The organism is Novosphingobium sp. (genome assembly GCF_037133355.1).
Taxonomy (GTDB): Bacteria; Pseudomonadota; Alphaproteobacteria; order Sphingomonadales; family Sphingomonadaceae; genus Novosphingobium.
The window spans coordinates 1-56,843 of sequence record NZ_JBAXOI010000012.1; the positions used below are offsets into that span (position 1 = coordinate 1).

Sequence of the window (56,843 nt, forward strand, 5' to 3'; positions counted from 1 at the left end):
GCGACGATCTTGCCGGGCACGCGAAAAGCAAGCGTGCTCTCAATGCGGGCGTGGATGGTGCCGGTATAGGCTTCGCCGGAACGCCCGTCATCAGGCGCAGCCAGCACGGTTGCCACGAGCGGCTCGACGGCTTGGTTTGGTGCGGACCCCGAGCAGGCGGCGAGCAGTGCGGCGCCAGTGAGCGCCGTGGCGGTGAGTGGGAAACGTAAAGTCGCGCGGCGTTGCATGAGAGCCTCCGAGCCCGATCGGGCACTTTCGACTCACCTATAATCGCGCCCCGCATTTAGGGAAAGATGAAAAATAGCATCTATTTTCATTTTTTATCTTTGAGGGCCTCAAGCACAAGGCGCGTGACCCCTGCCGTTTCGCTTTCAAGGTCAGCGACGCCGAACGTATCGAGCATCACCGGGTGCCAGACCTTTGCCATGGCAGTGAATGCCGCCGCCGTGGTTTCCTCAAGCGGGAGATCGGCGCGCATCACCCCCTGGCGCTGGCCTTCGGCGATGACATGGCGGATGAGGCCGTGGAGCGTGTCCATGAACTGCTGGACCGGGGGCCAGTTGCCGCGCGTGGCGGCGAGGCAAAGATCGCTGGAACGTCCGCTTTTGAAGAGAAGATCGCGCATTCTCAGCGAAATATCCATGCACAGCAGTTCAAAGGTGTGGATCGGGTCAACCGATGCGCCGCGCGCGACGCGCCATGCGGCATCTTCCACGCCGGTCAGCGCGCGGCTGGTCACGGCCTCGTCGATCGCCTGGCGGTTGGCGAAGCTGCGATAGAGGTTGGCGGGCGACATGCCGAGCGCGCGGGCGACGTCGGTCAACGTCACTTTTTCGAACCCCATCGCCTCGTAAAGTCGCTCGGCCGCGTCGAGAATCTCGTCACGCCGGTCGACGCACGGCCTGCCGGCTTTTCGCTTTTCTGAAAGAGCCAGGTTGATTTTCATGAAGAAGTGTATATTCTTTCATCATTCACAGGTCAAGGACTCTTCCGATGCGCCCGTTCCCTGCCGGTATCGCGGCCCTTTTGCTAAGTGCCGTCGTTGCACCACTGCCGGTTCAGGCCGCGCCGCGCAGCCTGCCTGCGCCCCCCGCGTTGGCGGGGTCTTTCCGCAATGCGCCGACAGGACCGGTGGCGATGGCAGCGCCCGTGCCGCTGGAGGAAGGTTGGTGGCGCGGCTTCGGCGATCCGGTGCTGAACCGGATGGTCGAGACTGCGCTTGCGGGCAATCTCGATATCGCCATGGCGGCGGCGCGGCTTGAGGCTGCGGCGGCAGGGCTCAAGGCGGCGAAGGGCGCCATGCTGCCCGGCGCTTCGCTCGATGCATCGGCAGCGGTGAAGCGCCAGTCGATCGAGGATGTTCAGGGGCGGGCGTTCTCGCGCTTTCCCGGCTTTCAGCGGACGGTGGAGCAGTATGGGTTGAATGGTGCGGCTTCGTGGGAGCTGGACCTGTTCGGCCGCTTGTCTGCCGGAGCGCGTGCAGCGCGGGCCGAGGCCGGGGCGGCGTCGGCGGGCCTTGCCGGCGCGCGGCTTACGGTCGCGGCCGAAGTGGTCGGTGCCTACATCGATGCGCGCGCTTTCGAGGCGCGGCTGGCGTTGGCGAAGGCGCGGGTGGAGACGCTTGCCGAGACCGACCGACTGTTGCGCCTGCGCACGGAGCGCGGCGTGGCGGCGCTTACGGTGACGGACCAGAGCGGTGCGGAACTGTCCGGTGCAGGTTCGGCAATTCCGGCGCTGGAGGCAGCGCTGGAAGCGCAGCGCAACCGGCTCGACGTACTGATGGGCCGCGTTCCGGGCCAGGCGGCCGCGGAAATGGGCCAAGGCACCGTTCCCGGTGTGCGGGCGCCAGTGGTGCCTGATGGCCCGGCGACGCTGCTCGCGCGGCGGCCCGATGTCGTGGCGGCGCAGCGACTGGTGGCGGCAAACGACGCCCGCGTCGCCGAAGCGATTGCCGCGCGCTATCCGCGCCTTACGATTTCGGGCTTTGCCGGGTTTCTTGCGAATGGCGCGAGCAATCTCCTGACCGGCGGTGCGCTGCAAACGGGAGCGAGCGCTGGGATCAGCGCGCCGCTGTTCAGCGGCGGGCGCCTGCGCGCGCAGCAGGCTGCGGCCGAAGCGCGGCTGAACGAGGCAGTGGCCGCCTGGCGCCAGACCGCGCTGCAGGCGGCAGGCGAAAGCGAGAGTGCGCTGCTCGCGCTGACCAAGCGCAGTGCCGAGGCCGAGGCATTGGGCGCGGTTGCGGCGCGGATCGGCGATGCGCGCCGTCGGACTGAAAGCGCCTTTGCTGCAGGCGCTGTGAGCCGGGTCGAAGTGCTGGGGATCGAGCGGCAGCGGCTCGATGCCGAGGACGAGGCGATCCGCGCCCGGGCCGAGGCGGCGCGCGCCGGTGTGGCGGCGTTCCGCGCGCTGGGCGGCGGGTGGCAGGCGGAGGGACCGCAGCTTGCGGCGCGTGGCGGCGCTGGCTGACCGTCCCGCTGAGGAACTCAACCGCAGCATATGAAAAATCTGTGTCGCGTGGTGTAACGATCCATTAACCATACGCGCATGAGCAGGGCATTTGGACGAGTCTCGGGTGTGGCCGCGCTGCTGCTGGCTCTGGTGGGATGCGCCATGGTGGCCCATGCCTCCTTTGCGCAGCGGCAGGCTGCGCCGCAGCTCGCCTACGCTCCCGCGCAGTGCGGGCCTGATCCTGTGTTTGACACGCCGCCTGCCGCCCCTCCGCCGCCCAGCCCTGTTGCGGCGCTCAGGCGAGGCGTGCTGATTGTGGTGAGCATCCCCTCGCAGCGCCTGTTTGTGTTCAAGGACGGGGCGGAGTGGGGCTCCACGACGGTTTCGACCGGGCGGCGCGGACATGGCACGCCTGCAGGGACCTTCACGATCCTGCAGAAGCACGTGCACCACCGCTCCCGCACTTATGGCAACGCACCGATGCCTTACATGCAGCGTCTGACCTGGGGCGGAGTGGCGCTTCATGCCGGGCGGGTAACTGGGGCGCCGGCCTCGCATGGCTGCATTCGCCTGCCGTGGCAGTTTGCCAAAGAGCTCTATGCGCTCACCAATCCGGCTTCGACTTCGGTGGTCATCGTGCGCCAGCCGCTGGTCTTTGCTGATGCGGCGAGAAGTGCGGCACTGGGACTGCCTGCGCCGCCCGCGCCGGTGCGGCAGGCATGGGCACCGCCCCAGCCCGCCTTTGCCCAACCCGCCCAGCCTCCGCGTGCCATGCCCCAGCCCGTAATCCCCAAGTTGGTCCCGCCGCCCCCGCAAGGCATGGTGCAAACGATCCAGCTGGCGGCGGCGACCAATATCGCCGGGGCGGACAACCTCTGGCAGGAACTGGCAGCGACCCAGCCCGAGCTGCAATCGCTTGAGCCGGTGATCGTGCCGGCAGTGGTGCATTCGGTGCAAGTCTACCGGCTGCGCGCTTCGGGCCGCGATGCCCATGCGATCTGTTCGCGCCTCGCCGCACGGGGGATCGCCTGCATGAAGGTTACTGCCTAGCCCAATGCGCCGCCGGTGCCGAGGTGGGCGCCAAGGTGGGCGATAAAGGCTTCGATTCGCGCGGGCAGCGCCGGGGTGGGCGCGTGGACGGCGTAGATGCCGACATCCTGCGAGCCCTGATACTGCGCAAGCACGCGGTGCAGCGCGCCCGAGGCGAGGGCTTCGTGCACATCCCACAAGGAGCGCAGCGCGATCCCGCAGCCGCCGAGTGCGAGTTCGCGCACGACTTCGCTCGAATTGGTGCGCACGTGGCTCTGGCCCTGGTGCGTGACAGTGCCTTCGGGGCCATCAAGCTGCCAGGGGAGCTGGCTGGTGGTGGCAAGGAGGCGGTGATGTTTGAGGTCTGCCAGCGTCCCCGGCGTGCCGAACGTTTCGAGATAGGCGGGCGCGGCGCAGAGCACGCGGTGGCTGGTGCCGAGGCGGTGACCGACGAGGCCGGCGCCGATCCTTGCGCCGATGCGGATGGCGATGTCACAGCTGCCGTCAAGCAGGTCGGCGAACTCGTCGGAGAGGTCGATCGAGAGGTGCACCGCAGGATGTGCGGCGAGGAAGGCAGGCAGGTACGGCACGACGTGCATGCGCCCGAACGAGGTGGGCGCGGTGATGCGCAGGGGGCCGCGCACATGGGCATGGCGACCGCTGACACGCTCTTCCGCCGCTTTTAGCGAGGAGCGCAAGGGGAGCAGCGCGTCGTACAGGTCCTGCCCCGCCGGGGTGAGCGCGAGACGGCGCGTGGTTCGGTGGACAAGGCGGGCGGAGAGGCGCTCCTCGAGGCGGGCGAGGCGCTTGGATAGCGCGGCGGTTGACAGGCCGCGTGCGCGCCCGGCGGCGGAGATCGACCCGGCTTCGATGATGGCAAGGAAGAGGTCGTAATCGGGATCGAACATTGTTTCCCTGAAGGAGAAGCTGCGTTGAATTATTTCCTTCTACCGGAAGGCGGGGTGAAGCGATAGGGAGGAGCGATCGGCCTGCCATTCATCGTCACCCCGGGCTTGACCCGGGGTCCCGCTTTTCCCGCTGGCGCTGCGATTGCGGCCAGCGGGACCCCCGGATCAAGTCCGGGGTGACGGGATGGTTTGGGGCGGCTTCGGGTTCTAAGGAGTGTGTGCGATGAGCGGATATGTCGAGCGTTCGGGGCTGCAAGTGGCGGAGGTCCTCGCGGACTTCATCGAGACGCGCGCATTGCCGGGAACGGGGCTGACGGCAGACGCGTTTTGGGCCAGCGCGGCGGACATTTTCGCCCGGTTTGCGCCGCGCAATGCCGCGCTGCTGGCGAAGCGCGAGGACCTGCAGGCGAAGATCGATGCGTGGCACAAGGCGCGCGCGGGCCAGCCGCAGGACCTCGGCGCCTACAAGGCGTTCCTCACCGAGATCGGCTATCTGGTGCCGGAGCCCGCGCCGTTTACTGTCGCCCCGCAGAATGTCGACCGGGAACTGTCCGTGACGGCGGGGCCGCAGCTGGTCGTGCCGATCCTCAATGCGCGGTTTCTGCTCAATGCCGCCAATGCGCGGTGGGGGAGCCTGTACGATGCGCTTTATGGCACGGATGCCATTCCGGGCGCGGCGCAGGGCAAGGGCTATGACCCGGTGCGCGGGGCCGAGGTGATTGCCTGGGCGAAGGCGTTTCTCGATGAGGCGGTGCCGCTGGCTGAGGGTTCGTGGGCGGACTGGACCGGCGGCGAGCCGGCGCTGAAGGACGCAGGCCAGCTGGTCGGCCGGGCGGGCGAGAACCTGCTGTTCCTCCACAACGGCCTCCACATCGAAGTGGTGATCGACCGCGCCCATCCCATCGGCAAGGACGATGCGGCGGGGATTGCCGACGTCGTGCTCGAAGCAGCAATTTCGACGATCTGCGACTGTGAGGATTCGGTCGCGGCGGTGGATGCCGAGGACAAGGTTGCGGCTTATGCCAACTGGCTCGGGCTGATGCAGGGGAACCTCGAGGATACCTTCGAGAAGGGCGGCGCGATGATGACACGGCGGCTCAATCCGGACCGCGTCTATACCGCGCCGGATGGCTCCACACTGACGCTGCACGGCCGCTCGCTGCTGCTGGTGCGCAACGTCGGGCACCTGATGACCAACCCGGCGGTGCTGCTGCCGGGCGGGGGCGAGGCGCCGGAGGGTATTCTCGACGGGATCATGACCAGCCTGATCGCGATGCACGATATCAATGGCGCGCGGCGCAACAGCCGGACAGGTTCGGTCTATATCGTGAAGCCCAAGATGCACGGGCCCGAAGAAGCCGCGTTCGCCAACGATCTGTTCGACGCGGTGGAGGATGTGCTGGGCCTTGCGCGCCACACACTCAAGATCGGGGTGATGGACGAGGAGCGCCGCACCAGCGCGAACCTCGCTGCCTGCATCCATGCGGTGAAGGACCGCATCATGTTCATCAACACCGGCTTCCTCGACCGTACCGGCGACGAGATGCACACCTCGATGCAGGCGGGCGCGATGCTGCGCAAGGGCGACATGAAGACGAGCCCCTGGATCACCTCCTACGAGGATCGCAACGTGCAGATCGGCCTTGCCTCGGGGCTTTCCGGCAAGGCGCAGATCGGCAAGGGCATGTGGGCGATGCCCGACCGCATGGCCGACATGCTGGTGCAGAAGATCGGTCACCCGAAGACCGGCGCGAACACCGCATGGGTGCCCTCGCCGACGGCTGCGGTGCTCCACGCGACGCATTACCACAAGGTGGATGTGTTCGCCCGGCAGGTGGAGCGGCGCGCGGAAGGGATCGCCAGCCTCGATGCCTTGCTGACCATTCCGGTGGCGGCGGGTCAGAACTGGTCGGCCGAGGACATTCAGGCCGAGATCGACAACAATGCGCAGGGCATTCTGGGCTATGTCGTGCGCTGGGTCGATCAGGGGATCGGCTGCTCCAAGGTGCCGGACATCAACGACGTCGGCCTGATGGAGGACCGCGCCACGCTGCGGATTTCGAGCCAGCATATCGCCAATTGGCTGCTGCATGGGGTGGTGACGCCCGAGCAGGTGGACGCGGCGCTGCTGCGCATGGCGGCCAAGGTCGATGTGCAGAACGCGGGCGATCCGCTCTACAAGCCAATGGCGAGCGATCCGGCGGGCAGCCTCGCGTTCCAGGCGGCGCGGGCGTTGGTGTTCGATGGCGTATCGCAGCCGAGCGGCTATACGGAGCCTCTGCTGCACGCGTTCCGCCAGAAGGTGAAGGCGGGCGCCTGAGCCGGAGAAGCCGCTGATGACGATTGCCATGCCGGTGCCTGATGCCGAAACGCTCGCCAAGCGCGAGCGGATCGCGCAGGCGCTGCGGTCAATCGTGCCGGGTGAGGGCGTAATCGATGCGCCAGAGGCGCTGCGACCTTGGGAATCGGATGGTCTTACCGCCTATCGCCAGCCGCCGCTTTTGGTCGTGCTGCCCGAGACGACGGCGCAGGTTTCCGCTGTACTGGCCTGGTGCCATGCCGAGAGCGTGAAAGTCGTGCCGCGCGGGGCGGGTACTTCGCTTTCGGGCGGGGCGCTGCCGCTGGCTGATGCGGTGCTCTTGGGGCTGGGCAAGTTCAAGCGCGTGCTGGAGATCGACTACGAGGACCGCGTGGCGGTGGTGCAGCCGGGCGTCACCAATCTGGCGATCACGCAGGCGGTGGAAGGACGCGGATTCTACTATGCGCCCGATCCTTCGAGCCAGATTGCCTGCACCATCGGCGGCAATGTCGCGGAGAATTCGGGCGGGGTGCATTGCCTGAAATATGGGCTGACGACGAACAACGTGCTGGGCGCAGAGATCGTGCTGATGGACGGAGAGATCGTGCGGCTGGGCGGACGGCATCTCGATCCCGGCGGGCTCGATCTCCTGGGCGTGGTGGTCGGCTCGGAAGGGCTGCTCGGCGTAGTTACCGAAGTGACGGTGCGCATCTTGCCCAAGCCCGAGACGGCGCGCGCGGTGCTGGTGGGGTTCCCCGATGCCGAACAAGCGGGGGCCTGCGTCGCGCAAGTGATCGCCGAGGGGATCATCCCGGCGGGCATGGAAATGATGGACCGGCCCGCAATCCATGCAGCGGAGGCCTTCGTGCAAGTGGGCTATCCGCTTGATGTGGGGGCGCTGCTGATCGTCGAGGTCGATGGGCCGGCGGCGGAGTGCGATTTCCTGATCGGCGAGATTGCGCGGATTGCGGGTGCCAATGGCGCGGTGACCTCGCGGGTTTCGGACAATGAGGCCGAGCGCATGGCTTTCTGGGCGGGGCGCAAGGCGGCCTTTCCGGCGGTGGGGCGGATTTCGCCGGATTACCTCTGCATGGACGGGACCATTCCGCGCCGCCGTTTGCCCGACGTGCTGCGGCGGATGGAGGAACTGTCCGCAGAGTATGGTTTGCGGGTGGCCAACGTGTTCCACGCGGGCGATGGCAACCTGCATCCCTTGATTCTCTATGATGCCAATGTGCCGGGCGAACTCGACAAGGCGGAGGCGTTTGGCGCGGATATCCTGCGGCTATGCGTGGCGGTCGGCGGAGTACTGACGGGCGAGCATGGCGTGGGGATCGAGAAGCGCGATCTGATGCCCGAGATGTTCAGCGAGGCCGATCTCAAACAGCAGCAGCGGGTGAAGTGTGCGTTCGATCCGGAACTGCTGCTCAATCCGGGCAAGGTCTTTCCGGTGCTGCACCGCTGCGCCGAGCTGGGGCGGATGCACGTGCACCATGGCGCGCTGCCGCATCCCGAGTTGCCGAGGTTCTGATGCTGGAACCAAGGGATGCGGCCGATCTCGCGCAGATCGTGGCCGATGCTGCGGCGCAGGGGCGCAGGCTGGAGCTTCGCGGCGGCGGGACGAAGGCAGGTTTTGGCGCACCACGTGCGGTGGACGTGGTTTCGCTGCGGGGCCTTCACGGGGTGGTGGACTACGATCCGGCGGAACTGGTGTTGACGGTGCGTGCAGGAACGCCGCTGGCCGAAGTGGAAGCGCTGGTCGCTGGCGAGGGGCAGATGCTGGCCTTCGAGCCCTGGGGCGATACGGGGGCCACGATTGGCGGGACGGTTGCGGCGGGTGTCGCGGGTTCGCGCCGGGTGACGGCAGGAAGCGCGCGCGATCATCTGCTGGGGCTGACCGCCATTTCGGGGCGGGGCGAGGTGTTTGTCGCAGGCGCCAAGGTCGTCAAGAACGTGACCGGCTATGACCTCCCCAAGCTGATGGCGGGATCGTGGGGGCGGCTGGGGGCGATGGCCGAGCTGACCCTGAAGGTGCTGCCCGACCCGCGCGAGGTGGTGACGATGGCGCTGCGGGTGGACTCGCCCGCCGCTGCCCACGCGGCGATGGCGGCGGCGCTGGGAAGCACGGCGGACGTTTCCGCCGCCGCCGCACTGCCCGATGGCACGGTTCTGCTGCGCGTGGCGGGCTTTGCGCCTTCGGTTGCGGCGCGCTGCGCGGCGCTTCCGGGGTTGCTGGCGGGGCATGGCGCGCTTTCGGTCATGGCTCCGGTAGAGGCAGCGCCCTTGTGGCGCCGGGCCATGACCGGTGCGGACCTCACGGGCTCGGTGCGCTGGGATGTCCACCTGCCGCCGCGCGCGGCGCCCGGCCTGATCGCGGCGCTGCCGGAGGGCGCTGAGTGGTCGATGGACTGGGGCGGCGGGCGCTTGTGGGTCGGGATCGATCAGGAAGACGAGGCCGTGCGAGCCGCAGCAGCCGCGCTTGGTGGTGAGGCGCGGCTGGTCCTCGCGCCAGAAGCGATGCGCGCACGCGTCCCCGCGTTTCAGCCCCGCGCGCGCGGTGTGATGGCGCTCGAGGCGCGGGTGCGGCGGGCGTTTGATCCCCAGGATGTCTTTGCCACCGGGCGCTTTGCGGAGGATGCGGATGCAGACTCGCTTTCCGCCTGATGCGCTCGCCGATCCGGCGATGGCCAGCTCCGAAGGGGTGATCCGCAAGTGCGTGCACTGCGGGTTTTGCACGGCGACCTGCCCGACATATGTTCTGCTGGGCGACGAGAACGATTCCCCGCGCGGGCGGATCTACCTGATCAAGGACATGCTGGAAAACCGGCGCGTGCCGGGGCCGGAGACGGTCAAGCATGTCGACCGCTGTCTTTCTTGCCTTGCCTGCATGACGACGTGTCCTTCGGGGGTGAACTACATGCACCTCGTCGATCACGCGCGGGCCTATATCCAAGAGCATTACAAGCGGCCCTGGTACGAACGGGCCATGCGGCGGCTGCTGGCCTTTGTGCTGCCCTATCCGGGACGGATGCGGCTGGCGCTGGAGCTGGCTCCGCTGGGCAGGCCGTTTGTGTCGCTGATGAAGCGGATCAAGGCGCTGCGTCCGCTGGCGGCGATGGTGGCACTGGCCCCTGCGCGGGTGCCTGCGCCCGTGCTCGTTCAGCCGGAGCGAGTTTCTCAACCCAAGGGCCGGGTCGCGCTGCTGCAGGGCTGCGCCGAACCTGTGCTGAGCCCCCAGGTACGCACGGCGACAGTGCGGCTGCTGGAGCGGGCAGGGCATGAGGTGGTGTTTGCGTCTGGGGAGGGCTGCTGCGGGGCACTGGTGCACCATCTGGGGCGCGAGGGCGATGCGCTGGATGCGGCGCGGCGCAATGTCGATGCGTGGATGCGCGAGATCGAGGGGAAGGGCCTCGATGCGGTGATCGTCACGACCTCGGGCTGCGGCACCACGATCAAGGACTATGGCCACATGCTGCGCTCCGATCCAGCTTATGCGGGCAAGGCAGCGCGGGTGAGCGCTCTGGCGATGGACGTGAGCGAGTATCTGGCCAAGGCTGGCCTGCCGCCAGCCACGCCGCGCGGATTGACCGTCGCCTATCATCCGCCCTGCTCGCTGCAGCATGGGCAGAAAGTGACCGAGGCGCCCAAGCGGTTGCTGGCAGAGGCCGGGTATAGCGTGCGCCTGCCCGCCGAGGCGCATTTGTGCTGCGGTTCGGCGGGGACGTACAACATCCTCCAGAGCGAGATTGCCGACCAGCTCGGCGCCCGCAAGGCTGAACGGCTTGCGGCGTTGGAAGCCGATGTGATCGCCACCGGCAATGTCGGCTGCGCAGTGCAGATCGCGCGCCATGCCGGCGTGCCCGTTGTCCACACCATCGAACTGCTCGACTGGGCGACCGGTGGGCCCAGACCAGACACGCTCAAGCACCTTCCCCAGGAGTAACAACCAGATGACCCGCATTGCGCTCGACTCCGCCCAGACCATCGTCGCCGGCGCACTCAAGGAGGCCCGCACGCTTGGCCTCAAGCCGATCAGCGTTGCCGTGCTCGATGCCGGCGGCCACCTGATCGCCTTCGCGCGCGAAGATGGCTCTTCCAATCTGCGCCCGCAGATCGCGACGGCCAAGGCTTCGGGCGCGTTGGCGCTGGGGGTATCCTCGCGCACGATTGGCGAGATGGCCATCGAGCGGCCGACGTTCATCAATGCCGCCGCCGGGCTCAATCCGGCGGGGATCGTGCCCGCAGCGGGCGGCGTGCTGGTGCGCGGCGCCGATGGCGCGGTGATCGGCGCGGTGGGCGTGACGGGCGATACCAGCGACAACGACGAACTCGCCGCGCTGGCGGGGATCGCTGCGGCCGGACTCGCCGCCTGAGCGCCGCGTCAGCAGCTGCTCACTGCGCGGTGAAGCCGTTGTCGATCACCAGTTCCGATCCGTTCATGTAGCTGGCCTCGTCCGAGAGCAGGAAGAGAATGCCGCTGGCGATCTCGTCCGGTTCGGCGAGGCGGCCCGAGGGCATCAGACTGCTGAGCGCCGCGCGGATCTCATCCGAACCGCCGAGCTGGTCGACAATCGCATCGGCCATGGGCGTGTTGGTCAGTGCGGGGTGGACCGAATTGACCCGGATGCGGCTGGGCATGGCAATGGCCTCAAGGGCGGTGGTCTTGGTCAGCAGCCGTACTGCGCCCTTGCTCGCGGTATATGCCGCCGCGCCGGGCGAGCCGCAGATCCCGGCCGTGGACGATATGTTGACGATCGCGCCGGTGCCCTGGTGCTGCATCACGCGCATGGCGTGTTTGTTGCCGAGAAACGTGCCTTCCACATTCACCGCCATGACGAGGCGGAAATCCGCAAGCGAGGTTTCCATGGTCGTGCCCATGCGGATCACCCCGGCGGCGTTGACGAGGCCGTCGAGGCGGCCGTGTTCGGCGGCGATGTGGTCGGCCAGCGCCTGCCATTCGGCTTCGCTGGTTACGTCGAGGCGGTGGGCGGTTACGCCCTCGATGACGACCGGCGAGAGATCGGCGCCGTGGACATGCGCGCCTTCGGCCACCAGCCGCTCGGCGGTGCGGCGGCCGATGCCCGAGGCCGCGCCCGTTATCAGGATCACCTTGCCTGCAAATCTGCCGTCCATGTCGCTCTCCCGTTTCTGGTCTGTTGCGGATGGACGGCGTGACGGCGAAGTCAGCCGCCGTCCTGCTGTTTCTGGATCGCCGCGCGCAGGATCGACTTGGTGTGATCGAGCATGTCGGCAATGACTTCGGGCGAAAGCTGCCCGGCGAGCTGGCCATAGGCCATGCCTTCAAGCAGGTAGTGCGCGATGTTGCCCGCCTTCATCACCTCGCGGTCGCGGTAGCTCCAGCCGAAGGCCCGGCGCGCGGTCTCGTACCATTCGGCGAGAAAATCCTGATAGAGCGGGGCAAAGGCCTCGGTCATTTCGGGATCGCTGCGCGCGAGCAGCACGAGTTCCTGATAGGCAAGGAAGTCACGCTCACCGAGGTGCTTCCAGTGGGTATCGACGATCCGTTCGGCAAGGTCGTCCTCGGGCCTGATCGCCGAGAGATCGGCACGGAACTGCTGCAGGCGGCGGGCGTTGATATGGGCGATCACCGCGCAGAGCAGATCGCGCCGCGTGGCGAAATGATACTGCACCGCGCCGCGCGAAATCCGCGCACTCTTGGCGATCACCGCGATGGATACCTCGTGCGATTTGCCTTCCTGCAGGCAATCGATGGTGGCCTCCAGCACGCGCAGGCGCATTGCCTCGCTCTTGGCGATCTGGAGCGGCGAGGCACCCGCGGCACGTGATGTCCGCCGCGCCGACTGGGGCAGTGCGGCATCTTCGCGGCCTGGCTCCGGATTTTCCCAATCATCCGATGTCGTGTGGGACGAACGCAATGTCATGGAGCCTTCGTCCGGGAATTTGGGGGTGCAAGTCAAGCCTGCACCAAAAGCCTATCATTAAAACCAGCCACTCAGCATGTTTATTGACAGGTTGCGGGGCGGGTGTAGTTTTCAAAACAAGCTGATCGGCATGTTTTAATGCGGCGGCGCGTTTGGGAGAGCGCATGGTGGCGGGATGACGGGGCATGGCCCCGGCTCCGCGACATGCAGGCATGATCGGGCCACCTCCTCAGCACGCCGGATACCGCACACACCTTGGGCAAGGACGGCGCTGCAAATGGCGAAGATCGAGGATCGACTGATCGGGGCTCTCGGGGCTGGCCCCAAGGATACCCAGGCGCCGGCCTTCGTCCCCCGCAAACCCATTCCCGTGATAGGCTACCAGCGCATCGACGGCGAGCGCTTCCACTCCCGCGAATTCATGCAGCGCGAATGGGACCATATCTGGACCAAGACCTGGAACGTCGGCTGCCATGTGTCCGAACTCGCCGAGCCGGGCGACTTTCGCCTGCACACGCTCGGCAAGGAATCGCTGCTGTTCGTGCGGTCGGACGATGGCGCGATCCGGGGCTTTTTCAATATCTGCCAGCACCGCGGAAATCTGCTGTGCCAGACCTCGGCGGGCTCGGTCGAGCGGTTTACCTGCCCCTATCACGGGTGGAAGTGGAACAATGACGGCTCGCTCCACGCAATCGCGCGGCCGGAACTGTTTGCACAGTACCGCGAAGGTGTGCCCAAGGGCGAGCTCGATCTGGCGCCCATCCGCACCGATATCTGGGGCGGCTGGGTGTGGTTCAATCTCGATCCGCACGCGATCAGCCTGCGCGAATATCTCGGCGAAGCGGGCTGGCATCTCGAGACCTATGAGCTTGAGAACTACACACTGATCGACAGCACCACCTTCGAGTGGAACGGCAACTGGAAGCACGCGCACGACGCTTTCAACGAAAGCTATCACTTCGAGTCGCTGCATTCGGACTTCATGAACATCACCGAAGGCTACGACGTGCCGATCGAGCTGCTCGGCGTGCATAGCCGGATGATCAACTTCAACCTTACGGTCAGCGAGCTCCTGGGCAATGCGGAGGAAATGACCCCGCTGCGCGAGAAGTTCCTCGGCATCGGCACGCTGGTCCCCGCCGACTACAAGGGCAGCCTGCGGGACATCCATCTCGAGGTGATCAAGGCCAAGCGGGCGATCGAGAACGAGACCTATTTCCCCTATCGCCGGATGAACGACGAGCAGCTCGTCCACCAGTATCACTACACGTTCTTCCCCGGCACCACGCTGACCCAGACGCCGGAAAGCTCGATCATGTTCCGCTACCGGCCGCACCCCAGTGATCCCGGCATCTGCTACTACGACTTCCTGATCACCGAGCGCCGCGCCCCCGGGGCAGAGCAGCCGGTCGTCAACCACCGGACCTACCGCCACGGCGAACTCGACGACTATGGCGAAGCGTTTGACGGCACCTTCGATCCGTTCCTCGCCAATGTGCTCAAGCAGGACGGCTCCAACATGCCGACCATGCAGCAGGGCACCGGCTCGCTGGGCTTTCGCGGCATGATCCTGGGCGATCAGGAAGTCCGCATCCGCCATTTCCACCAGCAGATCGATCGCTGCCTGATGGGGGACTACCCGTGGATCCGCCCGGGCTGACCCGACCTTGCCTGACGCCTGACGCCTTGCGGCCCGGACGCCGCAGACCTTGAAAACAACAGAGGGGGAGAGAACAATGACGAAGAGCCAAGTCGGCGCCCGCGCCTTGCGCCTTGCCGTATCCTCGGCCGCGATGGCCGTTCTGCTGGCATCGCCTGCCGCCCATGCCCAGCAGGCTCAGGCCAGCGCGGACGAGGCGAAAAACGACAGCGAAATCATCGTGACGGCCCAGCGCCGCGAGCAGACGCTGGCCTCGGTCCCGCAGGCCGTTCAGGGCCTGAGCGGCGAGACGCTGATGCGCTCCGGCGTCACCGATATCGGGCAGGCGATCTCGCTCGTGCCCAGCGCCACCACCGGCGCCACCATCGGCGCGGGCAGCACGACCTACCAGATCCGCGCGATTGCCGCGTCCGAGACCGACGGCGATCCCGCTGTCGGCTACTACCTCGACAACTTCGCCTTCACGATGCCGGGGCGCCCCTATGCGCCGGTCGCGACGTTCTACGACCTCAAGCGCGTTGAAGTGCTGCGCGGTCCTTCGGGCACGCTCTATGGTCTCGGTTCGATCGGCGGCACGATCAAGGTGCTGACCAACGATCCCGAACTTGACCGCACCGGCGGCTCGATCCGTGCGAGCGGCAATATCGTGACAGGAGGCAAGCCGGGCTATTCGGGCGATGTCATGCTCAACCTGCCGGTGGTGGGCGACAAGCTCGGTCTGCGCGGGGTGCTCAGCTACAAGCGGGTCGGCGGTTATGCAGACATCATCCCCACGGGCGTGAAGAACGACAACTACGCCACCAGCTTCACCGGCCGCGTCAAGCTGCTCGCCAAGCCGACCGACAACCTCACCATCCGTCTTTCGGCCTGGCGCAACGACACCAAGCAGAACTGGTCCGACCGCATCACTTTCCCCGATCCCGCCAGCATCGACCAGCGCTTCGGCGAGGCGCTCTCGGACTATTGGCTGTTCAGCGGTGACATCGAGTACGACCTCGGCTTCGCCACGCTGCAAAGCTCGACCGGGCATATCAAGAACACCGTCATCTCGAACAACGGCGGCTTTATTCCCGGCATCGGCAACTTCACCTCGCTCTGGCCCCTGATCACGCACAACTTCAACGAGGACGTGCGCCTGACCTCGTCGGGCAAGGGCCCGCTGCAGTACATCGTCGGCTTCTTCTACCAGAAGGGTGATACCTTCGGCGGCCAGACGGTGCAGCTGCCCGACTTCCTCGTGGCGCCGGGCGTGCTTGGCTTCAACACGGTCAACGACAAGAACCAGCTCTTCAGCCAGGGCTGGGCGGTCTATGGCGAAGCGACCTATTCGGCCTTCGACCGCAAGCTCGATCTCACTGTTGGCGGCCGCTACTACAAGGAAAAGCGCCGCTTTGAAGAGAACAGCCAGCTCGAGATTGCGGGCGGCGTGATCCCCAACCGCAGCACCACACGGTCGAGCAACAGCACCTTCAACCCGCGCTTCAACATCGCCTACCACGCGCCGGGCGGCGGACTCATTTATGCCGAGGCGGCCAAGGGCTTCCGCAGCGGCGCGATTTCCTCGGCCTCCATCGTCGGCGCCTCGAATGCGGTGCTGGGCGTCAATCTCTCGAACATCTCCCCGCCTGATACCCTCTGGAACTACGAGGCGGGCCTGAAGTGGGGCCTGTTCGACAACACCGTGCAGATCGAGCTGGCCGGATATTACGTCGACTGGCCGCGCGCGCAAATCGAGCTTTCGCCTGCGCTCCAGACCATCGTTGCCCAGGTCGGCGATGTTCGCGGCCATGGCTTCGAGCCCTCGATCACATGGCGCACGCCGGTGAAGGGCCTGACGCTCACGGCCAACGGCAACTTCAACTCGACCACGATCCACAACGTGCCAGCGCCGATCGTTGCCAAGATTCCGCAGCTGCGCGAGGGCAACCAGCTGCCAGGTACCGCCAAGACCACCTTCAATCTCGGTGGTACCTACAGCCGCGAGATCGGGCCGGGCGGTCTCGAGCTCAGGATCAACGCGCGCTACAGCTACCGTTCGCGCCAGCAGAGCATCTTCAACGGGGTCTACGCGCCGTTCAACGGGATCGGCTACGTTCGCGCCAGCATCGGCACGGACAAGTGGGAAGCGGGCATCTTCAGCGACAACGTGGGCAACACGGTCGGCCCGCTGAACAAGCCCGGCGGTCAGAACCAGATCGTCTACCCGCGCACCATCGGCATCTCGATCGAGGGCAAGTTCTAGGGGCCCCGGCGCGGACAACCATCCGGGCGATACCACGAAAGAGGCGGACATGATCTTCTACGATTTCGACTTGTTTGCACCCAATCCGTGGATCGCCTGGATCTTCGCGCAGGAGAAAGGCATCGCGCTCGAGCGGCGCTATGTCGATCTGTTCACGCGCGAGAACCGGCGCGAACCTTTCATCAGCCGGATCAACCCGATGGGCGAACTGCCGGCGCTCGAGCTTGATGATGGCACCGCGATCAGCGAAGTGACGGCGATCTGCGAGTATTTCGAGGATATCCAGCCCGATCCGCCGCTGATTGGTTCCACCCCGGAAGAGCGCGCCGAGACGCGGATGTGGGTGCGCCGGATCGACCAGAACATTGCCTGGCCGATGGGCGAGGGCTTTTCCACCGAGGAAGGCCGCGCGTTTTTCGAAGGCGACAAGGACATCGAGGGCGCAGTGACCAAGAGCCTGTTGCCGCTCGAGGCGGCGGCGGTGCTCAAGGCCAAGTCGCGCTACCGCATGGTCTGGCTCGACGGCGTTATGCAGGGCCGCGAGTTCGTCTGCGGTGATCGTTACACGCTGGCCGATATCTACCTCTACTGCTTCCTCCAGTTCGGCGAGAACCACGGTCAGCCGATCCCCGAAGAAGCGCCCTGGCTGCAGGATTTCTTCGTGCGCATGAAAGCGCGGCCCCATGCCTGGCACGGCGTACCTTCCTCGCTCGACTAGAAAGGTCACTTCATCATGCACGGCCCGATCATGCAGCTCGGCTATGTCGTCGGAGACCTTGCCACGAGCGTTGACATCTGGGCGCGGCGCACGGGCGCAGGGCCGTTCATCCATATGCCGGGCATGACCTTCGGCGGCTGGACCTATCGCGGTGCGCCGCAGGCGGTCACGCTCGACATCGCTTTTGCGCAGCTTGGCGACAAGATGATCGAGCTGATCGAGCCTTCCGGCACATGGCCCAACGTCTACGGCGAGGCACCGTTGCAGCCGGGCGAATGCCGCCCGCATCATCACGCGTTCCTCGTTGCCGATCTCGACCGGGCGGCGGCGCTCCTTGATGCCGGGCCGCCGGTTACGACCGGACGGCTGAACGAGGAAGTGGAGCTGCGCTACTACGATTGCCGGAGCACGCTCGGCCTGTTCGTCGAACTCATCACCGATACCGCCTCGACCCGCGATTTCTTCGTCCTGTCGGAGCGTGCCGCCGCGCAGTGGGACGGCGCGGCCCCTTACCTCATCTCTGCGGAGAGCGTAGCATGAGCGAACCTGTCCGCATCCACCTTGTGACCGGCGGCAAGTACCACGATTTCGATCTGGCGCGCCTCGTGCTGCTCAATCTGATGGCCGAGGACGACCGCATCCGCGTGCGCTGTGCCGATGATTTCAGCGGTGTCGGCGATCTCGCCGGATTTGCCGCCGTGGTGCTCTATACCTGCGATCTCATGCCATTGGACGAAGAGGCGCAGGCACTGGTGGATTTCGTCGCGGCGGGCGGACGGCTGCTGGCGCTGCACGGCGCCAATGCCGGGCTCGAGTTTACCGACGGCCCGGAAATCGTCGCCAGCGGTGTGCGGATTCCCGGGCTCGTCAAACCGACAGCAGAGACGGTGGCACCGGCCTTCATGGATCTGCTCGGCAGCCGCTTTGTCGCGCATCTCTCCGCGCAGACCATGCACATCCATGTCGAGGATGCCGATCATCCGATCACACGCGGGCTCGAAGATTTCACGGTGACCGACGAGCCCTATATTGCCCAGCCGCTGTGCGACTATCGCACGCTGCTCACCGCGCGCTACAAGGGCGAGGCACCGGGTTACCTGCTGGGCCAGTGGGACGATGATCCCCCCCGGCCGCAGCTCTACGTGCGCAGCTTCGGCGCGGGCGAGGTCGCCTACAGCCCGCTCGGCCACGCCTGCGGTCGCTTCGATGCAAGGCCGCTGATGGACGAGGCGCCGGTTGTGCGCGGCCCCTGGGACGGGGCGGCATTCAAGGATCTCTTGCGCCGCTGCATCTGCTGGCTCGCCGAAGCGCGCTGACAACTCACCAAGGAACCTGCGTCATGACCACTTTGACCGCCGAGGCCGACAGCGCCCGCACCCTGACGCAGCGCTACCGCGAGGACGGCGTGGTGTTTCTGCCCAAGGTGTTCGATGCCGAAATGCTCGAACTCGCGCGCGAAGGGTTCGAGTGGAGCCTTGCCAACCCCAGCACGGCCGCGCAGCAGCTGTTTCCTCAGGACGGGACGGTGTTCTACCAGGACCTGTTCAACACCCTGAGCTGGCCGCATTATGATCCCCTGCTGCGCAAGGCGGAACTCGGCGCGCAGATGGCAGGGCTTTGGGGCTGCGAGAACGTCTGGTTCTTCTTCGAGCAGATATTCCACAAGAAAGGCGCCAGCCGCCGCACGCCGTGGCATCAGGACACGTCGTACTTCCCGGTAGACGGGGCCGACATGTCCGTCATGTGGGTCAGCCTCGATCCCGTGCCCTTGTCGCAAGCTCTCGAATTCGTGCGCGGATCGCACCGGGGCACGCTGTTCGACGGATCGGCCTTTACCGGCGAGGATGATACGGCCCCGCTCTACAATGTCGCCGAGATGCCGCGCCTGCCTGATGTCGAGGCCAATCGCGACCAGTTCGATATTCTGGCCTGGGAGGTCGAGCCGGGCGATGTGCTCGTCTTCCATCCGAGCACGCTGCATGGCGGCGGGCACACCGACGCGGGCGGCGAGCGGCGCACGATCTCGCTGCGGTTCTTCGGCGACGACTGCAACTTCGTGCAGCGGCCCGGCGTGAGCAAGGATTCCGCTGTCGGCTTCAACCGGCAGGAAACGGGCTCGCGCGATGTGAGCGAGTTCTACGAAGGGCTGGTTCCCGGCGACAGATTTCGCCATCCTGATTTCCCCAAGCTCTACCCGCACGCCTGAGCCACACCGGGAACAGCGGCGGCAGACATGTGCATGAAGGGAACGGGTTGATGGGCGAAGCACCGCTGTTCGAGGATATCCGCTACGACCGGCCTGCCGAGCGCGTCGCGCGCATCACGCTGGCGCGGCCGGAAAAGCACAATGGCCAGTCGACGCGCATGCTCTACGAGATCAACGACGCGCTCAATCTGGCGATGGATGACGACGGGGTGCACGCGGTGATCGTGGCTGCGGACGGCAAGAACTTCTCTTCTGGCCACGACCTGACCGACACCGCGAAGATCGGCGATCTGAGGCCCCCGGTCATGGGCTTTGGCGGATACCGTCAGCCCGGCCCCGAGGGGTACATGGCGCGCGAGCAGGAAATCTACCTCGGCTTCTGCTGGCGCTGGCGCAACCTGCCCAAGCCGATCATCGTGGCCGTGCAGGGCAAGGCGATTGCCGGCGGGCTAATGCTGATCTGGCCGTTCGATCTGATCATCGCCAGCGAGGATGCCGAGTTTTCCGATCCGGTGGTGGCCTTTGGCATGAACGGCCACGAATTCTTCGTCCATGCCTATGAAGTGGGCCACCGCAAGGCCAAGCAGATGCTGTTTACCGGCGAACCGATCGGTGCGGCGGAGGCCAAGCAGCTTGGCATGGTCAACGAGGTGGTCCCGCGCGAGGAGCTCGAAAGCTTCACGCTTGCCATGGCCGAGAAAATCGCCTCGCGCCCCATGATCGGCCTGAAGATGGCCAAGATGAGCGTGAACCAGTCGATGGACGCGCAAGGCTTGTGGAATGCGATCCAGTCCGCGTTCAATCTCCACCACTTCGGCCACGCCAACAATCTTGTGATGCACGGCCAGCTGGTCGATCCGGCGGGGCTGGAGACGATCAAGCGCGAGGCCCGGGCAAGCCGGGAGCGCGCGGCGAAGGAGTGAGCGGGGATCGCCACTGCGCCTGCGGCGCCCAGAGGCGTCAGATATCGACGCGCAGTTCGGCGAGGAAGCGCCGCCCAACCGTGTACTGGAACGCCCCATTGGTGGCGACCTGCCAGCCATAGTTATCCAGCACATTGGCAACCTGAACGCGCAACAGCGCGCGCGCCGAGGCGACGTTGAAGCGGTAGCGCGCGCCGAGATCGATGGACTCGCGCGGCGGCGCCAGCAGGCGGTTGCTGGCATTGCCGATCCGTGAGGACAGCGATTCCGCTGCGATATCAAGCGACAGCGGACTCTTGCCGCCGCCAAGCCGCCAGTCGATGTTGACGATGCTGCGCCGCCGGATGCTGCCGATCGGGCGCGGCCCGATGCGGCCGCTGTCGACCAGTTCGCCGCTGATGCGCTGATCCAGCAGCACATTCCCTAGTACCACGCTGAGCCCCGGCCGGAGCGTGCCCGCCAGCGACATCTCGAGGCCCCGGTTGGAGGAAATGCCGAGCTCGCGGTAGTTCGCGTCATCGTCCAGATTGTAGTACGGCTTCTTGATCTCGAACACGCCCGCGACGAGGCTCAGCCCGGGGCTTACCGCATAGCGCAGGCCGATGTCGGTCTGCTGTGTGCGGATCGCCGGTGGCACCGCGCCCCGGTTCGCCGCATTGACAGGTGCCACCGCCACTTCCTCGAAGCCCCGCACGTGCCCGCCATAGACCGAGAGCGAACGCGTGAGGTTCAGCGATCCGGTCACGCTGCCGGTCACCGGCCGGTCGCGCACGGAAGTGACAAGGCCGGCCGAAGTGAAATTGATGGTCTTGCGGTAGCGTGAGCCGGAAAGGCCCACATCCAGCAGAAACCGCCCAGGCGCGGTGATCGTATAGCCCAGGCCCAGTGTGGCTTGCCCCGAACTGTCGGTATCATCCGGGCCAAAGGCAAAGTTGGGCTTGGGCCGCTCGTCCGCGAAGTTCAGGCTGCTCGGGCCAAGTGCGATCGACTGCACGCCGCCGAAGCGCCGTTTGCCGCTGCGCCCGCGAAAACTGAGGATCACCCGATGCGCCAGCGCGCGGGTGCCGAAGGTGCGTGTCAGCCGCGCCTCGCCTGAAAGCGTGCGATCGAGATTGTTTGCGTCGGCGACCATCACCCGGTTTGGCGTCGTACCGTCGGGCCGCATGCGGCCAAACAGATCGGTGAAATTGGCATCGAAGCGGCGCTCGGCGTGAAACAGGCCCGCCTCGAGCTGCCATTTACCGAAGGGCAGGTGCATCATGGCGCCGGCCAGTTCCTGCGTGCTGTCGCGCTTGCTCCAGCTTTGGCCGATCATCGCGCGGCGCCTGATCCGGGGCGGCAGATAGTCGCCGCCAGGGAAAATCGAGGGCGCCGCTTCGTCGTCAAAAGTGCGGGTCCGGGCGTAGAATGCGGTAACGCTGGCTCCGGCCCACGGTCGCCACGCGAGGCCGCCGGTGCCGATGTACGACTTGAAGTTGCCGCCTTCATGCCGGTTCTGCCGCCGAACCGTGCCGCCCAGATAGACCTTCAGGTCCCCGGCCAGCGGCTGCAGCACATCGACGCTGAGCACGCGCGAACCGAACTGCCCGCGCTCGAAGCCGACTGTCAGCTGATCGACCTGCGCGCTTGCCGAAAGGTCATAGTCGACGATCCCGGTGGGCGCGGGGAAGGGGTAGCCCTGCGCCGAAATGCCGACCTTCACCTTGCTGCCGCGGATCAGCCGGTTCGGCATGCGATCGACCGGCGCGAAGTAGAGCCCGTCGATCCGCGTATTGCCGGCATCGACCGGGTTGAACCCGCGCACATCGTCCACGGTATAGAGCCCGACCCGCTCGTTGCCGATCGCCTGGCCAAAGGCATCGTTTGCACTGGCGATCGCGTTGTCGTCGACCCGCTGCGCGAGGGCGGACCCGGGGCCGGCCAAGCCGACCGCAGCAATGGCCAGCAGGGCGCCGGGCAGGGACCTGCGCGCAAGCTTGGATCGAGACTGGTGTATGGAGGTAAGGCCGAGAGCCACGGGCACGCTATTCCCTCCGAGTGCACCTTGCCCGAACCGCCTGTGCATCGTGAACCCCTTCAACCTCTATGAAGCTGGCCGGCGTCCACAAAGCAAGCGCTGGTCAAAAACTTGTGATCGGAGGTAAAACGCGCGGTTCAAGCCTTCGCCGGCATCGCCCGAAGGTGACCCGGATGATAGGTCTGGTCCGCTCCCCCCCATTTTGCGGTGCTTTACCAGCCGCGGGTACAAGCTTGGCAAACGCGGGCCCCACCGCGCAAGGAGAATGTTGCGGCAGCCGGCATTGCTATCCGCGGACCGCGCCTCGAGCGGCGAGGCAGGCAAAGGCACCGGGCGCGGCGCTTGCGAAGCATGCAGCGGGATCAGCGGGGGTGGCAGGCGGTGAAGGGAACCGCGAAATGGCCTGAAAAGCACGCTAATCTAACACTTTCCTATGCTAAATTTTGCAAGATACCCCCAATCATACCCCCAGAAGTGTTTGCTGGGTGTAGTGGAAGGCGGCTTGATCGCAGCCGGGCGAGCGGATCCGATGGTAACGAAGCCCATGCCACAAGTCGATTTCGGGCACCGCGACCGGCCACAGATTATGAGAAAAGACCCCACACCGTACCCGACTTGTCGCCTGCGCGAAGTGCTTGAATTGATTGCCTGAACTGGTGATTTTGCACCCTTCGTCGCTTTCCCGTCACTTTGACTTCCGGTCGAAAACGCCAATCTTGACGACCGCATGCGCTGCCGAAATCACGGAAATCTGCAATTCTCACAAGCCTTGGGGCTCGATTCACTGTGACTTGGAGCGACGTTGCCCGCTCAACCCCGACCCATTGGCCGATCCGGCAAACAATCGCGGGTCCTACCCACGCTATTCCGGAGACCCAAGCGCTAGGACACCCCGAAGAATCCGCCACACACTTGGTTCCGCCTTTGGTAGAGTCCGAAGTTGCAGTCCGTTCAATTTTCACAAACCAAGGAACCACTTGCTGCGGCATCATTGTCCCGCTTCTCGCGGCGATATCGGTGTGAGGGTGTGCCGCGCGCATGCCCATTTAAGTCGCTGTCGTTTCGGCTGTCGCGGCCTCCTACAATCGAGCAGCTCCCGACCAGACCCGGTCGTTCAGCGTAGCCACCGTGGTCGTCCGCTTCAGACATTTACTGCCGAAGGCACGTCCCGAAAAAATTCGTCAGCAAAAGCGACGCAATTGCAGTCGTTCAATAAATAAGATACAAAACCCAAAAGGTATAGTTCTGTTCACCGCTGGCCATGAGATTAGCAGCCGCCCAACAATGGCAGTTGCCCCTTGCCCGGGCGCTCAGAAGTTCCGGGTGAATTGAGGCTAAATTTAGGGGCCTAAAGCATAATATTGCCAGCAGGCTTACAGGCGCAGCACGAGAGAACACATGATGGATAGAGCGGATAGTCACCTGCGAAAAGCGCCGGTGGGCCGCAAAGGCAAGGACACAGTTGATCGGATCATCGACGCCACTGCGGACGTGCTTGAAGCGAGGGGATACGAGGCCCTCACCACAAATCACATCGCCGAAGCGGCTGGCGTCAACATCGCAACGCTCTACAAGTACTTCGCAAACAAGCAGGCGATCCTAGTTGCGCTCAACGAGCGGATGTCTCGGCGCTGGACGGAAGCATTGACGCACCTCGTCGATGAAAACCGCGAAGGCATGCCGTGGCGCGAAACCGTCTGCAAGACCATTGATGTCGCTGCGGAGCGACGCAAGACTGCTGCTGGCGCAGCCGCCATGCGGATCGCCATGAAAGTTTGTCCGGAGCTTCAACTTTTAGACCGCGCCGAATCCATCGAGTCGGGCACGCTCGTGGCGGATATGCTGATCGCCCGGGCAAGCGTCGACGCCGTGACCGCGGCGCGGGTTGGGCGCGTGGCGATCGAGGTAGGAATGGCTGCTCTGGACCTTCTGCTTCACGAGGAAGCGGCGGACGACGCAGCGTGGGTGGATGAAGCCAAAGCCGTGGTCTGCAACTACCTCGCGCCGTACTTCGAGGATCGCACCCGCCTCTGATCGTGCGGAGTTCACAAAATAAGCAATTGCTTTCTTTTCGAGCATATCCCAATCGAGTCTCCGAGATGATTCGGGCGAAGGGGATTGGCCATGCCACTTTATCGGTTTGCGGCACTGGTATCGGTGGCACTGCTGACGGCTTGTGCGGCAAACAATGAGCCGGCCAAACTTGCAGTGCCAGTTGCTGCGGCCCAATCCGCCGACACACTTTATGTAAATGGCGATATTCTGACGATGGCAGGCAATGAGCCTGCCTATGTGGAAGCTCTTGCCGTAGACCATGGTCGCATCAGTTATGCCGGTCCGCGCGCGTCAGCACCTTCGGCGCAGCACACTGTGGATCTTGGCGGCAAGACCCTCCTGCCGGGCTTCATTGACAGCCATGGCCATATGGTCGCGTTCGGCAAAAACCTGATCGACGCAGATCTGGTCGGAACTCCCGATATTCCCGACCTTATTGCGCGCATGAAAGCCCAAGCGACTCAGGTGCCAGCGGGCGCCTGGATCGTTGGCTTTGGCTATTCGGCCAAGAAGATGAAGGAAAATCGCACGCCAACGGTTGAAGAGCTCGATACGATCTCGGCAAAAATACCGGTGATGATCGTTGACGGTTCAGGCCATCTTGGTGCCGGAAACTCCGCGCTGTTCGCTATTGCGGGCGTTGGTGCCTCAACTGCCGACCCGGTGGGCGGAACGTTTGCGCGCAAGGCCGATGGCAAAGCGCTGGCAGGCCCGATGGAAGAAACCGCGCTGAACATGGTGCGTGAGAAGCGTCCCCCCTTCGAAGGAAAATTGGCCGACGATGTCATCACAGGCGGCGCACGGGCTTGGGCCAGCATGGGCCAGACGTCGGCGCAAGATTGCGGCATTGGCATTGGCAATGACGACATGGCCATCCTGCGCAATGCAATCGCCAAGAAGCTCCTGCCGATTGACCTTTACGTCTGCGCCAAGAACACCATTCTTGATTCGATGCTGGCGCAGGCCAACGAAGTGCGCGCCGACGCGGCCGCTGGACGCTTGGCTCTGGATACCCGCGTCGACGGCGATACCCGCTATATCAATCGCGTCCGCATGGGCGGGGTCAAATTCTGGCTGGACGGGAGTGTCGACACGGCCTGGTTTACGGAGCCTTTCACCAACAACCCGCCCGGCAAGACCGGGGTCTATCGTGGCTATGAACAGATTCCCGATGCCGTGCTGAATGCAGCGTTTGACCGCTTGTGGACCTCGGACGTCCAGATCAACATGCACATGAACGGTGACGCGGCAGCCGATCAGGCGCTCCGTGCCATCGAACTGGCCGTCAAGAAATACGGCATGCGCGACCACCGTCCAGTGTTCATCCATGCATCGTATCTACGGCCGGACCAGATCGCAAAAATGCGCGCTTATGGCGCTATTCCGACGTTCCTGGCGGCATCGATCCCTACGGCGGGCGACTTTGTGGTCCATTTCTGGGGCGCTGACCGCGCGGCGAAGGCTGCAGGTGGCGGTACGTTCGTAAAGGAAGGCCTGCCGTTCACGCTTAGCCACGATGCCCCGGTTTCGCCATCGCCCTCCATTCTCGGCATCGTGGATGCTGCTGTGAACCGGATCGCCGCCGGCAGCGGAGCCGTCATTGGTCCTGACGAACGTTTGACCCCCTATCAAGGCTTGCGGGCTGTAACGGCTTACAGCGCCTATCAGGTCCATGAAGAGAAGACCAAGGGCACGCTCGAAGTCGGCAAGCTTGCCGACTTGGTCATTCTTGATGCCAATCCGCTCAAGGTTGCGCCAACCTCGATCAAGTCGATCAAGGTCCTTGAAACGATCAAGGAAGGTGTGCCGATCTTTCACCTTGACGCGGCAAGGCAGTGACACGCCGTTTGATCATGGCAGCGGCGCTGGCGGCCTTGCCGACTGCTGCTGCGGCGGCGACAACGGATCAGGAAGCGTTGGTTGCAGACCTGCAACGGCAGATCGCAGCCCAGCAGGCGCAGATCGATGCGCAAGCCAAGGCAATCGCTGAATTGCGAGGGCTTATCGTCGGCCAGACAAGACCCGCACCTGTCACCTCGGAGGTCTCTCCCTCGGTCATGGTCGCGGCCGAAACAGCACCTGAGGTGGCCAGTTCGGCACCAATCAAAGCACCCGAGCATGTCGTGCATATCGGCAATGCCGATGTGATGCTTGGCGGTGCCTTCACGCTGAATACGCTGGCGTCTTCGCGTCGGACTGTCGGGCCGGCGGGTTCAGTGTTTTTTCTCGCGCCGCCGGACGTAACAGGTCGTGACAACGTTCTCGACATCACCGCCCAGTACAGTCGCATTTCACTCGGCATCGATATTCCAGCTGGTGACGATTGGACAGTATCAGCTCGAACGATGTTTACCTTCTATAATGGCAGCCTGCTCAACGCGAGTTACGGCTTCCAGCCGCTGTTTGGTTATGGTTCGGCAAGCAACGGCCGCTGGACGTTATCCGCAGGTCTTATGTTTGAATTGTTCAGTCCGCGCCAGCCTGATGTCGTAGATAGCGTTTCGGCGCTGTATTTTTCCGGAAACCCCGCCAATTCACCGCGCGCCCAACTGCGAACAGAATGGCGTGCGCCCCTTGGCGGCGGCACAAACTTCGAGGCAGCAGTGGCACTGTCCGATCCTATTTCGACTTTTGTTTCGAAGGATCTGACCGACCGGACGGAAGACAATGGCATCCCCAATGTAGAAACACGATTGGTGGTGACGCACGCGCCTGCTGGCTGGTCGAGCCTATTGGATCGATCAAAGTGGGAATTTGGTATCTCGGCCGTCTATGGCGAGTTCCGCAAATTCTATGGCCTTTCCGCTCCCTTTGATGTGCGAACCAATCACGTTCGGGGCATCTCTATCGATGGAGGGGTCAGCCTTTCCTCGCGTCTTGCGCTGCAGGGAGAGGTATGGACCGGACAGGCGTTGGGCAATTATGGCGCCGCCATTGGCGCGAGCGTGAATCCGCTTACTCGGCGCGAAGTCCATGCCAGCGGCGGCTGGGGCGAAGTGGCGCTTGCCTGGTCGGGCAAGGCATATTCCACCTTCGGCTATGGCCTCGACAGCCCTAACCGGGAGCAATTGGTTCCCGGTGACAAGACCCGCAACGAAACCGTGTGGGGCAACATATTCTGGCGGGCGGCTCCATGGCTGCGCCTAGGGCTTGAAGGCACCTGGCGGCGTACGCAATATCTGCTGCCGACCGGCGGTTCACTTTCCAACGACGGCTTTGGCATGCTGATGACCACGGCGTTCCGCTACTGATGTCGCGGTTCGCAAGATCTGGCCGAGCCTTAATGCTGCTCGATCAGTTTAGATTGGACAAGAGGGGGCACGTAATGACAAAGAAGCTAACCGCCGAGTTTTTCGGCACATTTTGGCTTGTGTTTGGCGGATGCGGCTCGGCCATTCTGGCGGCGGCGTTTCCGTCACTCGGCATCGGGTTCGCGGGGGTCTCGCTGGCCTTTGGGTTGACCGTGTTGACGATGGCCTATGCGGTTGGCGGGATATCGGGCGGTCACTTCAATCCGGCGGTGTCCCTTGGGCTTGCGGTGGCCAACCGTTTCGAGTGGCGCAATCTGCTGCCCTACTGGATAGCACAAGTCGCAGGTGCGGTCGTTGCCGGCGGGCTTCTGTTCGTGATCGCCACCGGCAAACCCGAATTTGCCCCGGGCGGCTTCGCCTCGAACGGGTACGGCGCGCTCTCGCCGGGCGGCTATTCGCTCACAGCTGCGCTGCTGATCGAAGTGGTGCTGACGGCGGGTTTCCTTATCGTGATCCTGGGATCAACCTCGAAGGCGGTTCCAGCCGGGTTTGCGCCGATCGCGATTGGCCTCGCGCTCACACTGATCCACCTTATCTCGATCCCTGTGACCAACACCTCGGTCAACCCCGCGCGCTCGACCGGTGTGGCATTGTTCGCAACTACGGACGCGCTCGGCCAGCTTTGGCTGTTCTGGTTGGCTCCTATGCTGGGTGCGGCCGTGGGCGGATTAGGCTGGCGGTACCTCCTTGGGGACCAGGAAACCGAGTGAATCTGCAATCAAAGGGGGGCTCCTGTCGAACAACGACACGCCTGATGTTGCCCCCCGATACCACGCAGACCATTTATACAATCCGGACAAACGAAGCGAAATATCGACAAAATTGTAATTTCGGCATGAGGCAAAATCTGCCTTAAAAATTTCCTGTAGAAGAATTATTTTTGAATATTATCAGAAAAATTTGGGTTATCTTTGAGGAGATTTTCATGAAGGCTAAGGGTCACTCTGCTCGCCATTTACTAAAACTGACGCTTGGTATTGCTTCATGCTATGTAGGACTTGCAGTTTGTTCGACGGGCTATGCGCAAGCGTTGAGTAACAAGCCCGTTTTCTATCCAAGCAAGGGCCAAACGGCGGCTGTTCAAGAAAAGGACACGGCTGCGTGCAACGCCTGGGCGCAAAATCAAACTGGTTTCGATGCAACCGCAGCGTTGAGGGCACAGCAGGACAACGCCGCGGACGCGCAAACTCGTGCGCAGGGTTTGCAGGACACGCGGGCCACGGTAGGGGGCGAGGCCATTGGCGGTGCGGCGAGAGGGGCCATCACGGGAGTCGCCATCGGCGCTATTGCTGGCAATGCTGGCAGAGGGGCAGCCATCGGCGCCACCGTCGGCGCATTCAATGGCCGTGCCCGCAATCGCGCCAAACATCGCCAACTCCTTGCAGCCGAAGCGCATGCTCGCAGGATGCAAGCGCAACAGCAAGCAGTGGACAATCAGAAGTTTGCCGATTTCCAAAAGGCGGTAGCCGCATGCATGGAAGGCCGTGGCTACGCTGTAAAGTAATGCGGACGCAGCGCGCTGGTGCGTTCGTACACGCGTGCGTTTAGGCAAGCAAAGCCAATATTAGCGAACTTTGGTGATCGTCGGTTGCAGAGGTACTCCGACTTAGGCGGAAACCTCAGAGGTCAACTCCGCACTCCGCACGGTTGAGCTTCGAGTTATGCCGAATTTTATACCGACAGATATGTCGCATATTATCGAGTAAAATTTATATAAATGAAAAAGTCTTGATTCCGGGAAAAATATTATGTCGTACTCACGGTTTATCGGCCTATTTTCTGTGTGTATTATGTCAGCATGCGCTTCGAATCCCGCATCTTTGAACAACACATCGACCGCGACTGATGTGCAATCGGCTGGCACGCTTCAAGCTGCGGCTGAAACACCAAATTCAACCGAAGTTTCCATCCATGGTGCCGGAAATTCTATGCGCGGTCCGGCGCCGCGGCGTGGCCTTCTAGGCCAATGGCTCATAGAAGATGTCGATCGGCGCGGTGTCATGGACAATGTCCAACTGACTTTGACCTTTGATGACAAGGGGCGTGTCTCAGGCCAGCTGGGTTGCAATGCGGTAACGGGTCGCTTTACTGTCGATAAGGCTAAGCTTAGCTTTGGCCCCTTGGTGTCGACCCGCAAAATGTGCGTGTCACCCGCCGTGATGAACCAGGAAGACCTCGTTTTGCGCAGCCTGCAGATGCTCAACACCGTGAGTTGGTCAGACAACGGGGCCGCGATCCTTGGCGGACCGGAAGGGCACAGCATTGTGATGCGAAAAATTGCACCACTCTCGGCATCCGGGATGGCACACGGTGATATCAGCCCTACACCAGGCATGTTTCGCTGTGCAAATGAGGCCGTTGGCATAGCGTTTGAGGCCGGAGCGGCCTATCTGACGGAAGCCGATGGAGTCCTGATCGTGCTCAAGAAGATCGATGGGGCCGGTGACAACGCTCCAGAGACTTTCACCAATGGGCGGGTGACCGTGTTTCGGAAAGCCGGGTCGGGCGTGCATGTCAGTTTTGCAAGGGGGCGGATGGCGCCTGTGGAATGCAAAAGCACTACCGGCTGAGGTGGTGCTGGTCGCGGTGCGGCATGCGCTTGCTATGACTTCATGAAAGTCTCTTGACGCTTGGCCGAGCCCAGCCTCCAACTTGTGTGATCACATGGATCTAATCGCATAGTAATTCGTAAAATCAACTTTGACTGTGCGGTCAATCTACTAGTGCCCAATTGCTAGCGTTGATCTGGCGAGTTGCTTCATAACACCAAATTCGCCGCCGGAAGGGGCTTAAGATCGTGATCGGGTCAGTTCAGTCGCCGCATTGCCAAACGCTTTCCCCTCCATCTACTGTCGTCCATTTTCAGGCGGACGGCGATGTCGCTGGTTCATGGGTAATCCGTGATGTTTGAACTTGCGCCGATATGGGTGGAGGCGCTGGCGCTGTTTGCAGCTATGACGTTAGGCAGCATACTGGGAAACCAGCTCAACCGGTACTTGCGTCGTCGCACGCCCGAAGCGGTAGATAGAGACGAAAGCTATATCCTGTCGGGGATGTTCGGACTGCTGGCGCTGCTTCTGGCATTTGCTTTCAGCTTGGCCGTTGGCCGCTATGAGGAGCGGCGCGAATTGGTGGTGGCAGAAGCAAACGCGCTGGGGACACTGGCGAGCCGGCTCTCTCTGCTCACATCGGCGCAGCAACAGGCTCTGCGGCCCGAATTGGCGGCCTATGCCGCAGCACGGGCAGAAGCTGGGCTGATCGCAGACGATGCCGCCTGGGAGCGAACCAGCATGGCCGCCGCCGCTCGGCTCGATGAATTTTCCGCTCACCTCTATGCAGCCCTCCAGGCCGCGCCGCCCGACACCCGCGGTCCTCTTCTAGTGCAGGCCTTGAACACCACGGGTGATCTTGCGACCGCGCGGCACGCAGCACGCAAGGCGCGGCTACCGCGCGAGGTCATCCAGTTGCTCGCGCTGTTCTGCGTGGCCGGAGCCACGGTGCTGGGATATGCGCTGGAAGCGACCGGATCGCGCCATGCGATCGTTTCGCTGACTTTCTTCGCACTGCTGTCGTTGGCATTCGCGACAATTCTAGACCTCGACCGGCCGCGCGGCGGCACGATCCTGGTCCCACAGGAAGAACTTATCAGAACCGCAGCAGCATTGGCGGTTTGAGTTTAGATGCTTGTTGACGGTGCGTCGGTTTCCCGAGCGGAAGGCAGCTAACCTCATATCGCCGCCCGAACCCCGCCGGTCGGCAACCGGCCCAGTTGCTGTTGCTGTGCGTGACCGGTCAGTTGGGCAGTGAATGTCGCTAAATCCAAAACACCTGCCATTTGATAGGCCGCCGGGGAATGACCGCAAAGTCCCAATCTCGGTCGTTCCGCGTACAACCGAATCTTCACATGCGGCCTAGCGCGGCATACTCTGCAATGCGGCCAGCACCTGCACCACAAGCTCCGGGTCAACGGACCCTGCAAGCTGGCCCACTGCGCCTTTCGCCGCGCCCATGCCCCGGATCAGTTCCGCCTGCCGGTGCGGGGCGACATTGCCGTAGCTGGTCAGCGTGGTCATCACCCGATCATGCCCAAGGTTTTGCGACCATGCCTTGAATTGCTCCACCGTCTGGCAGGTCTGTTCGCCCAGTTGCACCAGCGTATCGCGGAACGAATGCGGGTTGAAATAGGGCAAGCCAGCCGCCGCGAAGGCATTCTGGAATATCTTGCGCACCGGCCCGGCATTGCTCCAGCCATCGCGGCGCAGCCCCACCGGGGTGAACGCGCCGTTTGCATCAAGGCCCAGCTGCGTTGCCGGGAACAGCGGATCATCATCGCCCCATAGCAGCCCAGTGCGCAGGTGCTGGCACCAGTGTTCGACAATCGCGAAGGCATCGCCGCCCACCGGGAAGAACCACGTCGAAAAGGTCTTGCTGGCCTTCGTCCGCACGTCCCGCGCATCTTGATCGACGCGGCGCTGCGCCAGATCGACGTGTTTCAGCCTGAAGGACGAAAGCGCCCCGTCCCGCGCGCCTGTCAGCAGCGCAAAGGCGACAAGCGCCCGATTGCGCAGTTCGATATCGGTGCCGGCTGGCATGGCGGACAGCACGTGATGGACCTGCTCCAGCGTGGGGAACGGCTTGATCCTTACCGCCTTGGCAATCCGCACGTCGGTTTCAGCCAGATTGAAATAGTCGGCATCCGCATAAGTGAGGCGGGATTTGTAACCGGGCTGGCCAGTGAGCCAGACAAAGAACGCACGCAAGGCGGACTGGGTGGAATTGACGGTTGCCCGGCTCAGGGGCTTGCCGGTGCGGATGGCCGGTTGCTTGTCCAGCTTATGCTTGAATGCCACCGCCTGCGCCCGGTGGAAGGTCTTGAAGTCCTCGTGCCCGTTCGCCTCTTCAAAGCGCGCCAGTGCCTTGGCAACGGCATCGATCGATCCTTCGTCGCGGCGCTGCGCTTCCTTCAGATAGGTGAAGTATTCGCGCTTGATCCGGGCGTTCGCAGCATTGTGCTTTGCCATGGTCTGTCAGTCCTCTTGCTTGTCACAATTCAGGGAGGGAGAAGGCCGCTCTAATAGGCGTGGGCCTGCCTCCCTGATTTGGACGTCCAGATTGGGCATGATCACCGCAATCGCAGCCAAGCGGGTGCGCCGGTGCATCATGGTAACGCACACCTCGCAAATTGCGCTCAGGTTGCCCGTGGTGGCATTCTGGCGGGTGGCTTCAACCATGCCCATGGCTGGTGGACGCGGCTGGCGGCACTTGAAGCAATAGAGCGTGCCGGGCGGGCAAGGGCGCTTCGCGCTTCGGGGATCGATGCAAGGTAAGGTTCCATGTGATGTTTCCAGCCGCTGAAAGCACTGCGCTATCGGCGGGCGGCAAGACATATGAACGCACGCCAGCGGACTGGCAAAAACATCTGACAATATTCAAAAGCGTCAGCCATCGCGGGATTTTCTGAACAATGCCCACCATGAAGCCACTGCCCTTGGCGTGATTTGAATGCCGTACTGCCACTCGATTTTGCGCACATGCCAATCGATTATGGATTCACGGGATCGATAGGGTCGGGGGGAACCATCATAGTATTGGTTCAGCCAATCACGCTCGCAGGCTGCGCCAATTTGCAGGCGCTGCTTCATGGGAAACGCCGGGGGACGACCGGCCCCGCGTCGAGACCCACTGCGCGGCACTACGCGCCCTGATTGGCGGACGCCGGGTGTTCAAGCCCTGTTATCGTCGAACAGTTCACACCGCCTCGCGTCCGGGGAAAGCGACAATATCCGCCCCCTTGCGCAACTGGTCCAGATAGTTTGACCACCACTGCGCCATTTCCACCCGCTCATTCCAGTGGGCACCCCGGTGATATGCCGCGCGCACTTTGTCGGTATCGCCATGGGCTAGCGCGCGCTCGATTGCGTCCGGGTTCCACTTGCCGCTTTCGTTCAAAAGCATGGAAGCCATCGCACGGAAGCCGTGCGCGGTCATTTCATCGGTGGAATAGCCCAGCCGTCGCAGTCCGGCATTGACGGTATTTTCGCTCATGGGGCGGGCACGGGTGCGGATCGAAGGAAATACAAATCCGGCGGGTCCCGTGATGGCATTCACTTCGCGGAACAAATCCACAGCTTGCCGGGACAGCGGAATATGGTGCGCCTTGCGCATTTTCATCTTGCCCGCCGGGATGATCCACAGCCCGCCGTCCAGATCGACTTCGCTCCATTCGGCATGGCGAAGCTCGCCGGGGCGGACGAACACATGCGGCGCAATCTGCAAGGCCAGCTTGGTTATGCCGCTGCCTTCATAGTCATCGATGGCGCGAAGCAACTGGCCCACTTTCTTTGCTTCGGTGATCGCGCCGTAGTGGGTAACGGTTGGCGCTGTCAGCGCGCCGCGCAGATCGCGGGTCGGGTCCGATGAAAGCCGCGCCGTTGCAACGGCATAGCGGAACACCGCGCCAGCCAGTTGTAGGCTTCGACGCGCGCTTTCCAGCTTCCCCTTGCTTTCGATCCGGCGAATCGCTGTCAGCACGTCCGCTGGTTCGATCTCGCCAATGGGCAACTTGCCGATTGATCCGCAAACCAGCGAAAGCAGATACTCGCTACGGATGGCGGTGGCAGCTGCCCAGCCCTTTGCACCGTCACGCCGTCGCTTCTCGCAATACTCGTCGCAGATCGCTTTGAACGTGTCCGCCGCCAGAACGCGCGCGCGCACCTTCTCGCGCTGCTTTTCGCGCGAAGGGTCTTTGCCAAGCGCGATCAGTTCCCGCGCTTCCTCTCGACGCCTACGGGCCTCTCCCAAACCAATTTCCGGATAGGCCCCGATGGCCAGCAGCTTCTCGCGCCCATCGATCCGAAACTTGAGCCTCCAGAGTTTGCCGCCAGCCGGGGTGACAAGCAGGAACATGCCGTTCCCGTCCGCCAGCTTGATCGCTTTCGCGCCGGGCTTGGCATTGCGGATGGCTACATCGGTCAAAGCCATGGATTTCCTAGCCTCTCCGGGGTCTGTACCCCCAATATACCCCCAAGCGTGGGGGTGTCGAGTTGGCCGTTTTGCATATACCCCCCAATCATACCCCCAGAGACTGGCGGCTGGACGCGGACGCGGAGGGATGCCTGCGGCCTGATAGCCGCTAAATACCTTGGATTTTGGGGGTTTGTCTAGACGCTGGCGGATGCTGGCGGACAGGAAAATGGAGCGGGTGAAGGGAATCGAACCCTCGTATTCAGCTTGGGAAGCTGCTGCTCTACCATTGAGCTACACCCGCGCAGGGCTGGCCCCAGAGACTGAAAGGGGCCCAAACCAGCGGCAAAAGCCGAACCCGTCCTATGACGGCATCGCAGCCGGGCATCAAGTCCCTTTTAGGAGGACCGCGGCGGCGTCTGCCCGCCCGATAAGGCCCGCCAGCTATCCGTCTAGCGAAACCCCATTGCCTAGCGCGCGCCCTATGGCTAAAGCGCGCCCCTGCCAACACGGCACGCCGCTTTAGCTCAGTCGGTAGAGCACATCATTCGTAATGATGGGGTCAGGTGTTCGAATCACCTAAGCGGCACCATTTCCACCTCCGCCAGTGTCCGCGTCAGGTTGAAAAAACCCCGGAAATCTGCCATAAAATCGACTGGCTCAGCCAGAAGCTTCCGCATCAATCCGTCTGTTTCCAGACGCATTTGGGGGCCTTTTGCGGGGGCCTTTTGAGAAGCCGATTTCCGGAGGCCCCCAAATGCCCCTTTCCGAAACATCGATCCGAAAACTGAAGCCTCGCGCCAAGCCTTACAAAGTCGCGGATGAGAAGGGGCTCTTCCTTACCGTAACCCCGTCGGGTGGACGGCTTTGGAACATGAAATTTCGCACACTGCTTGGGACAGAGAAGAAGTTATCATTCGGCAGCTACCCGGAGCTGTCCCTGCGGGAAGCGCGGGACCGGCGCGACGAGGCGCGCAAGCAACTCTTGAACGGAGTTGATCCTGCGGAGCAGAAGCGGCGCGATAAGATCGCCGCCAAGGTCAGTGCGGCAAACACCTTCACTGCGGTGGCCGAGGCGTACATCGCCAAGAACGAACGCGATGGTCTGGCGGCCAATACAATCACGAAGCGCCGGTGGTTCATCCGCATTCTGCAAAGGGCTATCGGCAACCGCCCGATCGCGGACCTCACGCCGTTCGATGTGTTGTCTGCGGTGCGTCCGTTTGAAGCTGCGCGGAATGATGAGAAGGCGCACCGGGCACTGCAGTTTATCGGCAGCGTGTGTCGGTTTGCCGTGGCCAACCAACTGGCCACTGTGGACCCGACACGCGATCTGCGCGGAGCCTTGGCGAAGCGCAAACCCAAACACCACGCAGCAATCATCGATCCCAAACGGGTGGGCGAGCTCCTCCGCGCGATCGACGACTACGAGGGGCAGGGTCTGCCAACGACGCGTATGGCCTTGCAGATCCTACCTTACGTGTTCGTGCGCCCTGGCGAGCTGCAGCGCGCCGAATGGGCAGAAATTGATCTGGAAGCGGCCGTTTGGCGAATTCCAGCCAAGCGCATGAAGGCGAGGCAGGAGCATGTTGTTCCGCTGTCGCGGCAAGTGGTAGCCCTGTTTGAACAGTTGCACCCTCTGACAGGTCACAGCCGCTATGTGTTTCCATCAATCCGGACCCCGCTGAAGCCGATATCGGAAAACACGCTCAACGCGGGGCTGCGTCGGTTGGGCTACACGAAAGAGGAAATGACCGCCCACGGTTTCCGGTCCGTGGCGAGCACCCTGCTGAATGAATCCGGCGAGTGGTCATCAGACGCCATTGAGCGCGCGCTGGCACACATGGACAAGAATGCCGTCCGCAGCGCCTATCACCGCGGACCGCACTGGAAGGAGCGCGTCGAGATGGCGCAATGGTGGGCGGACTATCTCGACACGCTGCGGACGGGCGCCGAGGACGTGAAGTTGTCGTCTCGTCGCGCTTCTGTAGGTACAAGGCCCGGACACCGTAGATAAGCAATCCGCGTCTTCCCGGACTGCAGCGCCGTCATTGCTCTCAGGTGGAGCGATATTTATTGTTGCCCGGCGCCAAGGTGAGAAACATATTTGTTTCCATTCATCACTACAAAAGATACAAATATATTTCTTTTGTAGATTGAAATCATCACATATATGTGATATTTTTGGACATCAAGGATGATGCCCATGAGCCCCGACCAGACAAAACTAGCTCGCAAGAATCTCGACCGCCGCCTCAGCGGAGTGGCGAGCGATGCCATGGCGATGCCCCCACACGGTTGGGTAAAAGCCATCCGCGAAGCACTCGGTATGTCAGCACAAAAACTAGCTGACCGCATGGGCGTATCCCGCCCGCGCGTCGCCATGATCGAAAAAGCCGAAAGGACCGGCGCGACGAGCCTCAAGACCTTGCGCGAAACTGCAGAGGCCATGGATTGCGTCCTGGTCTATGCCATCGTGCCCCGCACTTCGCTCGACCAGATCATCCGCGATCAGGCCGCCAAGAAAGCCGACTCCGAACTGGAGCGGCTTCATCACACCATGCGTCTGGAAAATCAGGCGATGACCACAAGAGACCTCAGCGATGAGCGGGAACGCCTGATCCAAGAGATCCTGGCCGGTTCGCCGCGCCGGCTTTGGAATGAAGCATGAGCGATCCGCTGTTCGGCGCCGATGACGAGGCCAACACTCCGCTCGAAGCCGAAGAGCGCCATGCCCTGATTCCCACCTACATCGCCCTACGCCGCGAGCTGAACGAGGCCGAGCAGGTCAACATCGCCGGTGCCTTGCGCTGGCTATCGTCGCGCCGACGTGAGGTGCTCGACGAGCGCTTCCTGCGCACCTTGCACAAGCAGATGTTCGGTCAGGTCTGGCACTGGGCGGGCACCTACCGTCAGACAGCGCGGAATATCGGCGTCGATGCCTGGCGCATTCCGATGGATGTTGCCGGAGCCATCGACGATGCCCGCTACTGGGTCGAGCATCAGACTTACCCGCCGGACGAGATCGCCCTACGCTTCTCGCACAAGCTGGTCGCCATTCACCCGTTCCCAAACGGCAATGGACGCTTCTCGCGCCTGGTTGGTGATTTGCTCGCAGAGCAACTCGGCCAGACCCGGTTTACCTGGGGCAGCGTCAACCTTGTTGATCCCAACGAAACCCGCCGATCCTATGTGCAAGCGCTCCGCGCAGCAGATAGCCATGACTTTGCCGAGCTGATTGCCTTCGCGCGGTCGTGAGGGATGGCGATCCCTAGCGGATGGCGTGAATACATCTTTCAGTCTGCGCTTCACTTGCAATGCAAACCCGCTCGCGGCCTCGATCTGGTTCGCATTCAGCGCATTCCCTCGGCAGTCCATCCTATGCCATCATGTCTACACAGAATTCGCGGTGGTGAGCCTTGCGATCCATCTCACTGGCAAGTCGAAGGAAACTTCGGCAAGATGAACCCCATCGACCGGGCCTATGCAGGCAATTTGACTTTGGGGGATTTGTGGACGTCTTTGAACTCGACCGGGCACTGGTCGACAGATAGGAGAACAGCGCCTTGCGCATGTAGAACCGGCGGTAGTTGTTCATCACCCGGTCGAGCAGTTCGGCCCGGTCCATCGCCGCCGGCTTGATGATCGGCGTGACGAAATTGTACTTGTCGAAGTCGTGGATCTCGACCTTGTCGCCCAGTTCCTCGAACAGGTTGAGGAGCGCGCGGCGGCGCTTCGGGCGGCCGGGCTCGCCCACTATCTTGCACGCGATCCCGAGCGGATGACCGACGAGCGCGAGGCGGCGGCGCTGCATCTGGCCGTGCAGGCCCGCCAGCCCCGCGACTGGGACGAACTTTCGTGGGAAGCGGGGACGCGCACGGCCGAGTATCTGCTTGAGCACCGCATTCCGCAGGGCGCGCAGTGGTTGCTGCGCCGCCTGCCGTCCGCGTGGTCCGCCCGCCTGCTGCTGCGCGCGATCCGGGGGCATGCCTGGACATTTGCCGGTTCGGGTGCGTTCTCCGCGCGGATGGAGCGAGGGGCGGCCATAGTGTCGATTACAGATAATCCCATCGCCATGCCGGGTTGCCCTTGGCACCGGGGCGTGTTCACGCGGCTGTTCTCGGAGCTGGTCTCTCCGAACGTGCTGGTGCGGCACGAGGCGTGCTGTACGGGGGGCGGCAAGGCCTGCATCTTCGTGATCAGTTGGACCTGATCCCCCGTTGACCCGCATTCCATAAATGCTACTCTAGAGTATAAACATAGCAATAGTGGGAGAGCGGCGATGGTTACAGCCTCACAGGTCATGCTCACGGCAACCGAGCGCGTCACGCTGGGCGTGCCGACGGCCGAAGCGGTTTCGCAGGAAGCGGCGGCGCGCGGTGCGAAGCGGGTGTTCATTCTCGCCAGCAGCTTCCTCAACCGCCAGACCGACGAAATCCGCCGCATCGAGGCCGCGCTGGGCGACCGCCACGCCGCGACGCATGACGGCATCCAGCCCCACGCGCCGCGCAGCGACGTGCTCGCGGCGGCCAATGCCGCGCGGGCGGCGGGGGCCGATCTCGTCGTCACCGTCGGCGGCGGCTCCGTCACCGATGCGGGCAAGATCCTGCTGATCTGCCTCAAGCACAACATCACCACGATCGAGCAGTTCGACGACTACCGCGTGCGCGTCGATGAAGAGGGCAACATGGTGATCCCCGAGTTTGCCGGGCCCGACGTGCGCGCGATCTGCGTACCGACGACGCTTTCGGGTGGTGAGTTCAACCCGCTTTCGGGCGCGACCGACGAGGCGATCAAGCTCAAGCAGGCCTATACCCAGCGCGAGATGGTGCCGGTCTGCGTCGTGCTCGATCCCGCGATCACCGTGCACACGCCCGAATGGCTCTGGCTCTCGACCGGCGTGCGCGCGGTCGACCACGCGACCGAGACGCTCGCCTCGTTCCTCTCCAACGACTTCTGCGACGGCATTGCCGACAGCGCGCTGCGGCTGCTGGCGGCGGGGCTCCCGGCGGTGAAGGCGGACCCCACCGACCTCGACGCCCGCCTCAAGTGCCAGATCGGCGCTTGGCAATCGATGATCCCGATCATCGGCGGCGTGCCGATGGGTGCGAGCCATGCCATCGGCCATGTGCTGGGCGGCACCTGCGATGTGCCGCACGGCCACACCAGCTGCGTGATGTCGCCCTATGTCCAGGCCTTCAACGCGCTGGTCAACGGCGAGCGGCAGAAGCGCATCAGCGCCTGCCTCGGCGATCCCTCGCGTCCCGCCTCGGAACTGCTCGACCAGTTGATCCGCGGCCTTGGCATGCCGCGTAGCTTGCGGGAAGTCGGCGTCAGCGAGAACCAGTTGCAGCTAATCTCGGAATACACGCTCGAGGACATCTGGGGCCGCACCAATCCGCGCACGATCAAGACGGCGGCCGACGTGATGGAAATCTTGCGGACCGCGATGGGCTGATGCACAAGCTCGCCGACGTCACTGATATCGCGGATCTCATGGACAAACCGAGGAAGAAGCGCGCCGTCGCCCAGCTCAAGGATGAAATCACCGCCTACAAGCGGCGGCGCATTCTGGAGGAGGCGAGCCACTTCTTCTTCCTCAACGGCTACGAGGCGACGACGCTGGATTCGGTGGCCGAGCAGCTCAATGTGACGAAGCCCTTCATTTACTCGTACTACAAGAACAAGGGCGAACTGCTCTACGAGATCTGCCAGACGGGCATCCAGCTTTCGCTGTCTGCACTGGAAGAGGCGCTTGCCGTCGAGGGCACCGCGAGCGAGCAATTGAAGATCGTGGTCGAGCGCGTGGCGCGGATCATCATCGAAAACCAGCGCTACGTGACCGTCTATCTGCGCGAGGAGAAGTGCCTGCAGCCCGAGGACGCGCGGCGCATCCGCGATCTTCGCCATACGTTCGACACCAAGCTGGCCGCGCTGCTGGACAAGGGCAAGCGTACGGGCGAGTTCGAAGTGATGCACCCCTCGCGCACCGCGATCTGGGTCTCGGGTCTCTTGAGCTGGATCGCACTGTGGTACCACGAAGGCGGGCGCTGGTCGGCCACTGAAGTTGTAATGGACGCGATCACGATGGTGCAGAAGATGGTTCAGCCGGCAGGAGGCAAGCATGGCTGAGACCAAGGGCCACACCGATCCGCGCGTGCTCGACCGGCACCGCTGCGTGCTGCGCTATCTGCTTGATGATTTTGCGCTTTCGCAGCCGGATGCGGTCTATGCCGTGTTCGAGGATGGCGGGCAGTGGACCTATGCCGCGCTGCGCGACCTCGTGGTGCGCAAGGCGGCCGGGCTGCAGAAGCTTGGCGTAAAGCGCGGCGATCACGTGGCCGTGTGGTTGCCCAATGGGCGCGAGGCGCTGATCACGTTCTATGCGATCAATTACCTCGGCGGTGTGTTCGTGCCGTTCAACACCGCCTATCGCGGGGCGATCCTGGAGCATGTGCTGGCCAATTCGGATGCCAGTGTGCTCGTCGCCCATGGCGGCCTGCTCGACCGACTGGAGGGGATCGACACGGCGGCCGTCGCCACGATCGTGCGGCTGGGCGAGGGCGCCGCACCCGCGCGCTTTGCCGTCCATGCATTTGATGCGGTGACCGGCGAGGAAGCCGAGCTCGCTCCGCTGGAGCGACCGATCGAGCCGTGGGACACGCAATCGATCATCTACACCTCGGGCACCACCGGGCCGTCAAAGGGTGTGCTCTCCTCCTACCTCCACCTCTACACCAATGCAGGGCCGGAGAGCTGGCATTTCGTCACGGGCGAGGACCGCTTCCTCGTCAACATGCCGGTGTTCCACATCGGCGGGCTGGGCATTCCCTTTGTGATGCTGGCGCGCGGCGGCTCGATCGCGCTGATGGAGAACTTCTCCACCGACACGTTCTGGGATTTCGTCAAACGCACCGAATGCACCGTCGTGTTCCTGCTCGGCGTGATGGCGACGTTCCTGATCAAGCGCCCACCGGGGCCGGAGGACCGCGACCATGGTGTGACCAAGGCCTTCATGGTGCCGCTGACCGATGCGGCGGGCCCGTTCCGCGACCGCTTCGGGATCGACGTCTACACCATCTTCAACATGACCGAGATCTCCTCGCCCATTGTCTCGGAGCCCAATCCGGTGAAGCTTGGCACGTGCGGCAAGGTCCGCCCCGGGGTCGATGTGCGGTTGGTCGACGGCAACGATTGCGAAGTGCCGGTGGGCACCGTGGGCGAAATGATCGTGCGAACCGACCGGCCCTGGGCGATGAATAGCGGCTATCACAAGAACCCCGAAGCGACGGCCAAGGCGTGGCGCAACGGCTGGTTCCACACGGGCGACGCGTTCCGCTGCGATGCGGAGGGGTATTTCTACTTCGTCGACCGCGTGAAGGACGCGATCCGCCGGCGCGGGGAAAACATCTCCTCGTTCGAGGTCGAAAGCGAAGTCATGGCCCACCCGGCGGTGCGCGAGGCAGCCGCCATCGGCGTGCCGAGCGAGTATTCCGAAGACGAGGTAATGGCGGTGATCGCCCCGGTGCCGGGCGCCAACGTCGATATGCAGGAACTCTCGGAATTCCTCGCGGCGCGGATGCCCTACTTCATGGTGCCCCGCTATATCCGCGTGCTGCCCGAACTCCCCAAGACGCCGACGGCCAAAGTGATGAAAGCCGAGCTGCGCGCCGAGGGCATCACGCCCGATACCTGGGACCGCGAGAAGGCGGGGATGCGGCTGAAGAAGGAACGGCTCTGATTACCAGCTGACGTCGAGCTTCGTCAGCCCGCGGAACATGAAGCCTTCCTGCCGCCACTCGGCGCTCGCCGCATCGATCTGCAGCTGCGGGAAACGCGCGACCAGCGATTTGAGCGCGATCTCGCCTTCAAGCCGGGCCAGTTCCGCGCCGACGCAGAAATGTATGCCGCCGCCGAAGGAGAGATGCTTGGGCCCCTTGCGCGTGATGTCGAAGCGGTCGGGCTCGGCGAACACGGCGGGATCGCGGTTGCCCGCCGCAACGAGGGTCAGGACGCGTTCGCCCGCACGGATCAGCTTGCCGCCCACTTCGGTATCGGTGAAGGCGGTGCGGTTGGTGCCCACAAGCGAGCTTTCATAGCGCAGGATTTCCTCGGTCGCGGCTTCCGCGAGGTCCGGATCGGCGACTAGCTTTGCCCATTCGTCCGGAAACTTCGCCAGCGAGAGCAGGCCATTGCCGATCATGTGCGCAGTCGTCTCGAACCCGGCGCCAAACAGGCCGATGGCCACTGTCGCCATTTCGTGATCAGTGAGCGGTCCGTTCTCGTCGCGCGCATTGCACAAGGCCGTCGCCAGATCGTCGCGTGGGGCGCGGCGGCGCTCGGCAAAGACCGCACCGAAGAAGTCCATCAGGAAATCCATCTGCCGGTTGGCAAGGCCCAGTTCCGCGTCCGAGAAGGCGCGCATCTCGAATACAACAAACGAATCGGCAATCGCCTGGTTGAGCGCGGCAAGCACTTCGTCCGAAGCTTCTTCGGGCGAAAGCCCGAGCATGTCGCACATGACAAGCGTGGGGAAGCGGTAGGCAAACTGATGGATCACTTCCATCTGTCCGTTGTCAGCCACCGCATCGAGCAAGCGGCCGGCCACCGCCTGCACGCGCGGGCGCATTTCGATCACGCGCCGGGCGGTGAGCGCCTGGGTGACAAGGCCCCGCACGCGCGTGTGGCGCGGCGGGTCCTGATAGAGGAAGATTTCCGAAAGCCAGCGATAGGCCGAATGCGACAGGACGTCGAAGTCCGGCCCGTAGAACAGGCGGATGTTCGAGAGGAAATCGCCCTGCCCGAAGTTCGTGCGGTCCATCAGGATCGCACGGACGTCGTCGTAGCGGGTCGCGATCCAGAACCCGAGCGGCGAGAAATGCATCGGCTCGCCGTCGCGCAGGGCCTTGAAGATGGGATAGGGATCGCGCTTGAGCTGCGGATCGGTCAGGTCGAACCGCAGCGCCTCGCTCATCCCCCGTTCTCCCCTTGCCCGCCGGTCAGCGGAAGTTCAAACCGAAGGTCACGCCGTAGGTACGCGGCGGAGCGACCGAGCCGACGCGGACGCTGCTGAACAGCGGCGCGGTGATGATGTTGTTGGTGATGACGAGGGCATTGCCGAGGTTGCGGCCCCAGATATCGACGAAGTACTTGTCGTTCGCCGAGGTGAACTTGAGCCCGGCGTTGACGAGGGCGTAGGCGCCCTGCGTCGCATCAGCGTTGTTGAATTCTGTGAAGTAGACCCGGCCCTGCCAGTTCACTTCGGCGCGGGCATTGAGCTTGCCGGCGCTGCCGATGGGGATGTCGTAATCCGCGCCTGCGCGGAACGAGAATTCCGGCGCGTTCTGCAGGCGGTTGCCGGCAACGCTGATCTGCTTGAAGCCCTGGCGGTAATCGCCAGTGGTGAACTTGCGATACTTGGCGTTGAGGTAGGTGCCGAACAGTTCGAGGGTCAGGCCCGGGACCGGCTTGGCGCGCAGTTCGGCCTCGAGGCCGTAGTTGCGAGCGGAAGCCGCGTTGACCGTGGTGACGACGCTGGTCGCATCGACGAAGCCGACCTGCAGATCGGTGTAGTCCATGTAGAACGCGGCAAGATTGGCCTGCAGCTTGCGGTCGGCTGTGGCGGTCTTCAAGCCGATTTCATAGCTCCACACGTATTCCGGGTTGATCACGTCGTTGCGCGAGCCGACGTTGATCACACCCGATTTGAAGCCGCGCGTGACCGAGGCGTAGACCAGCGTGGCATCGTTCGCCTGATAGTTGAGCGTGACAGTGGGCGTGAAGGCGTTCCAGCTCTTGCCCTTGTCGGTGTTGACGCTGCCAAGGAAATCGAACGTGCCGATGCCTTCGCGCTTTTCATGGCTGAAGCGCCCGCCGGCGGTCACCTTGAACTTGTCGCTGAGCGCGTAGGTGCCCTGCGCATAGACGCCATAAGCGTTGATCTTGACCGTGCCGAACTGCAGGTAGTTGGCCTTGTCGAAGGTGTTGGCCGGCAGGCCGAACAGGATGCCGAGGTTGGTCAGCGGCACGCGCACGCTGCCGAACAGTTCCTCATGGAAGTAGTTTGCGCCCAGGAGCACATCGAACTTTTCGCTCTTGTAGCTGCCGACGAACTCCTGGCTGAAGGTCTTGCTGCGCTCGTCGTAGTTGTTCTGTCCGAACATGTTGGCGTCGGACGCATCGAGGTCGTCGCGGTTGAAGCGGGTGAACTTGTGGTACGAGGTGATCGACTTCACGTCCCAGTCGCCCGGCGTCCACGCGATCGTGCCGGTGAAGCTGTAGCCGTCGCGCTCGTTGAGCGGCTCCTGATCCGACCAGATATTGCGGATATTGGCCTTCCGGCCCGCCGCGGCCGCCACGGTGAACAGCGACTTGCCGCCGATGATCGAACCGAGGAAGTTCTCCGGCTTCACTGTCGGACCGAAATAGTGGAACGCGTAGTTGCTGTCGCTTTCCTTGAAATACTCGCCCGAAACCGTGATTTCGAGATCCTCGGCGGGCTTGGCGAGGATCGTGCCGCGCATCGCATAGGCATCGCGGTTGTCGATGTCGTTGCCGGTGAATTCGTTGATGCCATAACCGTCGCGGCGGTCGTACTTGCCGGCGAGGCGGATCATCACCTTGTCGCTGCCGATGGCGCCGCCGACGGCCATTTCGAGCGATGCTGCGTTGTAGTTGCCATAGCTCGCGCGGACAAAGCCATCGAGATCGGCGGTCGGCTTCTTGGTGATCAGGTTGATCGCGCCCGCAGTCGCGCCGCGTCCATAGAGTGTGCCCTGCGGGCCGCGCAGCACTTCGACGCGCTCCAGATCATAGAAGCCCGAAAGCTGGGCGGCGGGGCGGGCGATTTGCGCGCCGTCCTGCAGGAAGGCGACGCCGCCGTCCGCGCCGAGGTCGATCGAGGTGAGGCCGATGCCGCGGATGAAGATGCGGTTCACGCCGAACTGGTCGCCCACCGAAAGGTTGGGGATGGCGGTCGCGAGTGATTGGACGTCCTTGACCCCGCCGACGCCGAGATCTGCAGCCGAGATGGCGGAAACCGAGGCGGCGACCTTGGAGAGCGATTCCGAGCTGCGCGTGGCGGTCACCACGATATCGGCCAGGCCTTCGGTCGGCGGCGCAGCAGACTGGGCGGCTTCCTGCGCCAGCGCGGGCATCGCGATCAGCGCGGTGCCCGCCATGAACAAGCCAAGCACGGTGCGGCGCGGCGTGAAATTAGCAATTACGCAAGAACGGCTGCGAACCATGATTTTTCCCCTCTTCCCCCGCAGCATTGAAACTGCGCACGTTTTTTATCTACTGGTGCGTAGATACCTGTTCCGCTAGGTAGATGGCAAGTGATATTGAGGGAGAGTGGCTTGACCACGCTGAATCTGGAACCTGCCACAGGTTCCGAACCGGGCGACCTTTCCGCATTGGCCGCCGATCCGCAGGCGCTGCGGGCCGCGCTGGCCGAGGCTGACGCTGCCACCTTGATGCTCGTGCTGGTGCAGCTGACTGGCGATCACGGCCTGCTTGATCGCGCCCGCCCTTACATCACCGGGCCGATGAACTACCACGAGGCGATGCCTGAGGAATTGCGCGCCGAGATCCGCGCCCGGCTTGAAGCGACCCTGCTCGACTACGCGCGTAGCTGCCGCCCGCTGCCGCCGCTGCCGGAGGGCGATTTTCTGCAGGACATGCTCTCGACCGCAGTCGGCGAGCACGTCAGCGCCGACTATACCGCGATGATGCGTGAGGATCTCGAAGCTGCCGAGCCCGATCCGCGTGGGCTGATCTGGCGCAAGCGGCCCGAGCCTTCTTCGCTCGAAAGCTTCCCGGTGGTAATCATCGGCGCCGGCATGTCGGGCGTGTGCGCCGCGATCCGGCTGGGGCAGGCGGGTATTCCCTTTACGCTCATCGAGAAGAACCCGGCGGTCGGCGGCAGCTGGTACGAGAATTTCTATCCCGGCTGCGGGGTCGATACCCCCAACCACTTCTATTCCTACTCGTTCGAGCTGAACCACGAGTGGGCGCACTTCTTCGCCAAGCGCGATGAGCTGTGGGCCTATTTCGAGCGCGCGACCGACAAGTACGGCATTCGCGATCATATCCGCTTCGAGACCGAGGTGAGTGCCGCGACCTATGACGCGGCCACCGGCACATGGGATGTGGCCACGCGTGATGCATTGGGCGCGGTGACGCACCTCAAGGCGCGCGCGGTGATTTCGGCGGTCGGCGTGCTCAACCGGCCCAAGCTGCCCGAAATCGAGGGGCGCGAGACTTTCGCCGGCACCGCGCTCCACACCGCGCAGTGGCAGGAGGGTCTCGACCTTGCGGGCAAGCGCGTGGTGATGATCGGCACTGGTGCCTCGGGCCAGCAGGTCGGGCCGACGATCGCACCCGATGTTGCGGGGCTCACTATTCTCCAGCGTTCACCGCACTGGGTCGTGCCCAATCCCAACTACTTCGCCGAAGTGTCCGAAGGAATGAAGTGGGTCCTTGCCCACGTGCCGTTCTTCGCGCGGTGGTACCGCTTCCAGCTGTTCTGGGCCTTCGCCGATGGCCTCCACGCCTCGCTCCAGGTCGATCCGGCGTGGGATGATGGCGGCAAGTCGATCAACCAGGTCAACGCCCGCCACCGCCAGTTCATGGAGCGCTATCTCCGCTCGAAGCTGGCGGGCCGCGATGATCTGATCGCCAAGTGCACGCCGAGCTACCCGCCCTATGGCAAGCGCATTCTGGTCGACAACAACTGGTATGACATGCTGCGGCGTCCGAATGTCGATCTGGTGACGGGCGCACCCGCGAAGATCGTGCCCGAAGGCGTCGTGATGGCAGACGGCACACTGATCGAGGCCGATGTAATCATCTACGCAACCGGTTTCCAGGCCAGCAAGATGCTCGCTCCCATGACGATCACGGGCGAGGACGGGCGCGATCTCCACGAGTTCTGGGGGCCGGACGATGCCACCGCCTATATCGGCACAATGGTCCCGGGCTTCCCCAATTTCTTCATGCTGATGGGTCCCAATACGGGGCTGGCGCATGGCGGGAATGTCATCTTCATCACCGAATGCCAGATGCGCCTGATCCTCACCGCGCTGCGCGAGGTGTTGGAGACGGGCGCGCACGCCATCGACGTGAAGCCAGCGGCGCATGACGCCTACGTCGCCGATGTCGATGAACGCCACGCTCGCATGGTCTGGACTCACAAGGGCCTCACCAACTGGTACCGCAACGATGCGGGCCGCGTTTTTGCCCTTCTGCCCTACCGGCTGGTCGACTACTGGAAGATGACCAAGACCTTCAAGGCAGAGGATTTCACCCTGACATGAGCGCGATCTCGCTTGAGCTTGCCGACGGCCGCACGATTTCCGGCCACTGCGATGCCCAGTTCACCGGCGTTCTCGCCGAGTTCCGCCGCAATTTCGAGGAGCGCAAGGAGCAGGGCGCGAGCATCGCCATAACCCTTGCCGGCCGGACCGTGGTCGATCTGTGGGGCGGGCTCGCTCGGCCCGATACCGGGGAGGCATGGGGCCGGGATACGGTTTCGATCGTCTATTCCTGCACCAAGGCGGCGACAGCGCTCAGCCTCCATATGCTGGTCGATCAGGGCAAGGTGGCCTATGAGACACCGGTCGGCGACATCTGGCCCGAGTTCGCCAGCGGCGGCAAGGAAGCGACCACGGTCGGCATGATGCTCGCGCACACCTCGCCGGTGCCGCACGTGGCAGAGCCTATCAAGGCGGGTGGGCTTGCCGATTGGGACTACATGACCGCGCGCGTCGCCGCCGAGCCTGCGCACTGGGAGCCGGGTACGCGGCAGGGCTATCACGGGGTGACTTATGCCTGGACTGTGGGGCAGCTCGTCCGGCTCGTTTCGGGCATGCCGCTGGGGCAGTACTTCCGCGAGAACGTTGCGGGGCCGCTCGGTCTCGATTTTCACATCGGCCTCCCCGAAAGCGAGGAGGGCCGCGTCGCGCCGATGATCGCGCCCGATCCGGCCGAGGTGAACTTCGCGTCCGCCTTCTTTCGTGCGGCGATGACCCAGCCGGGAAGCCTTCCCAATCTGTTTCTTACCAACCTCGGCGGCGCAGACTTCAATTCGCGCGAGATACATGCTGCAGAAATCGGCAGCGCCAATGGCATTACCAACGCGCGCGGCCTTGCGGGCATGTACGCTCCGCTGGCGAATGGCGGCGGTACCCTGCTTTCGGCCGACCGCGTTCACCGTATGGGCCGGGTCAGCGCCGCCACGCATAGCGATGCCGTTCTCTATCAGCCGATGCGCTTCGCCATGGGCTTCATGACCAGCACCGACAACCGCGCTGCGGGCGGCGACAGCCTGATCCTGGGCGAGGCTGCCTTTGGCCATGTCGGCATGGGCGGGAGCGTGGGCTTTGCCGATCCGGCGCAAGGCCTCAGCATGGGCTACACCATGAATCGCATGGGTGCGGGTATCCTTGTCAACCCGCGCGGGCAGTCGCTGATCGACGCCGCTTACCGCGCGCTCGGCATGACCTCGGATGCAAGCGGGGCCTGGCGATAGGGGAGGGCGCCTTTGCCCCGCGCTCGCGCGGAGTGAATTCCTCCGTCGCGTCTAACTCGGCATGTACCCGTGAACTTGCGTCTGGCAGGCCGCGACGCTGCCAAGTCAGGCATAGGCGCCCAAACGAAATCGGCCCGGCCTTTGCGAGGCCGGGCCGATTTTTGTTGCGTGGGCATTAGGCGCCCAGCACGCGATCAGCCGCCCGGGCTATGGCCCGAACCGATGGCGCCGCCAAGTGCAAAAGCCGCAGCGGTGAGGCCGACGGCCACGCCAATGCTCGTGCCAGCGCCGCCAGCCACGGCCCCTGCAGCAGTCGCCGGTGCAGGCGGGGTGGAAACCGGCTGAGCAGGCGGGGTCGTCGCAACGGTCTGCGGCGGGGTGTAAGGAGCGTAGGTCTGCGGCGCAGCGGGCGCAGCCGGGGTCGCGTTCGACGTCGTCACCGTGGTGTTGCGGGGCAGAGCACCTGCATTACGCTGGCCCTTCCAGGCCACCGCGACGCACCGATGCCTCTTCTTCGAATAGCGCTTGCCCGCCGGGCACTTGGTCGAGCGCTTGTGTACTTTGTGCTTGGTAGGTGCACCGGCATCGGCATTGACGATCACCGGCGCGGCGATCAGCGAAGCGGCGGCCAGCGCGCACATCGCTCGGGCTACAAAGCCAGCAGAGGGGTTAGCCATCTTGTCACTCCACAAAAAAAGAGATGCGCCTCAGGGCGACTGGAAATTGGCGAGTCTTTTCTTTTTTGGACCCGACCCTCGTATGGGGCCTCAGGATTCGTACTTAGCATAGAGAAGGTATTTTCGCAAAGCGCGAATGGTCGAAGGTCTCGCAATTGCGTTAAGTCTCTTAAGTAAAAGAAGAAATTTGCGCCAATCTGGAGGGGCTTGGCCGAAACTCGTCCAATTGGCGGCAGTCGACGCCGTGCCAAGACACCCGCGGCCGACGTGTTCCAGTGGGCGAGACTTGCAACATAAATATTTAAAAACAAAAACTTAAAGTTCAATGTGCCGCGCTCAGGTCCACTTCGCCGCGCGGGCGCGGGGCGAACCACACGATCAGCGCTGCGAGTGCGAACAAGGCCGTGCAACCCCAGAAAATGGCGTTTGTGGCCAGCGTCACGGCCTCGGTCTGGACGATTCGCTCAAGCACCATGCGGCTCTGTTCCACCGACAGGCCGGTGCCTTGCGGCAGGGGATGGACCAGTCCGGCAAGCTCTGCATGCGCGCTGCTGGCCTCGCGCTCCCACAGGGTGGTCGCCAGCGAGGTGGCAAAGGCGCCCGCCAGCGTGCGCACGAAGTTCTGCAGACCCGCAGCCGAGGCGGTCTGATCCGGACGCACCGAGCCCAGCGCGAGCGAGGTCGTGCCGATGAAGAAGAAAGGCATCCCGATGCCCTGCAGGAACTGGGGCAGCGAGAGCGTGAAGAAATCCATCTGGGTCACCCAGCCGGTGCGCAGCAGCGACATGAGGCCGAGCCAGACCACGCCGAACGTGATCAGGCGCCGCACGTCGTAACGGGCAATCATCCCCGCCGCCACCGGCGAAAGGATCACCGCCATGACGCCGATAAACGCCGTGGCGTAGCCAGCATAAGTCGCCGAATAGCCGAGATTGGTCTGGAGGAAGAGCGGGATGACCACGATCGCCGAGAAGAACGCGGCGTAAGTGATGCTCTGCACCGCCACACCAACGCTGTATCCGCGCTGCGCAAAGACGCTGAGATCGACCACCGGATTGGCCTCGGTCAGCTCCCAGATCAGGAAGGCGGCAAATCCGATCACCGCAATCACCGCCAGCGTGCAGATGAACGAGCTCGCGAACCAGTCCGCATTGCGGCCCTCGTCGAGCACGACCTGCAGCGCGGAAACCCAGATCACCAGCAGCACCAGCCCGATATAGTCGATCGGGCGCTTCACGGTGGGTGTTTCGAAGCGCCGCACATAGCGCAGTGCGAACACGACGCAGAAGGCGGTGACGGGCAGGTTGAGGAAAAAGATCCAGTGCCAGGTCCAGTTGTCGGAGATCGTACCGCCGAAGATCGGCCCGAGGATCGGCGCAACGACGACGGTCATCGCCCACAGTCCGAGCGCCGTGCCGACCTTCTCGGGCGGGAAGACCCGCACCATCAGCGTCTGGGACATCGGCATGATCGGCCCGCCGCTCAGCCCTTGGAAGATGCGGAACACGATCAGGGCCTCGAGGCTGCGCGAAAGCCCGCATAGCAGCGAGAACAAGGCAAAGCCGATGAGCGCCGTGAGGAACACGCGCACCGCGCCAAAGCGCGCGGCCAGCCAGCCCGAAAGCGGCACGCAGATCGCTTCGGCCACCGAATAGGAGGTGATCACCCAGGTGCCCTGTGACGGCGAAACCGCGAGGCTTCCGGCGATATGCGGCACCGAGACATTGGCAATCGTGATATCGAGCACGACCACGAAATTGGCGAGCGCCAAGCTCATGCCCGCGAGGCCCAGCTGCCAGCCTTTCAGGCCTTCCGGCCGTGCCTCGAGCGCCGCCGCGCCGTTCATCTCACTTCGCTCCGGTGTCGATCGTCGCGGTCATGGAGAGGCCGACGCGCAAGGGGTGCGCCTTGAGTTCCTTCGGATCGAGCGCGACGCGTACCGGCAGGCGCTGCACCACCTTGATCCAGTTGCCGGTAGCGTTCTGTGCCGGGATCAGCGCCTGCGCCGAACCCGTGCTGCCCGAAAAGCCGGTAACACGGCCGTGATAGACCACGCCGCTGCCATAGAGGTCCGATGTCAATTCCACGCTCTGGCCCGGCGCCACGCGGCGCAGCTGGCTCTCCTTGAAGTTGGCATCGACATAAGCCTCGCCCACCGGAACCACGTTCATCAGCACCGCCCCTGGCGCGACGCGCTGGCCGACCTGCACATTGCGCTGGGTGACGATGCCGTCCACCGGCGCGCGGATCACGGTGCGCGCCAGATCCAGCTTCGCACGCTCGAGCCGCGCCTTGGCAGCGAGGACGTCGGGGTTCAATTCGGGCGAAGTGCCGCCCACCAATGCCGCATTGGCGTTCGATTGACCGGTGGCCGAGCCGCGCACGGCTCGCGCCTGGGCAAGGTCCGCTTCGGCAACAGCAAGCTGGCCCTGCGCTGCGGCAAAGGCGTTGCGCGCGCTCGAAAGCTCCTCTCCCGAAACCGCGCCGCCTGAAACCAGCGCCTCGCGCCTCGTGAGATCTAGCCGGGCACGAGCAAGGTTCGCCGAAGCGACACCAACCAGTGCCTGCTTGCGAGTGATATCGGCCGCGCTCGCGCTCACCTGCGCATAGAGCGCGGTGCCGGTGGCGACGGTCTGATTCACCCGGCGCAGCGCCTGCTCGACAGCCGCCTCGGCCTCGGCCAGTGCGATTCGCGCGTCGGACGGGTCAAGCTCGACCAGCACGTCTCCCTTCTTCACGCTCATCGTTTCGGACGCGGCCACGCGCAGCACTGTGCCGTTGGCGAGCGGGGTTACCGGCCCGATCTCGGCGGCGACATAGGCGTTGTCGGTCTCGACATAGCGCCCGGCAAACAGCAACTCATATCCGGCGTAAACCAGCCCCGCCGCAAGCACGATGCCGCCGAGAATGGCAAAGCCGCGTTTGCGCTTTGCCGCCGCCGTGCTGGCGGGCGCGGGTTCCACGGTCGGGGTGGATTCGAGCATGATCTGGGGGTCGCGGTCGGCCATCGGGGTGTCCTCGGTCAGGCTCATGCCTGGGGTCCATATCCGCCGCCCAGCGCGCGGATGAGTTCAACGTTCACGGTCAGCGCACGGGCATCAAGCGTGGCGGCGAGCTGGCGGGTCCTGAGCAGCGCGTCCTGCGTCGTCAGGACGGATAGATAGGGCGAAAGCCCGCCTTCGTAGCGGCGGCGCGCGATGGCATAGGCCTCCTCGGCAGCGGCCAGTGCGGCACGGGCCTCGGCCTGCCGGGTGCCCAGCGCGCGCTGCGCGGCGGCGGCATCGGCGACTTCGTTCAGTGCGCGCACCAGCACGGCGTTGTACTGCGCCACGGCCTCGTCGTAGTCGGCACGCGCGGCGCGGTAATTCCCGGCGATGCGCCCACCCGCAAAGATCGGCAAACTAACCGCCGCGCCCGCCTGCCCGATATCCGAACCTTGCGCAGTGAGATTGCCCAGCCCCAGCGACTGCAAGCCGATGAAGCCGATGAGATTGACGTTGGGATAAAACCCCGCATGCGCCACCGTGATGCGCGCGCCGGCGGCCTCGGCGCGGCAGCGCGCAGCGGCGATATCCGCACGGCGGCCAACGAGATCGAGCGCGAGAATGGCTGGCAGTGCGGGCGCGGGCAGGGCGCGCGCGGCAGGGAGCGCAATTGCCGCGCCGCGCTCGGGCCCAGCGCCAAGCAGCGCGGCCATCCGGTTGCGCGTCAAGGCAATCGCCTCGTCCGTCGCCGCCAGGTCCCCGCGCGCGAGCGGCACGCCCGCATCGGCCTGGCGCTGCTCCCCGCGTGTATCGAGCCCGCTCGCCACGCGCCGCGCGACTAGCTGGGCCACTTCCTCACGCTGCTGGACCGCGGCCACCTGCACCTCGCGCTCGGCGGCAAGCCGGGCGAGGTCGGCATAAGCGGCGGCGACCGAGGTGGCGAGTGCCAGCCGGGCGGCGCGCGCCTCGAGTTCGGCGGCTTCGCGCTCCGATGTTGCGGCGCGCAGCGCTGCGCGGTTCTTGCCGAAGAAGTCGAGTTCATAGGCCAGATCGAGGCTGGCGCGCCCGGTGTCGTTGTAGCCCTTGGGCACGAACTGGGCGGGAAAACCGTTGTTGTAGCTCTGCTTGACCTCGGCCACTTGGCCGCTGGCGGAAACCGTGGGCAGCAACGCTGCGCCCGCGCTCTGCGCATAGGCCTCGGCCTTGCGCGCCCGCGCCTCGGCGGCGGCGAGCGTGGGCGAGCCTGCCAGCGCTTCCTCGATGAGCGCGGCGAGCTGCACGTCGCCATAGGTTTTCCACCAGCCTTCGCCAGGCCATGCGGCGGACGCGCCGCTTGCGCCCGGCGGGGTAAGCGAGCCCAGCGTGGCGGGATCGCGCAGTTCTGGTCGCGGTCCCATCTCGGGCACGGACGCGCAACCGGTCAGAATCGCACAGCCGGCCAGAAGCGCGGCGGCGTGCCGGGAGAGATAACCAATGCGCATCGAAGACACCATAATGACAGTACGGTTCGGTCACTAATGAGTTGCCCGCTTGCCTCTTTCGAGTCAAGTGCTAAGTGTACGGAATGGTCACTAGTCAGGCAGCCACGCAGCACCGGTTGGGGCGGACAAACCCCGACGAACGACGCGAGCATATCCTCGCCGTCGCTGCGGAGATATTCGCCCGTGAGGGCTACGGCATCACCTCGATGTCATCGATTGCGGCGCGGCTGGGCGGTTCCAAGGCGACGCTCTACAAATACTTCGCCTCGAAGGAGGAACTGTTTCACGCGGTGATGCAGCGCAAGTGCGAGGTGGTGATCGGCCCGCTCGAAGAGCTCGCCGATACCGCGCGCGATCCGGCAACGCTGCTCCACACCTTCGGCAAGATTTTCCTCAGCCGGCTTTGCCAGCCCGATGCCCTCATCATCCACCGCACGGTGCACGGCGAGGGCCAGCGTTTCCCGGAAGTCGCGCGCGCCTTCTTCGCGTTCGGTCCGGAAGCGGCCTATTCCGTGCTGGGCCCCGCGCTGGCCCGGTTCCATGCGGAAGGGCTGATCGATTGCCCCGATCCGCGCCTCGCAGCCGAGCAGTTCCTTGCCATGGTGCGCGGCGATCTGCATCTGCGCGTCTCCAGCGGACTGATCCCGCCGCCTGAAGAGGCCGAGATCGAGCGCCAGGTCGCCCATGCTGTCGGCATCTTCGTGCGCGGCATCGCCCGGCACGATCGACCCACCTGAACTCTCCCGCCTGAAATCTGCCCGCTGCTCTGGCTGGGGCCTTGACCACACGCCCCCGGCACGGGCAAACCCGGCCCGCGCCGTTCCCGCCCGGGGCGGCACACAAGGCTGACGATAAAAGGAGAGGCCATGTTTTCGCACGTCATGCTCGGCAGCAATGATATCGAGCGCTCGAAGAAGTTCTATGATGCCACGTTCGCGGCATTCGGCGGCAATCCCGGGATGGTCGATCCCAAGGGCCGACTGATCTACGCACATGGCGGCAGCATGTTCCTCCTGACCCCGCCGATCAACGGCGAGCCTGCCTGCCCCGCCAACGGCGGCACGATCGGCTTCGCGATGACGCCGGACCAGGCCGATGCCTGGCACGCCGCCGGCTGCGCCAATGGCGGCACCGCGTGCGAAGACCCGCCGGGCCCGCGTGAAGGCTCGCCGTTCTACCTCGCCTATCTGCGCGATCCGGACGGCAACAAGCTGTGCGCGCTGCACGTGATCGGCAGCTGAGGCACAAGGACATGGCGACCGACACCACGTTCGAGACCGTTTCGACGAGCAAGGCGCACGGCGGCACGCTCGGCGTCTATCGGCACCAGTCCACCGCGACGGGGACGGGAATGACCTTTTCGGTCTTCCTGCCCCCGCAGGCGGAAGCGGGGGCAAAGCTCCCCGTCCTGCTCTACCTTTCCGGGCTCACCTGCACGCACGCCAATGTGACGGACAAGGGCGAGTACCGCCGCTTCTGCGCCGAACACGGGCTGATCTTCGTCGCCCCCGATACCAGCCCGCGCGGCGAGGGCGTGGCTGACGATCCGGAAGGCGCTTACGACTTCGGCCTCGGCGCTGGCTTCTACGTCAACGCAACCGAAGAGCCGTTCACCGCGCACTACCACATGTGGGACTACGTCGCGCACGAACTGCCCGCGCTGCTTGAGGACCACTTTCCCATCGATCCCGCGCGCATGGGCATCACCGGCCACTCGATGGGCGGCCACGGCGCGCTCACGCTGGGGCTGACCTTCCCGGACAAATTCAAGTCTCTCTCCGCTTTCGCGCCGATCGTGGCGCCGGGGCAGGTGCCCTGGGGCCACAAGGCGCTCGGCGGCTACCTCGGGCAGGACCGCGCCGCCTGGCGTGCGCACGATGCCACCGCGCTGGTCGAGGACGGCCTGCGCCCGGCGGGGGATATCCTGCTCGATCAGGGCGCGGCGGACGCGTTCCTCGCCGAACAGCTGCGCCCCGAACTCTTTGAGGCTGCGTGCAAGGCCGCAGGCGTGGACCTCACGCTGCGCCTGCAGCCGGGCTACGACCACAGCTACAACTTCATCTCGACTTTCATGGAAGACCATATCCGCTGGCACGCCGCGCGGCTTTGAGTCCTCAGCTTCGTCGTTGCACGCGCAAAAACGAACCGGGAGTGGTTGGGAGACGGGCGATAACCCCTCGCGCGCCAGAGGCCGTTCTTTCTGAATTCCAGCATTCAGAATGAGCAAAGGAGGAGAGAAAACGGCTTCGCCGAAGGAGCAACATCTCTGCGCTCTTCTTTCCCTCTGCGTCTCTGCGAGAGACATTTCTCTCCCCCCTCAAAGGGGAATCAATCCGCCCGCACGTCCTTCGCGATCGCATCGAGCAGACCGTTGACGAACTTCGTCTCGCGCGCATCAAAGAAAGCGTGTGCCACGTCGAGGTATTCGCTGATCACCGTGCCCACACCGATATCGGTTCGCGCCACCAGTTCGTAGGCTCCCGCGCGCA

General features: G+C 63.9%; 50 protein-coding genes and 2 tRNA genes (1 of these 52 running past the window's edge). 34 read left to right on the top strand and 18 right to left on the bottom strand.

The genetic code is table 11. The features are described from left to right. On the bottom strand, positions 1-227 hold a 227-nt coding region (locus WCL10_RS12680), incomplete at its 3' end, for a hypothetical protein (protein ID WP_336896018.1). An 86-nt stretch (positions 228-313) separates the two neighbouring features. Then, positions 314-946 (bottom strand): TetR/AcrR family transcriptional regulator, encoded by a 633-nt coding sequence (locus WCL10_RS12685; RefSeq protein ID WP_336896019.1) that lies wholly within the window; start codon positions 944-946, stop codon positions 314-316. A 47-nt stretch (positions 947-993) separates the two neighbouring features. On the opposite strand from WCL10_RS12685, the gene WCL10_RS12690 reads away from it, so the two are divergent. Together WCL10_RS12690 and WCL10_RS12695 are read left to right on the top strand one after the other, a co-directional pair. Next, positions 994-2,466: a TolC family protein gene (locus WCL10_RS12690; RefSeq protein WP_336896020.1), complete on the top strand. Its 1,473-nt coding sequence runs from the start codon at positions 994-996 to the stop codon at positions 2,464-2,466. Between the two features lie 78 nt (positions 2,467-2,544). After that, positions 2,545-3,498: a L,D-transpeptidase family protein gene (locus tag WCL10_RS12695; protein ID WP_336896021.1), complete on the top strand. Its 954-nt coding sequence runs from the start codon at positions 2,545-2,547 to the stop codon at positions 3,496-3,498. Here the strand turns inward: WCL10_RS12695 and WCL10_RS12700 are convergent. Next, the gene (locus WCL10_RS12700; RefSeq protein ID WP_336896022.1) at positions 3,495-4,385 is read right to left on the bottom strand and encodes a LysR family transcriptional regulator; all 891 of its coding nucleotides are present in this window, start codon (positions 4,383-4,385) and stop codon (positions 3,495-3,497) included. The genes WCL10_RS12695 and WCL10_RS12700 overlap by 4 nt on opposite strands. A gap of 223 nt (positions 4,386-4,608) precedes the next feature. On the opposite strand from WCL10_RS12700, the gene WCL10_RS12705 reads away from it, so the two are divergent. The 5 genes from WCL10_RS12705 to WCL10_RS12725 are packed head-to-tail and all read left to right on the top strand — an operon-like array spanning position 4,609 to position 11,057. After that, a complete protein-coding gene (locus tag WCL10_RS12705; RefSeq protein ID WP_336896023.1) occupies positions 4,609-6,705 on the top strand; it encodes a malate synthase G in 2,097 nt (698 codons plus the stop codon). Between the two features lie 16 nt (positions 6,706-6,721). After that, a complete protein-coding gene (locus WCL10_RS12710) occupies positions 6,722-8,215 on the top strand; it encodes an FAD-linked oxidase C-terminal domain-containing protein (protein WP_336896024.1) in 1,494 nt (497 codons plus the stop codon). Then, positions 8,215-9,348 carry an FAD-binding protein gene (locus WCL10_RS12715; RefSeq protein WP_336896025.1) on the top strand — a complete coding sequence of 378 codons (1,134 nt, stop codon included), beginning with the start codon at positions 8,215-8,217 and terminating at the stop codon, positions 9,346-9,348. The genes WCL10_RS12710 and WCL10_RS12715 overlap by 1 nt, the downstream gene beginning before the upstream one ends. Further along, on the top strand, positions 9,326-10,627 hold the full coding sequence (gene glcF / locus WCL10_RS12720) for a glycolate oxidase subunit GlcF (RefSeq protein ID WP_336896026.1): 1,302 nt from the start codon (positions 9,326-9,328) through the stop codon (positions 10,625-10,627). Before WCL10_RS12715 ends, glcF begins: the two co-directional genes overlap by 23 nt. A 7-nt stretch (positions 10,628-10,634) precedes the next feature. Beyond that, positions 10,635-11,057, top strand: a complete 423-nt coding sequence (locus tag WCL10_RS12725; RefSeq protein ID WP_336896027.1) for a heme-binding protein — start codon at positions 10,635-10,637, stop codon at positions 11,055-11,057. A gap of 19 nt (positions 11,058-11,076) precedes the next feature. On the opposite strand, the gene WCL10_RS12730 is transcribed toward WCL10_RS12725, so the two are convergent. Both WCL10_RS12730 and WCL10_RS12735 read right to left on the bottom strand, forming a co-directional pair. Continuing rightward, positions 11,077-11,817: an SDR family oxidoreductase gene (locus WCL10_RS12730; RefSeq protein ID WP_336896028.1), complete on the bottom strand. Its 741-nt coding sequence runs from the start codon at positions 11,815-11,817 to the stop codon at positions 11,077-11,079. Between the two features lie 50 nt (positions 11,818-11,867). Then, complete coding sequence (locus WCL10_RS12735; protein ID WP_336896029.1) at positions 11,868-12,587, bottom strand: TetR/AcrR family transcriptional regulator; 720 nt, start codon at positions 12,585-12,587, stop codon at positions 11,868-11,870. Between the two features lie 277 nt (positions 12,588-12,864). On the opposite strand from WCL10_RS12735, the gene WCL10_RS12740 reads away from it, so the two are divergent. The 7 genes from WCL10_RS12740 to WCL10_RS12770 all read left to right on the top strand — a co-directional run bounded on the left by WCL10_RS12740 (position 12,865) and on the right by WCL10_RS12770 (position 20,336). Beyond that, positions 12,865-14,247: an aromatic ring-hydroxylating dioxygenase subunit alpha gene (locus WCL10_RS12740; protein ID WP_336896030.1), complete on the top strand. Its 1,383-nt coding sequence runs from the start codon at positions 12,865-12,867 to the stop codon at positions 14,245-14,247. Positions 14,248-14,323: 76 nt separating this feature from the next. Continuing rightward, positions 14,324-16,489 carry a TonB-dependent receptor gene (locus tag WCL10_RS12745; RefSeq protein ID WP_336896031.1) on the top strand — a complete coding sequence of 722 codons (2,166 nt, stop codon included), beginning with the start codon at positions 14,324-14,326 and terminating at the stop codon, positions 16,487-16,489. 49 nt (positions 16,490-16,538) lie between these two features. Next, complete coding sequence (locus WCL10_RS12750) at positions 16,539-17,207, top strand: glutathione S-transferase family protein (protein ID WP_336896032.1); 669 nt, start codon at positions 16,539-16,541, stop codon at positions 17,205-17,207. Between the two features lie 15 nt (positions 17,208-17,222). Continuing rightward, complete coding sequence (locus WCL10_RS12755; protein WP_336896033.1) at positions 17,223-17,747, top strand: VOC family protein; 525 nt, start codon at positions 17,223-17,225, stop codon at positions 17,745-17,747. After that, positions 17,744-18,523 (top strand): ThuA domain-containing protein, encoded by a 780-nt coding sequence (locus WCL10_RS12760; RefSeq protein ID WP_336896034.1) that lies wholly within the window; start codon positions 17,744-17,746, stop codon positions 18,521-18,523. Before WCL10_RS12755 ends, WCL10_RS12760 begins: the two co-directional genes overlap by 4 nt. A gap of 23 nt (positions 18,524-18,546) precedes the next feature. After that, positions 18,547-19,413, top strand: a complete 867-nt coding sequence (locus WCL10_RS12765; protein WP_336896035.1) for a phytanoyl-CoA dioxygenase family protein — start codon at positions 18,547-18,549, stop codon at positions 19,411-19,413. 50 nt (positions 19,414-19,463) lie between these two features. After that, positions 19,464-20,336, top strand: a complete 873-nt coding sequence (locus WCL10_RS12770) for an enoyl-CoA hydratase (protein ID WP_336896036.1) — start codon at positions 19,464-19,466, stop codon at positions 20,334-20,336. Positions 20,337-20,373: 37 nt separating this feature from the next. On the opposite strand, the gene WCL10_RS12775 is transcribed toward WCL10_RS12770, so the two are convergent. Next, positions 20,374-22,260: a hypothetical protein gene (locus WCL10_RS12775; protein WP_336896037.1), complete on the bottom strand. Its 1,887-nt coding sequence runs from the start codon at positions 22,258-22,260 to the stop codon at positions 20,374-20,376. 1,491 nt (positions 22,261-23,751) lie between these two features. Between WCL10_RS12775 and WCL10_RS12780 the strand changes: the two genes are divergently transcribed. The 7 genes from WCL10_RS12780 (at position 23,752) to WCL10_RS12810 (ending at position 31,393) form a co-directional block, all read left to right on the top strand. After that, on the top strand, positions 23,752-24,387 hold the full coding sequence (locus tag WCL10_RS12780) for a TetR/AcrR family transcriptional regulator (RefSeq protein ID WP_336896038.1): 636 nt from the start codon (positions 23,752-23,754) through the stop codon (positions 24,385-24,387). 90 nt (positions 24,388-24,477) lie between these two features. Beyond that, entirely contained in the window at positions 24,478-26,247 is a 1,770-nt protein-coding gene (locus WCL10_RS12785; RefSeq protein ID WP_336896039.1) for an amidohydrolase, read from the top strand. Positions 26,248-26,261: 14 nt separating this feature from the next. After that, a complete protein-coding gene (locus tag WCL10_RS12790; protein ID WP_336896040.1) occupies positions 26,262-27,659 on the top strand; it encodes a hypothetical protein in 1,398 nt (465 codons plus the stop codon). Between the two features lie 74 nt (positions 27,660-27,733). Then, positions 27,734-28,429 (top strand): aquaporin Z, encoded by a 696-nt coding sequence (aqpZ, locus tag WCL10_RS12795; protein ID WP_336896041.1) that lies wholly within the window; start codon positions 27,734-27,736, stop codon positions 28,427-28,429. 170 nt (positions 28,430-28,599) lie between these two features. Beyond that, the gene (locus WCL10_RS12800; RefSeq protein ID WP_336896042.1) at positions 28,600-29,223 is read left to right on the top strand and encodes a glycine zipper family protein; all 624 of its coding nucleotides are present in this window, start codon (positions 28,600-28,602) and stop codon (positions 29,221-29,223) included. Between the two features lie 316 nt (positions 29,224-29,539). Continuing rightward, on the top strand, positions 29,540-30,289 hold the full coding sequence (locus WCL10_RS12805; RefSeq protein WP_336896043.1) for an META domain-containing protein: 750 nt from the start codon (positions 29,540-29,542) through the stop codon (positions 30,287-30,289). A 333-nt stretch (positions 30,290-30,622) separates the two neighbouring features. After that, on the top strand, positions 30,623-31,393 hold the full coding sequence (locus tag WCL10_RS12810; protein WP_336896044.1) for a hypothetical protein: 771 nt from the start codon (positions 30,623-30,625) through the stop codon (positions 31,391-31,393). A gap of 237 nt (positions 31,394-31,630) precedes the next feature. On the opposite strand, the gene WCL10_RS12815 is transcribed toward WCL10_RS12810, so the two are convergent. The 5 genes from WCL10_RS12815 to WCL10_RS12835 form a co-directional block, all read right to left on the bottom strand. Then, positions 31,631-32,740, bottom strand: coding sequence for a tyrosine-type recombinase/integrase (locus WCL10_RS12815; protein WP_336896045.1), 1,110 nt, complete (start codon positions 32,738-32,740; stop codon positions 31,631-31,633). Positions 32,741-32,746: 6 nt separating this feature from the next. Continuing rightward, positions 32,747-32,950: a hypothetical protein gene (locus WCL10_RS12820; RefSeq protein ID WP_336896046.1), complete on the bottom strand. Its 204-nt coding sequence runs from the start codon at positions 32,948-32,950 to the stop codon at positions 32,747-32,749. 207 nt (positions 32,951-33,157) lie between these two features. Beyond that, positions 33,158-33,361, bottom strand: coding sequence for a hypothetical protein (locus WCL10_RS12825; RefSeq protein ID WP_336896047.1), 204 nt, complete (start codon positions 33,359-33,361; stop codon positions 33,158-33,160). Between the two features lie 106 nt (positions 33,362-33,467). Beyond that, on the bottom strand, positions 33,468-34,700 hold the full coding sequence (locus tag WCL10_RS12830) for an integrase arm-type DNA-binding domain-containing protein (RefSeq protein ID WP_336896048.1): 1,233 nt from the start codon (positions 34,698-34,700) through the stop codon (positions 33,468-33,470). A gap of 212 nt (positions 34,701-34,912) precedes the next feature. Continuing rightward, a tRNA-Gly gene (locus WCL10_RS12835) sits at positions 34,913-34,986 on the bottom strand. A 212-nt stretch (positions 34,987-35,198) separates the two neighbouring features. Between WCL10_RS12835 and WCL10_RS12840 the strand changes: the two genes are divergently transcribed. The 8 genes from WCL10_RS12840 to WCL10_RS12875 all read left to right on the top strand — a co-directional run bounded on the left by WCL10_RS12840 (position 35,199) and on the right by WCL10_RS12875 (position 42,423). Continuing rightward, positions 35,199-35,274 (top strand) — tRNA-Thr (locus WCL10_RS12840). A gap of 165 nt (positions 35,275-35,439) precedes the next feature. Continuing rightward, a complete protein-coding gene (locus WCL10_RS12845) occupies positions 35,440-36,699 on the top strand; it encodes an integrase arm-type DNA-binding domain-containing protein (protein ID WP_336896049.1) in 1,260 nt (419 codons plus the stop codon). Between the two features lie 189 nt (positions 36,700-36,888). Further along, positions 36,889-37,353, top strand: a complete 465-nt coding sequence (locus WCL10_RS12850) for a mobile mystery protein A (RefSeq protein ID WP_336896050.1) — start codon at positions 36,889-36,891, stop codon at positions 37,351-37,353. Next, the gene (locus tag WCL10_RS12855; RefSeq protein WP_336896051.1) at positions 37,350-37,940 is read left to right on the top strand and encodes a mobile mystery protein B; all 591 of its coding nucleotides are present in this window, start codon (positions 37,350-37,352) and stop codon (positions 37,938-37,940) included. The genes WCL10_RS12850 and WCL10_RS12855 overlap by 4 nt, the downstream gene beginning before the upstream one ends. Positions 37,941-38,358: 418 nt before the next feature. After that, complete coding sequence (gene bchJ, locus WCL10_RS12860; RefSeq protein ID WP_336896052.1) at positions 38,359-38,895, top strand: bacteriochlorophyll 4-vinyl reductase; 537 nt, start codon at positions 38,359-38,361, stop codon at positions 38,893-38,895. 69 nt (positions 38,896-38,964) lie between these two features. Next, the gene (locus WCL10_RS12865) at positions 38,965-40,140 is read left to right on the top strand and encodes an iron-containing alcohol dehydrogenase (protein WP_336896053.1); all 1,176 of its coding nucleotides are present in this window, start codon (positions 38,965-38,967) and stop codon (positions 40,138-40,140) included. After that, positions 40,140-40,814, top strand: a complete 675-nt coding sequence (locus WCL10_RS12870) for a TetR/AcrR family transcriptional regulator (protein WP_336896054.1) — start codon at positions 40,140-40,142, stop codon at positions 40,812-40,814. The genes WCL10_RS12865 and WCL10_RS12870 overlap by 1 nt, the downstream gene beginning before the upstream one ends. After that, entirely contained in the window at positions 40,807-42,423 is a 1,617-nt protein-coding gene (locus WCL10_RS12875; protein WP_336896055.1) for an AMP-binding protein, read from the top strand. Before WCL10_RS12870 ends, WCL10_RS12875 begins: the two co-directional genes overlap by 8 nt. Here WCL10_RS12875 and WCL10_RS12880 read toward each other — a convergent pair whose 3' ends face one another. Together WCL10_RS12880 and WCL10_RS12885 are read right to left on the bottom strand one after the other, a co-directional pair. Further along, a complete protein-coding gene (locus WCL10_RS12880) occupies positions 42,424-43,656 on the bottom strand; it encodes a cytochrome P450 (protein ID WP_336896056.1) in 1,233 nt (410 codons plus the stop codon). 25 nt (positions 43,657-43,681) lie between these two features. Next, a complete protein-coding gene (locus WCL10_RS12885; RefSeq protein ID WP_336896057.1) occupies positions 43,682-45,928 on the bottom strand; it encodes a TonB-dependent receptor in 2,247 nt (748 codons plus the stop codon). 111 nt (positions 45,929-46,039) lie between these two features. Between WCL10_RS12885 and WCL10_RS12890 the strand changes: the two genes are divergently transcribed. Continuing rightward, complete coding sequence (locus WCL10_RS12890) at positions 46,040-47,998, top strand: NAD(P)/FAD-dependent oxidoreductase (RefSeq protein WP_336896058.1); 1,959 nt, start codon at positions 46,040-46,042, stop codon at positions 47,996-47,998. Beyond that, the gene (locus WCL10_RS12895; protein WP_336896059.1) at positions 47,995-49,212 is read left to right on the top strand and encodes a serine hydrolase domain-containing protein; all 1,218 of its coding nucleotides are present in this window, start codon (positions 47,995-47,997) and stop codon (positions 49,210-49,212) included. Before WCL10_RS12890 ends, WCL10_RS12895 begins: the two co-directional genes overlap by 4 nt. A 194-nt stretch (positions 49,213-49,406) precedes the next feature. Here WCL10_RS12895 and WCL10_RS12900 read toward each other — a convergent pair whose 3' ends face one another. From WCL10_RS12900 to WCL10_RS12915, 4 genes are all read right to left on the bottom strand, one after another. Beyond that, the gene (locus tag WCL10_RS12900) at positions 49,407-49,889 is read right to left on the bottom strand and encodes a hypothetical protein (RefSeq protein ID WP_336896060.1); all 483 of its coding nucleotides are present in this window, start codon (positions 49,887-49,889) and stop codon (positions 49,407-49,409) included. A 322-nt stretch (positions 49,890-50,211) separates the two neighbouring features. Further along, positions 50,212-51,735, bottom strand: a complete 1,524-nt coding sequence (locus WCL10_RS12905; protein ID WP_336896061.1) for a DHA2 family efflux MFS transporter permease subunit — start codon at positions 51,733-51,735, stop codon at positions 50,212-50,214. Position 51,736: 1 nt separating this feature from the next. Beyond that, positions 51,737-52,921: an HlyD family efflux transporter periplasmic adaptor subunit gene (locus tag WCL10_RS12910; RefSeq protein ID WP_336896062.1), complete on the bottom strand. Its 1,185-nt coding sequence runs from the start codon at positions 52,919-52,921 to the stop codon at positions 51,737-51,739. Then, positions 52,918-54,270 (bottom strand): efflux transporter outer membrane subunit, encoded by a 1,353-nt coding sequence (locus WCL10_RS12915; RefSeq protein ID WP_336896063.1) that lies wholly within the window; start codon positions 54,268-54,270, stop codon positions 52,918-52,920. The genes WCL10_RS12910 and WCL10_RS12915 overlap by 4 nt, the downstream gene beginning before the upstream one ends. A gap of 167 nt (positions 54,271-54,437) precedes the next feature. Between WCL10_RS12915 and WCL10_RS12920 the strand changes: the two genes are divergently transcribed. From WCL10_RS12920 to fghA, 3 genes are all read left to right on the top strand, one after another. Further along, positions 54,438-55,091, top strand: coding sequence for a TetR/AcrR family transcriptional regulator (locus WCL10_RS12920; RefSeq protein WP_336896064.1), 654 nt, complete (start codon positions 54,438-54,440; stop codon positions 55,089-55,091). Positions 55,092-55,220: 129 nt separating this feature from the next. Then, the gene (locus WCL10_RS12925; protein WP_336896065.1) at positions 55,221-55,595 is read left to right on the top strand and encodes a VOC family protein; all 375 of its coding nucleotides are present in this window, start codon (positions 55,221-55,223) and stop codon (positions 55,593-55,595) included. A gap of 11 nt (positions 55,596-55,606) precedes the next feature. Further along, positions 55,607-56,464, top strand: coding sequence for an S-formylglutathione hydrolase (fghA, locus tag WCL10_RS12930; RefSeq protein ID WP_336896066.1), 858 nt, complete (start codon positions 55,607-55,609; stop codon positions 56,462-56,464). 218 nt (positions 56,465-56,682) lie between these two features. Here fghA and nusB read toward each other — a convergent pair whose 3' ends face one another. After that, positions 56,683-56,843, bottom strand: the end of a protein-coding gene (gene nusB, locus WCL10_RS12935) for a transcription antitermination factor NusB (protein ID WP_336896067.1). 304 nt of this gene lie beyond the right edge of the window; only the last 161 of its 465 coding nucleotides appear in the window; its start codon lies beyond the right edge, outside the window; it ends in the stop codon at positions 56,683-56,685.

What these genes read in the sequence shown, in the direction of transcription:
- WCL10_RS12850 (WP_336896050.1), top strand. Translation starts at nt 36,889, where the DNA reads ATGAGCCCCGACCAGACAAAACTAGCTCGCAAGAATCTCGACCGCCGC.
- WCL10_RS12905 (WP_336896061.1), bottom strand. Translation starts at nt 51,735, where the DNA reads ATGAACGGCGCGGCGGCGCTCGAGGCACGGCCGGAAGGCCTGAAAGGC.
- WCL10_RS12825 (WP_336896047.1), bottom strand. Translation starts at nt 33,361, where the DNA reads ATGAAGCAGCGCCTGCAAATTGGCGCAGCCTGCGAGCGTGATTGGCTG.
- WCL10_RS12895 (WP_336896059.1), top strand. Translation starts at nt 47,995, where the DNA reads ATGAGCGCGATCTCGCTTGAGCTTGCCGACGGCCGCACGATTTCCGGC.
- WCL10_RS12710 (WP_336896024.1), top strand. Translation starts at nt 6,722, where the DNA reads ATGACGATTGCCATGCCGGTGCCTGATGCCGAAACGCTCGCCAAGCGC.
- WCL10_RS12770 (WP_336896036.1), top strand. Translation starts at nt 19,464, where the DNA reads ATGGGCGAAGCACCGCTGTTCGAGGATATCCGCTACGACCGGCCTGCC.
- WCL10_RS12685 (WP_336896019.1), bottom strand. Translation starts at nt 946, where the DNA reads ATGAAAATCAACCTGGCTCTTTCAGAAAAGCGAAAAGCCGGCAGGCCG.
- WCL10_RS12810 (WP_336896044.1), top strand. Translation starts at nt 30,623, where the DNA reads ATGTTTGAACTTGCGCCGATATGGGTGGAGGCGCTGGCGCTGTTTGCA.
- WCL10_RS12830 (WP_336896048.1), bottom strand. Translation starts at nt 34,700, where the DNA reads ATGGCTTTGACCGATGTAGCCATCCGCAATGCCAAGCCCGGCGCGAAA.
- WCL10_RS12730 (WP_336896028.1), bottom strand. Translation starts at nt 11,817, where the DNA reads ATGGACGGCAGATTTGCAGGCAAGGTGATCCTGATAACGGGCGCGGCC.
- WCL10_RS12815 (WP_336896045.1), bottom strand. Translation starts at nt 32,740, where the DNA reads ATGGCAAAGCACAATGCTGCGAACGCCCGGATCAAGCGCGAATACTTC.
- WCL10_RS12920 (WP_336896064.1), top strand. Translation starts at nt 54,438, where the DNA reads ATGGTCACTAGTCAGGCAGCCACGCAGCACCGGTTGGGGCGGACAAAC.
- glcF (WP_336896026.1), top strand. Translation starts at nt 9,326, where the DNA reads ATGCAGACTCGCTTTCCGCCTGATGCGCTCGCCGATCCGGCGATGGCC.
- WCL10_RS12735 (WP_336896029.1), bottom strand. Translation starts at nt 12,587, where the DNA reads ATGACATTGCGTTCGTCCCACACGACATCGGATGATTGGGAAAATCCG.
- WCL10_RS12780 (WP_336896038.1), top strand. Translation starts at nt 23,752, where the DNA reads ATGATGGATAGAGCGGATAGTCACCTGCGAAAAGCGCCGGTGGGCCGC.
- WCL10_RS12725 (WP_336896027.1), top strand. Translation starts at nt 10,635, where the DNA reads ATGACCCGCATTGCGCTCGACTCCGCCCAGACCATCGTCGCCGGCGCA.
- WCL10_RS12785 (WP_336896039.1), top strand. Translation starts at nt 24,478, where the DNA reads ATGCCACTTTATCGGTTTGCGGCACTGGTATCGGTGGCACTGCTGACG.
- aqpZ (WP_336896041.1), top strand. Translation starts at nt 27,734, where the DNA reads ATGACAAAGAAGCTAACCGCCGAGTTTTTCGGCACATTTTGGCTTGTG.
- WCL10_RS12855 (WP_336896051.1), top strand. Translation starts at nt 37,350, where the DNA reads ATGAGCGATCCGCTGTTCGGCGCCGATGACGAGGCCAACACTCCGCTC.
- WCL10_RS12925 (WP_336896065.1), top strand. Translation starts at nt 55,221, where the DNA reads ATGTTTTCGCACGTCATGCTCGGCAGCAATGATATCGAGCGCTCGAAG.
- WCL10_RS12690 (WP_336896020.1), top strand. Translation starts at nt 994, where the DNA reads ATGCGCCCGTTCCCTGCCGGTATCGCGGCCCTTTTGCTAAGTGCCGTC.
- WCL10_RS12755 (WP_336896033.1), top strand. Translation starts at nt 17,223, where the DNA reads ATGCACGGCCCGATCATGCAGCTCGGCTATGTCGTCGGAGACCTTGCC.
- WCL10_RS12820 (WP_336896046.1), bottom strand. Translation starts at nt 32,950, where the DNA reads ATGGTTGAAGCCACCCGCCAGAATGCCACCACGGGCAACCTGAGCGCA.
- WCL10_RS12880 (WP_336896056.1), bottom strand. Translation starts at nt 43,656, where the DNA reads ATGAGCGAGGCGCTGCGGTTCGACCTGACCGATCCGCAGCTCAAGCGC.
- WCL10_RS12875 (WP_336896055.1), top strand. Translation starts at nt 40,807, where the DNA reads ATGGCTGAGACCAAGGGCCACACCGATCCGCGCGTGCTCGACCGGCAC.
- WCL10_RS12700 (WP_336896022.1), bottom strand. Translation starts at nt 4,385, where the DNA reads ATGTTCGATCCCGATTACGACCTCTTCCTTGCCATCATCGAAGCCGGG.
- WCL10_RS12750 (WP_336896032.1), top strand. Translation starts at nt 16,539, where the DNA reads ATGATCTTCTACGATTTCGACTTGTTTGCACCCAATCCGTGGATCGCC.
- WCL10_RS12865 (WP_336896053.1), top strand. Translation starts at nt 38,965, where the DNA reads ATGGTTACAGCCTCACAGGTCATGCTCACGGCAACCGAGCGCGTCACG.
- WCL10_RS12715 (WP_336896025.1), top strand. Translation starts at nt 8,215, where the DNA reads ATGCTGGAACCAAGGGATGCGGCCGATCTCGCGCAGATCGTGGCCGAT.
- WCL10_RS12870 (WP_336896054.1), top strand. Translation starts at nt 40,140, where the DNA reads ATGCACAAGCTCGCCGACGTCACTGATATCGCGGATCTCATGGACAAA.
- WCL10_RS12910 (WP_336896062.1), bottom strand. Translation starts at nt 52,921, where the DNA reads ATGAGCCTGACCGAGGACACCCCGATGGCCGACCGCGACCCCCAGATC.
- fghA (WP_336896066.1), top strand. Translation starts at nt 55,607, where the DNA reads ATGGCGACCGACACCACGTTCGAGACCGTTTCGACGAGCAAGGCGCAC.
- WCL10_RS12760 (WP_336896034.1), top strand. Translation starts at nt 17,744, where the DNA reads ATGAGCGAACCTGTCCGCATCCACCTTGTGACCGGCGGCAAGTACCAC.
- WCL10_RS12915 (WP_336896063.1), bottom strand. Translation starts at nt 54,270, where the DNA reads ATGGGACCGCGACCAGAACTGCGCGATCCCGCCACGCTGGGCTCGCTT.
- WCL10_RS12695 (WP_336896021.1), top strand. Translation starts at nt 2,545, where the DNA reads ATGAGCAGGGCATTTGGACGAGTCTCGGGTGTGGCCGCGCTGCTGCTG.
- WCL10_RS12900 (WP_336896060.1), bottom strand. Translation starts at nt 49,889, where the DNA reads ATGGCTAACCCCTCTGCTGGCTTTGTAGCCCGAGCGATGTGCGCGCTG.
- WCL10_RS12740 (WP_336896030.1), top strand. Translation starts at nt 12,865, where the DNA reads ATGGCGAAGATCGAGGATCGACTGATCGGGGCTCTCGGGGCTGGCCCC.
- WCL10_RS12705 (WP_336896023.1), top strand. Translation starts at nt 4,609, where the DNA reads ATGAGCGGATATGTCGAGCGTTCGGGGCTGCAAGTGGCGGAGGTCCTC.
- WCL10_RS12745 (WP_336896031.1), top strand. Translation starts at nt 14,324, where the DNA reads ATGACGAAGAGCCAAGTCGGCGCCCGCGCCTTGCGCCTTGCCGTATCC.
- WCL10_RS12790 (WP_336896040.1), top strand. Translation starts at nt 26,262, where the DNA reads ATGGCAGCGGCGCTGGCGGCCTTGCCGACTGCTGCTGCGGCGGCGACA.
- WCL10_RS12845 (WP_336896049.1), top strand. Translation starts at nt 35,440, where the DNA reads ATGCCCCTTTCCGAAACATCGATCCGAAAACTGAAGCCTCGCGCCAAG.
- WCL10_RS12765 (WP_336896035.1), top strand. Translation starts at nt 18,547, where the DNA reads ATGACCACTTTGACCGCCGAGGCCGACAGCGCCCGCACCCTGACGCAG.
- WCL10_RS12885 (WP_336896057.1), bottom strand. Translation starts at nt 45,928, where the DNA reads ATGGTTCGCAGCCGTTCTTGCGTAATTGCTAATTTCACGCCGCGCCGC.